The organism is Ruminococcus turbiniformis (genome assembly GCF_020687545.1).
GTDB classification, from domain to species: Bacteria; Bacillota; Clostridia; order Lachnospirales; family Lachnospiraceae; genus Mediterraneibacter; species Mediterraneibacter turbiniformis.
On the sequence record NZ_JAJEQX010000029.1, the window covers coordinates 1 to 46,357 of the forward strand.

Below are 46,357 nucleotides of genomic sequence, written 5' to 3' on the forward strand. Positions count from 1 at the left end.
GATGACGCTAAAGTGACGCTTTTCACGTCTTTGATACTTTTCTTTACCGGCTTGCTAAAGCCGGGTTCCCAAAATGCCCGCACACCGCCTTTGGATGAAAAGCGGCGCTTCTGGACGCGCGGTAAATTTCGATCGTACGGCCATAAATCACGATGAAAATGCAGATATACAGCGCCCACATGGTAATGCCGATAAAGAGCGACTGGAACCACAGGCCGAACAGCGGCCCCAGGTCCATATCCATCAGCCGGGACTCCATATCGGTCATAACAGCGGAGATGTCGATGGAAGCGTCCGAGCCGATGATGCCGGACGCCTGGGCCACCACGCTTTGGGCCATATCGAACACGGCCATGACGAGGTTCCAGGTGTTGGTGACGAGCAAAATCGCGGCGGCGGACTTGAACACCCATTTGAAGATCATCCAGGTGTCCACATCATGCAGGTTGTTGCGGTCGGTAATCATCTGGATCAGCTCCAGCGTCATCACGATGGCCAGGATCACGCCAGCAATCGGCACCATGATGGAGTTGGAAAGGTTCTGGATCATACTGAAAATGCTGCCGTTCCACCCCTGCGGGGTCTGGCCCACCTGCGTGGCGATGTCCGCGACCTGCTGGTTCACACTGTCGAACATCCCCGTTAAGTTTCCCATGATGCCGCCCACCAGCATCTCTTTCAGCCAGTTGGTCAGGGCATCCAATAAGAAATCCATACGGTGTCAAACCTCCTTTCAGCCCCTCCCGCTGTGCGCGGGAGGGGACGAGGATTTCAGCGGGGTACGATCAGACGGTGAACAGGCCGGACAGCAGCGGTACGAGGACCATGCCAACGATGGCGACGCCCGCGCCGGCCATCAGCTGTTTCATGCCCTGGCTTTTTATTGATGTGCGATAAAGAAGCAATAGAAGTGTAAAAAATTTTGCCGTTCCTATCCGGCACTTGGCCATTGTGTCGGATAGGTCGGGCGTTAGGCTTCGGGCAAGTCAATCTTGCCGACAAAGCTGTAATAAATCTCAATGTCCTGCCTGCGGGTGCCGTTCTCGTCATAACTGCACTCATGCACGACGATTTTCTCAATCATCTCCCGCAAGAGGGTGGGGGTAAGTTCCTCAAAGGCAAGGTGCTTTCGGACGATACCCATAAACTTTTCCGCGTTGACGGTGGCGGCCTGCGACTTGTCCAGTTCGGCCTGCAAAGCGGCGGCGCGGTCTTTCAGTTCCCGCTGTTCCTGCTCATAGTCTGCCGACAGTTCCATGAAACGCTCGTCGCTGATTTTGCCGTTCACATTGTCCTCATACAGCCGCTTGATAATGCGGCTCACTTCGGCAATGCGCTCCTGTGCCTGTTCAAGCTGCTTGGTGGCTGCGGCGGTCTTTCTCTTGCCGCCGATCTCGTTCTGCTGGATAAGCAGCTTCACAAAGCGGCTCTCATGCTTGGCGGCATACTCGGTCACTTGCCGGAGATTGGAGAGGACACCGGCGGTCAACAGGTCGGTGCGGATAAAGTGCGCCGTACAGTCGCGGGTTCGCTTCTTGTAGCTGCCGCAGATGTAACAGTCCTGCTTGCGGTTCTTGTTCTGATACCGCTGCTGGTACATCACATGGCCGCAGTCGGCGCAGAACAGCATACCGGAGAACAGTCCCACTTCATCATAGCGGTTCGGGCGTTTGCGCTGCTTGCGTAACTCCTGCACGCGCTCCCATGTTTCCCGGTCTATGATAGGCTCATGGTGGTTCTCAAAAACAGCCTGCTTCTCCACGGGGTTCTCTACACTGTGCTTGACCTTGTAAGAGGGCTTCTCCGTCTTGAAGTTTACCAGACAGCCGGTGTACTCCCGGTTTTCGAGGATATGAACGACGGTGTTCGTCGCCCATTTGCACTCATAGCCGGGGTGGTAGCGGCGTGTGCTGCCCGTCCTGCGGTATTCCAGCGTCCCCGGCGTGGGGATTTGCTGCTCCGTAAGCATACGGGCAATCTTGGTCGGGCCATTCCCGGCAAGGCAAAGCTGGTATATCTGCTGGACAACCGGCGCGGTTTCCTCGTCAACGAGATAGTTCTCGTCTTCGTCCATGAGGTAGCCATATACCGGCTTGCTGGTAACAGGCTTTCCACTCATGCCTTTTGCTCGTTTTACTGCCTTGATTTTCTTGCTCGTATCTCTCACCAGCCATTCGTTGAACAGATTTCGCAGAGGGGTAAAATCGTTGTCCATGCCGCCGTTTGCGCTGTCCACATTGTCGTTGACAGCGATAAAACGCACTCCCTTTTGGGGGAACAGCATTTCCGTGTAAAACCCTACCTGCAAGTAGTTTCGCCCTAACCGGCTCATGTCCTTGACTATGACCGTACCCACTTTCCCGGCTTCAATGTCTGCAAGCATGGCTTGAAAACCGGGGCGCTGGAAGTTCGCGCCGGAGAAGCCGTCGTCGGTGTACCAGCGCAGATTGGTAAAGCCGTTCTGCTTTGCGTAGGTTTCCAAAATCCTTTTCTGGTTCGATATGGAATTGCTCTCGCCTTGCAACTCGTCCTCATGGGACAATCTCGGATAAAGGGCGGTAATGAGGTTTTGGGTGGCTTGTCTTAACATAAAATCCTCCGTTTCCGACAGCCAGCCCCACTATTCCGTAGCTTTATTGTACCACGGAATAGCGGGGGCTGTATAGCGGTAAAAGTGTAAAATCTGCTTCTTTATGGTTTGTCAAATTGCCGATTTTTGTGTAGCAGCTAACGACTATATCAGATTGACAGTAGCCGCATTGAATGGTTTATGATATACTTCTCTATAATTCCACAATGAAAAGAGGTTTGTTATGAAAACTCGTGAAATAGTCATTCGCCGTTGGTTTGATATGTGGCTGCAAAAGAAAGATTTGGGTATATCTGAGATGTTTTCAGATAATGCCGTCTACATCGAAAGTTGGGGGCCGGAATATCACGGCTCTGCAAAAATCAAACTTTGGTTTGACGAATGGAATACCCGCGGCACTGTTCTTCAATGGGATATAAAGCAGTTCTTTCACAAAGAAAATCAAACTATGGTTGAATGGTACTTCAAAAATCAGATGAATGATGGGAAGGTTGAAGCATTTGACGGAGTCTCCCTTATTGAATGGACAAGTGATGATAAAATCTTGTTTCTCAAAGAGTTCGGCTGCAACATCAATAACTATGACCCTTATCAAAATGGCTCCGTTCCACAATTTAATGGCGAAACTTCTCCGTGGTTCTAAAATCTGTGTTTAGCAGTCTATTTTCACGGCCACGCTCTCCGGCGTGGCCGCTTTTTCCATGCCCCGGCTCACGCCGGATAAGTTGGCTCCTGTGTAGCAGCGGCTTCCGCTTCCAGTACCCGCGCCATTTTGTCGGCGGCGGTTGTGGTGGTGTCTTTCTTGAAATAGCCGGACACGACAAGGACGGAATTGCCCATGCGAATTTCCGTCACGCAGTCGGGGCGGCGGGCGGTGCGGGTGTCGTGCTGCTTGTTATCTGCCATAGGCAATACTCCTTTCAGTCGGTAATCAGTTTCTTCATGCTCTCCATTTTCCGCTGCGCGGTTTCCTGCCGGAAGTTGTCGCCGGTAAAGCGTACCGGGACGCACATAGAAAGCAGGCGGTCATAAATCCGGGAATGGGCGGTGTCATCCGGGTTCCGCAGGTCGTCCAGCGTGAGGTTGGTCGTGACGATCAGCGGCTTGCCGCTGCGGTAACGGCTGTCAATCACATTGAAAACCTGTTCCAATCCGTACTCGGTGCCGCGCTCCATGCCGAAGTCGTCAAGGATAAGCAGCGGGTAGCGGCAAAGGCGGGAAATGTATTCGTTGCGGTTCTCAAAGCTGGCGGCAAGGTCGTTGAGGATAAGGGCAAAGTTCGTCATGTGGACGGGGATTTCTTTCTCCATGAGGGCGTTTGCGATACAGCCCGCAAGGTAGCTTTTCCCGGTTCCCACGCCGCCCCAGAACAGGCAGCCGATATTGTCGGCTCGCATATCCTCCCAGTGTTCCACATACCGGCGGGCAATCCCGGCCTGCGGGTTCCTGCCGTTGTCGTTCTCAAAAGTCCAGTCCCGCATGGTGGGGTCGGTAAAGCCCCGGCGTTTCAGTTCCTCCACGGTGTCAAGGTGCCTGCGCCGCTTCTCGGCGGCCTCCCGTTCCTCGCGGGCGGCTCTCTGACAGTCGCACTCTGCCGGGTGGCGGTCACGGCCAAAGATAGCGGCCTTATCCGGCGCAAAATAGGCTTCTTTCGGCTTGCGGCACTTGCCGCAGTACAGTAAACCGTCCTCGCCGGTGTAGTCCTCCGGCTCCGGGGTGGCAGTCGTCATATTCTCCAAAACAGCGTTGATTTCGTTCTTCATAAACTCTCGCCCTCCTTGCATGAGTAGTCTGGTATGCCCTTTTTCGGGGCGCCCTTTTTGTCGTTCCCCGCCCATATCCGCAGGGCAGCGGCATAGTTCTGATAACTTTTCCCGTTGGCGGCAAGGTAGCGGCTCATCTCCTCGATAAACCGTTCCAGCCTGTCGGGGTATTCTACCTGCAACTCGTCGTATTCGGTCTGTGACAGAAAAATATTCTGGTATCGGCCATAGGGCGCGGGCGGCTCCCCACTCACTCCCTTTGTTTGGCTCTCTGTAAGGTTGTTTATAGTAGTTTGGTTAGGGGACGGTTTTCCGACCATCATAAGGTCGGTTTTCTGACCATCAGTAGGACGGTTTTCCGGCTCTATGAGGGTCGGATTTCCGGCCATCAGTTGGTCGGAAAACTGTACCTGTGGTACTCGCGGCACTTTCACATATAGCCGGTTTGGTGCGGAGAAGCCGCCCCGTTCCCGTTCCAGCAGCCCCGCCATGTCCAGTTCATTCAGCGCACCCTTTATGGTGGTGCTGCCTTTATCCAGTATTTCGGCTATCTCCGCGATTGGATAGATAATATATATCCTGCCCTCATCGTCCTGCCACTTGTTCTTCTGGGAGAGTGTGGAACGGTCTAACAGCAGCGAATACAGCAGCTTGGCGGTCTGGGAAATCTCCATTTTCAGCAGGAAACGGGGGTAGGGCAGATAGATAGGCAGCGGCGTGTCTGCCATGATATAATCAGCGATAGTATCACCTCCCTGTGTTTGGGTTGATTTTGGCGGTTTGTCACGCATTAGAACGCCGTTTCCGGGGGAAAAGGATAAATGTATCAAGCCCCCGTTGAGGGCGGGCAAAAAACCCTTGATTTACAAGGGTTTGACAGCCCCTAAATGCGTAGAAAGGTGGTAGCGTTTGCGCTGTCGCTCGGCTTCTTTGCGGCGGCGTACTCTGGCGGCGCAGTCGGGGCAGTATTTCCCCCGGTTGGATTTGGGGACAAATGCCGCCCCGCAGACCGCACACCGTTTCCGGCTCCCCCGGTACAAAAGGGCTGCGGCCAGTTCCCCGTCAAGGGGCAGGACAGCCACATGGAACCAGCGGCACATGAGGGAAAGGGAAATGCTCTGGACGCACACGCAAGGCTCCCCGTCGTCTAACAGCAGGCAGTTCCCCCCGTCGTAGTTACAGCATTCATGCACCAGCCGCCGCGCCCGCCGGTGCTGGCGGTAGTCCATTCTCGGTAACTTATCGCTCATGGCTCTGCTCCTTTCTGCGGTGGGCTTCCTCCCGGCGCAAAATCTGGTCGATGTTCCGCTTGACGGTCTGCAACTCCTTGAACCGCTGTTTCTGTTCGTGGTAGGTGTTATACAGGCCGTCTTTCTCGGAAATAAGCTGCTCGATCTCGGCCTGCAACGCTTTCCGGGCGGGCAGCTTGGTAATGCCATGCGCCTTGAAATACCGGGCGGCGGCTTCGGCTATGATAAAATCGCTCTCGTTTGTCTGCCGGTAGGCGGCGCGGGCTTTCTCGGATTTCTGCGCTCTCAGCCCGTCGCGGGCGGGCTTGGTCTTGGCGTAGGCAAGTACCTGTCGCTGCAACTCCTTTTTCCCTTGTAGCTTGGTTTCCAGTGCTTTCAGTTCGCCGCTGGTCTGGCGCATTTCCTGATAGGCGGTATCAACGGCGGCTTCTAACTGCTCCGGGGAAGTAAAGCCGTATTCCTGATACACATTCAGCGTCGCGGCCATTTGTTTGAGGTTGTGCATGGTCGCCCAGCGTTCATAGCCCCGGCCTTTGCCCTCGGCCAGTTTCTGCTCAATGTCAACAAGCCGCTGCACACCGTCCTGTTTCGGGGCGGTTTGTGGGGCTTTTGTGGGCTGTATGCCGGTTTCCCCATGCCGGGGGTATTCGGGTATGGCTGCGGCCTTTTCTGTGGCTCTGGCGGCGTTCTGCTCCAAAACGGCAAAGACAGCGGCGCGGTCAAAGTCGTCACCCAGCTTTCGGGCGGTAATGGGCTTTGTCCTGTCCCGCGTGAGATAGGATAGCCGCCCCCGGCTCTCCTTGACGGCCACGCCCTCCCGCAGCAGCAGAGAGGAAAAGTCCTCGAATGAGGTCGCCGCAGACAGCGCGGCGCGTATGGTCTGCCGCAGCTTCTCCTTGTTCGTTTCAAACTTGGTCTGCCGGGGCGTGATACCGTCTGCAATCATGGGGGCGTTCTGCTTGTCCAGCGCGGCCTGTCCCTTTTTCTGCGCCCAATACTCCCGGTCTGTGACGCGGTTCTTGCTGCCGTTCAAGAGGTCGATTTGGTAAAGCCCCTCCCGGTGGCACATTTCCATGACTTCGGACTTGAAGTAGCGCAAGGCAGCGTCGGTACAGCGGTGCTTGCAACCGGCTTTCGTGTCGGCTGGCCTGTCCATGTAGGGCAGGAACGGGACTTCCTCTATCCGCAGGCTGTTAATGACGATATGCACATGGATATTGCCGCTGTGGTTATGCCCGTCCGGGTGGGTGCATACAAGGGCTTGGTGGCCGGGGAAATGCTCGGCGCAAAACTTCTCACCCAATTCCTGCGCCCGGTCTACGGTCAAGCCATTGTCCGGGCCGTCCCGTGGGTCAAAGCTGATGATATAGTGGTGGCTTTTCACATCTTCCCGCCGCTGGTTCTTCCCATAGCGGAGATTTGCCCGCATACACGCAACGGCAAAATCCTCGCCGCCGCAGTTCAGTGTGGACAGCCGGTAGTCCTCGCGGGGGATAAGCCTGCCGGTTTCATCAAGGACGGGCTTCATAGTGAACTCGTCATGCTCAAAAATCAGGTATTGCTCGGCGGCTCCGTAGTCGGCGTTTTTAGAGTTGATATGCTTGAGTGTTGCCAACTGCGTCACCTACTTTCTTGAGGACTTCATACTTGAGGGCGGCAAGGTCGGCTATGGCGGCGCGTACCTCGCCGGACAGCGCATTGTAGGGTGCGCCGTACTCGTTCAGATACCGGGCAATCTGATTAAGGTTGCCGCCGATCCTGCCGTACTCGGCGGCCAGCTTTCCGACAGCGGAGAGCAGTTCGTCATTGACCGCCGACACATGGATAACGGGGCGTATGGTCGCCCGCCGTATCGCCTGCCGGAGAAATTCCGACTGGCTGATACCATAGGGCGCAAGCCGCGCTGTGAAGTTGGCGTATTCATCTTCGGACAGCCGGGTTTTCACAACCCGGCTGCGGTGGGGCGTGTTGTATCGCTTCGGCATGGGCTGTAAACCTCCTTTCACTTATCACAAAAAATGCTCTTATCTGTTAGCCATTTCCGGGGCGAAAGAGAGAAAAACTTTTCGCCGGACGGAAATCTTTTTTGCGGCGCAAGCCGCATAGCAGGGTTTGGGGAAGGCACTCCCCAACAAGTTTCCCGCGAGGGGCAAAACCGCAGAATTGCGGATTTTGGCACCGTGGTAGAAACTTGCTCTTAGTAAGCCGCAGACTGCCCCTGTCCGGGCTTTTCCGTACATAGAGCGAACGGGGCGGGGCTTTCAGCCCGCTGTGCGCGGTCTTTTTTTTCTTTCGCCAAAGATACATTCAAAAGGCCGCCAGCTACCCGCTGTCCGGGGATTTTTCAAATTTTCTTTTGCCTTAGTAATCCGGGAAACAGGATTTTGGCAACCTACGGGGCAGAGAATTTTTCCTTTCACTCCCTACAACACTGCGTTTTGAAATTTGCCAAACGGAGCAGGCAGCTTTTTCTGGCTTCACCTACCTACTACGGGTGACTTTGCGATTTTGCCAAATGGACAACAAAAAAAGCAGCAAATCTTTTTCAGACTTACTGCTTTCACTGGCCGCTGGTGGGCGGCTGGTATTCAGTTTTGGGGCTTATCGGTCAAAGCGAAACTTGAATAGTGCGGAGATTAGCTGCTGCTTCACATATTCCTCAACCTCGGCGTTAACCTGACCGTGTACTTTGGAAAAGTAGCGGATATATCCGGCATAGTGGGAAAGGACGGTGTCGATTGCGTCCGGGTCGCCCTCATGGGCTTTGACGATTGTTTCATAGGGGAGAAGTTTACTCATGGTCTTTTCCCTCCATGAGCCGCCGTAGCCGCTGCAAGGCAAGCTGGATATGCCGCCCCGCTGTGCTGCGTGTCCGGCCAATATGTACGCCGATCACTCGCTGCGGCTGGCGCAGGAAATAGTAACGGAAAATCTCTTCCTGTGTCTGCTCCGGCAAGAGGGCAAGGGCGGCGGCAAGTTCCGCATGGTACAGAACGGCGGTCTGGCCGCAGGCGGTAAAAAGATATTCTTCAAGCTGCTCCGGTTCGGCAAGCTGGACAAACTTCTCATTCATCAGATAGTCAAGAGAAACTTCCCGTTCCCACCTCCGGCGCAGCTTTAAGATTATATCTATGGCTGCGTGACGAATGACAATCTTGCAAAAGGCATTGAATGTGTACTGGATATGCACTTTGTAGGCTTCATCTTCGGTCATGGAAATTCCCCCTCTCTGAATAATAGTGCGGGGCGGCAGCACTCCTTGCTGTCGCCCCTTGATTGCCTATCTGCAAAGGCGGGCGGGGCTGTCAACGGCGGCGCATATGCGCCGTTCATCTTGACTGTTGACTGGCTCGGCTGGCTTTGCCATTTGAGTGTAATTGCTTATTCTTTTTTTATTTGCAGACTTTTGAGGTAGAACGCCTGCTCCTCCCTTTTCTCTGGCTCACTCTCAAAAGGGTTATGCTGTCTAATTCATTCGTTGTCTTACTATTTCATACATCATTATAGATGCAGCACAACTGACATTGAAAGAACTGGCATAGGAATCTTCAGCCATAGGAATCGTACATAAAACATCACAATATTCCTTAAATGCCTTATTTAATCCCATGGTTTCATTTCCCATCATTAACATAACCGGGGTTTTCAAGTCCTCATGATAGATAGGCTTTTCGTGGTGGGCTGTTGTGCCTATGATCTTAAAGCCAGGGTATTTTATTCTAAGGCTTTCAACGAATTTATATAAATCCTCATTGTGAATGATTCGAATCACCGGAAGATTGAAAAAAGAACCCATCGCCGAAACAATTACATCAGGCTCATACAAATCAACCGCATGTCCAGTAATTATCAACATATCTACTCCCAACGCATCACATGAACGTATCATCGTACCTAAATTTCCTTTATTAGAGGGCCTGTCAAATAACACAATAAATGGATTGGAAGATAACGCAACATTTTCTAACCTGTCTTCCCTCATTTCAATAATAGCCAATAATTCAGAAGTTTCTTCTTTTCCACTTAATTCCTTTAGCAACTGTGCCGTAAGAGTATAATTGACTTCTGTTTTTACTGTTTCTATCATATGTTTTGCCCAGCCTGACAGATTATTCTTGTCATAAATAAAAGAAATAATCTTCCAGTTATTTTTAACCGCTTCATTTAAACTTCTTACGCCTTCAACAATAAATTGATTATATTTATATCTTTTATTTCGATTATGCTTCAATACTTCAAATCTCTGGTAATCATTATTTTTATTCAATATAGAAACAACTTTCATTTCAATACCTGCCTCATCATACTTTGGTTTTCGAATTTTTCACCCATTGTAAGCCCATTTTTGAAAAAATAAGGGAAAATGATTTCCCGGTTTTTCTGTGGCAGGGATAACAGGACGGCGGCAAGTTTTCCATTGGTGAGGATAACTGCCTGACCGCATATCGTTATAGGGTGTTCTTCATGGGGTGCTTCAAAATATTCGTCTGTTGTGCCTAAAGGGTAAAACTTTTCTTCTGTGAGGTATTCAAGGGATATTTCTTTTTGCCGCCGTCTGCTCCTGTCACGCCATGCGTTGATAGCCGCATAGTGTATGACGGTCTTGCAAAGCCATTGAACGTGTACATGATGTGTTCTTTGTATGCTTCTGTGCAAGGCATAGATGATTCCCCCTTTCTCCCACATAGGGCGTTGTATGGTTGACGGGTTTCATTTATAATATCAGAGGGCGGCAGCACCCCTTGCTGTCGCCCCTTGATTGCCTACCAGCAAAGGCGGGCGGGGCTGTCAACAGCGGCGCATATGCGCCGTTTATCTTGACTGCCCGCTGGCTCGGCTGGCTTTCCTATTTGAGTGTAATTGCTTATTCTTTTTTTGTTACTGGAATCCAAATTTCACTGTATGCGTAGTTGGGCTTTTTGTCGTCCATTTTTGTAAAAGAGAAAGAAAACGGCTCTGCCAGTTCATAATCTGCCGTCATAAACCATTCGGAGTAGATTCTTGCCATTGTATCCTGCAAAGTAAACGGGAAGATTCCTTCATTTGGAAAAACCGCCCACGTATGAGCTTTAACAGGAAATGTGTCCAGATTACTGCTAATGTCATTTTTAGTTGTTAAAACTCCAATTAAATGCGTTAATTCACCAGCTTCTTCAAGAAAGTTCGTATCTGATTCATAGGAAACATTTACAGTTTCATATGGCTCAATGTTTTGCAACCGGTGCATTTCTTCTTTCTGTTCCTGTGTTATGCTTTGTGCCAGTTCCAAAATAGCGTTGTTTACTCCCTCATATTGTAACGGCACTCGTTTACTTACACCTGCAAACGTAAAAGCAGGTTTTTCAACAATTTTATATTCCATTAAAGTTCCTCCCTTCATAGTTACAACAAATTGTAACTTTTGGCATGATTTACATTGTTTCAACTTTGCGACTTGTGACGGTAAGATACCGCTCCATTTTTTAAAGGCACGTGTAAATCCGTCTACGGATTGATACCCATATTGATAAGCGACATCTGTTACCTGCGCCCCCTGCAACAATTCTTTGTTAGCTTCTGAAAGTCGTCTGTTTTTTACATACTCATTCAGCGTCATATTGGTAAGCGCAAAAAATATTTTTCTAAAATGATAATCTGAAACATTTATATGCTCAGAAATCTTCTCAAGTAAAAACTCGTCCTCCAGGTGCGCTTCAATATAGTCCATCGCGTCATTCAATTTCTTTAACACATTGCCCCTCCTTCCGAATAGGAATATCACAATTTAGAAAGATATGCTCGACATTAGCATACAAAATTAGTCGGGTTATAAATAAAGGCCGTTTGCTCAATATAAGTTTACACAAAACCGACTTGAAAACAAAACTAACATAGACTCTCCTTATATTCAAAGATTTTTATCCGTGATAACGCACAAAATATTACGTTATTTTCTGAAACATATGCCGAACCTTATCTAAACGGCTGTTAGGACGGCGTGGCTGCAATACAGGCTCCCCGGAAATTTCTTGGTACCCTTTTAATTCGGTAAGGCAGACGCTTCTCCCATTTGTATAAAAATTTAAATCATTCCTATATTCGCCGATGCAGCGGGCGGGGATTTCTCCCGTAAAAATAACTTCATCATTTTTAAGCAAGGTTGATTCAATCACTGCACAATACTTCGGTGCGTCATTATAAGCCCGTGAAATATATTCCTGCGGTGCAAAAAGGGTAAAGGAAAGGTATGGTTCCAATAATTGTGTTCCTGCTCTTTTCAATGCCTGTTCTAACACGATAGGAGCAAGGGAACGAAAATCTGCGGGGGTACTAACTGGACTGTAATAAACTCCATAGTCAAAACAAATTTCACAATCTGTCACTTCCCAACCGTATAAGCCTTGCTCCATTCCATAACGCACCCCTTCCATAACGGCATTTTGAAAACTTTGGTTTAAATAGCCGAGAGATACTTTGCTTTTAAACCGGGTTCCACTTCCGGCAGGAAGTGGCGTTACAGTTAAGCCAATGGATGCCCAAAACGGATTCGGCGGCACTTCAATATGAATCGTGTAACTGGCTGTTTTTAATGGCCTTTCCAGATAAATGACCGTAGGTTCTTTCACATTTATGTTCACATGGTATCGCTCTACTAACAGAGAGCATACAACCTCTAACTGGACTTTTCCTAAAAAAGAAATGATGATTTCATGCGTTATCGTATCCACATAGTAATGCAACAGCGGATCTGTATCTGCAATTTCCGTCAGGGCATTCAGCAGGAGGTCTCTTTGTTCCTGATTTTGCGGCTCCACCGTCGTCCGAAGCAAAGGAATCGGATTTTTTTCCCATGCCTTGCGCGGCAAAAGTTCTACATTTCCGAGAGTATCATTCAGCTTCAGAGTGTCATTGGTCAAAATAACAATTTCTCCGCAACAGGCTGTGTCCGCCGGTATAATCTCTCCGTTTGACGGAATCCTCATTTCTGTGATTTTTAGTTTTTGATTTTGGGGCAGGAGAATCGTATCCCGTAAATGAAGTGTCCCGCTGTATAACCGCAAATAAACGAGCCGCTTTTTCTGGTCTGTGTACTCGATTTTAAAAACGCTTCCGCATAGCTCGGATTGATCGTTGTCCGCACCAGAAGTAAATGTTTCTGCAATCACTTCAATCAGCTTTTCAGTTCCGATATTGTTCTTTGCACTCCCATGATAAATAGGAAACAGGGAACCGTTTTGCATTCTTCTGCATTTCTCCCTCTGTAAATCTTGTATTTTCAAAGGTTCCCCCGCAATATATTTTTCCAAAAGTTCATCATTTCCAGCAATAATAGAATCCCATTTTTCTATATCCTCAATGTCTGTCAGAGACACTTCCGGAGTGAGCGAAACATCTTGCATAACCATGACATCATCAGAAAGTTTTTCTCTGATATTTTGATAAACGCTCTGTAAGTCAATGCCCTCCTGGTCTATCTTATTTACAAAAATAATCGTTGGGATTTTCATTTTCTGGAGCGCATGGAACAGTACCCGTGTTTGTGCCTGCACGCCGTCCTTTGCGGAAACTACTAAAATTGCTCCGTCAAGAACAGCAAGTGAGCGATATACTTCCGCCAAAAAGTCCATATGGCCGGGGGTATCGACAATATTGATCTTATAATTCTTCCAGCCGAAAGAAGTGACGGCCGTTTGAATGGTAATCCCACGCTGGCGTTCCAACAGCATGGTGTCTGTCCGCGTTGTTCCCTTATCTACACTCCCTAATTCCGGAACGGCTCCGCTGGTATAGAGCAGGCTTTCTGTCAAAGTCGTTTTTCCTGCGTCTACATGAGCAAGAATGCCGATATTGATTATTTTCATGTGTTTGTCCTCCATTCAGCCCCCAAAGGGCATAAAAATCCCCAGCAGCAAAATACTTTTACCGCTGGGGATATAGCGAATAGACATACACATACATACAACGCACTGCAAGCAGCGGTCGCTCTTTTGATATGTCAAATATATAAGGCAAAAGTATTCTTAAAAAGGGTACAAAAAACTAAGCCCCTTGCAAGGGACGGTTACAATTCTTTGTTCCCACTATTTGATTATAGTTAATTAAGAATACCTTGCCGCATATTTTTAACTCCTTACTTGGAATAGAAATATTATAGCATATCGGCATTGAAAAAGAAAGTCCTGAAACAAAATTTACGGAATAGTAGGCTGCTGTCTATCAATCTCTTGTGTGTTTCTTTATGACACATGAGCATTCGCACCGGGGTTGTCGTTGCCGTAACCTTCCAGCAGGTTGATGACACCCCAGATGCCGAGACCAGCGCCCAGAGCGATAACGAGGGTCTGAAGAACGGTGATAGCCTGATTGAAAAATGCCATAAATTATAGTTAGCCGGAATCATTTGAAAAGTTTGATTTAGTCATTCATAGGCATACAAAAGCCGGAACAATCGGCACCCGGTTTCCGGGGCCTGATTCCGGCTGTCCTCCTTTTTTCATTATTTTTTGGTGATTGTCCGCTTTGTACGCCGATGGCCCCATCCGGGGCGGTTGAGGCGGATAGATACGATCACTCCTATTACAATAAATTTGGACAGGAAAGCCGGACAGCCAGTCCGGCTTTCCCTCCATCTCGTGCCTAAGCTACAATGAGAGGAGCAACTGGCTGACCAATCACTCCTTGGGCTTGTATGTCCGTGTGAAAGACTGTTAGCCATCCTCTCGTTGCAGCGTTCGATTTAAGCAGGTTGAACCACCGGATGTCGGAGAGTTCGTGTCACACAATAGATTGAATCGGCAGCGAGAAAAGATGGATTCCGGTTGCAGATTCTTTGTATTGGAGGAATGTGAATGAACTGCGTTGGCATCGATGTTTCCAAGGGTAAGAGCATGATTGCAGTCATGCGGCCCTTCGGAGAGGTAGTGGTTTCACCCTTTGAAGTACGTCACACCGCCAATGAACTGAGCGAGCTGGCAGGACTGCTCAAAAGCCTGGACGGCGAGACCCGTGTGGTGATGGAATCCACGGGTAATTACCATGCTCCGGTGGCCTGGCTGCTCCACGACGCGGGCCTTTATGTCTCGGTAGTCAATGCAATGCTGGTGCATGACTACGGAAACAACAGTTTAAGACGGGCCAAAACCGACAAAAAGGATGCCGTAAAGCTGGCCAACTACGGTCTTGACCACTGGCTCACATTGCCGAGATATATCCCGGAGGAGGATACCCGACTCATGCTGAAAATCTGCTACCGGCAGTACCAACAGTATTCCAAAGTTCAGACCATGCTGAAGAATAACCTGATCTCCCTGCTGGACACCACCTTCCCAGACGCAAATCGCTTGTTTACCAGTCCGCCCCGCGCCGATGGCAGCGAGAAGTGGGTGGACTTTGTCGCTACTTTTTGGCATTGCGAGTGCGTTTGTGGCCGGTCTGAGAAGGCCTTTACTACCCAATACCAGAAGTGGTGCAGAAAGCACGGCTACAATTTCAGCGAGGATAAGGCGCTGGATATTTATGCCTCTGCTTGCAGACACTTCGGTGTCATACCGAAAACGGATACGGCAAAACTTTTGGTAGAACAGGCCATTTCTCAACTCCAGACAACTTCTTCCGCGTTAGCTGCTCTCAAACAGGAGATGCAATCCCTGGCAGCTTCTCTGCCGGAGTATCCTGTAGTGATGGGGATGTTTGGTGTTGGCCCAACCCTCGGCCCTCAACTCCTGGCTGAAATTGGCGATGTACGCCGTTTTCATTCCAAAAAAGCGTTGGTTGCCTTTGCGGGTATTGACGCCCCGCCCTACCAATCCGGTCAAATAGATGTCCGTAGCCGTAGCATTTCCAAGCGAGGATCTGCCTCACTGCGCAGGACGCTCTTTCTGGTGATGAGCGTCATCCTGCAATGTGCTCCAATAGACGAGCCGGTGTACCAGTTCATGGACAAGAAACGCTCTGAAGGCAAGCCATATCGTGTCTACATGATGGCCTCTGCCAACAAGTTCCTGCGCATCTACTACGCTTCTGTGAAAGCCTACTTGGAATCCCTGGAGCACGACTGATTTTTACACTCTATACCATCTGGCTGGCCGCCGTTTTAATTTTGAGATGCTCAGCGGCTTGATTTTGTATTGCATTTTTTCGCCTCCCTAAAAATCTGAAATTTCTACTTGACTTTTATTAGCAGGTCTTTCACAGCGGAACAGATTTAAGCGCCCTCTGCGTCTACTTCGTACACATCGTAGACCTCGTTGGGTTTGAGCTTGAGCCGGGTGGACAGGAACGCCTCGATGTCAAAGGCGTTCTTGGGGTCCGCGTCGGCGGTGTACGGGTAATTGGGGTGCTTGGTGATGTCGTACTTGTCCGAGAGGAAAGGACGCACACCACGCAGCTGGAGGATGCACTTGCCGCCGTCCATGACGGCCAGTTCATCCTGGCTCATAAGCTCTTTGCCGAGCTTCTGGTAGTTGAGAAAGTGGGAGGTTTCCCGCCCACGGCTCTCCCCGGTGTTGTAGGTGTCGATGGTCTCCTTGCCCAGCACGGCGGCCAGCTCCTTGAGGGTGGTCGGCTCCTTGCCGCCCAGGAAGATGGAGGTATCCATGTTGCCGATGATGGTATCGGCGTTGTCCTTGTAGATGGCTTTCAGCTGGGACTGTGCTTGCAGCACCAGGCAGGCGGAAATCTCACGGCTGCGGATGGTGGCGACCAATTTCTCCAGCTTGGGAATCTGGCCGATGTTGGCGCACTCGTCAATGAGACAGCGCACATGAACCGGCAGCCGCCCTCCGTACACATCGTCCGCTTTTTCGCAGAGCAGATTGAACAGCTGGGTGTAGCACATGGAGATCAGGAAGTTAAAGCTATCGTCCGTGTCGCTCATAATGAGGAACAGGGCGGTTTTTTGGTCTCCCAGGGTGTCCAGCTCCAGCTCGTCGTAGGAAGTGACCTCCCGCAGTTCCGCAATATCGAACACGGCAAGACGCGCGCCGCAGGAAATCAGAATGGATTTTGCGGTTTTGCCCGCAGCCAGCTTGTACTTCTTGTACTGGCGGACGGCGAAGTGGTTAGGCTTCTCCGCCTCCAGCGCGTCAAACATCAGGTCCACCGGATTCTTGAACTCCTCGTCATCCTCCCGGACCTCCATCGCGTTGATGAACTCGATGAGGGTGGAGAAATTCTGTTCCTCCACCGGGGCCTCATAGTGGATATACCCGATGAGGGCGCAGTACAAAAGCGTTTCCGCCTTGACCCAGAAATCGTCCCCGGCCTTGCCCTCGCCCTTGGTATTGGCGATCAGCGTGGTGACCAGCTTCAAAATGTCTTTCTCGCTGTGGATATACGAAAAAGGGTTGTAGTGCATACTTTTTTTGAAGTTGATGGTGTTGAGGACTTTGATCCGGTACGGCTCATAGATGACCTTGCCGCGCTTATCCTTCATGGGCTTGCCGTCCTTGCCCAGCTTGGGGGTGCCGCGCTGGAGCATTTTTCCGCACTCCACCAGGATGGTGCCTTTGGGGTCTGTGACCACATAGGACGAGTGCATCTGCATCAGGTTGGGCTTCAACCAGAACCGGGTCTTACCGGAACCGGAGCCGCCGATTACCAGAACATTTTTATTTCTGGCAGTTTTAGGGTCTTTCGGGCGGCTGTTCATGGTTAGGCTCTCGGTTTTGGTCAGAATCACATTGTTCTGGAATACCGGGTCGATGTAGGGCGCGATGTCCTCATGGGTTCCCCATCGTGCGGACCCGTACTCCATGCCGTGGCGATACTTCTTGGCGTTCTTGCTTTTGAGATAGACCGCCAGCCGCAGGCCAGCGCCACAGCACAGGCCCACCAGCAGGTCCAGGGGGTGCAGGCTGGGCCACCAGCTGGCCAGCGCCACCGGCAGCGTAGAGAAGAACGAGAGCATTTTTGCCGAAGCGTCCGCACCTACGGCCATCCGCCACGCCTCCCCGAAGTTGGTGGCGAACAGCCCCATCAGGATATACGGCATATTCAGCAAAAGGAGTTTCTTGATGTCCAGCTGCTTTTTCATCGTTCCAGCTCCTTCCGCTTGTTCCGGTCCACGACGGCGTGTTTCACCAGCTCTTTGAACTGGTTCAGCTTTGCCAGCACGGACGGGCGCTCGGATTTCTCCGCCTTCCTGACCTTTTTGCCGGTGTACTCGGTAAAGGCAGCGGTCAGGGCATCCGCATCCCGGCCCTTGAAGAAAATCAGGTACTTGGGCGGGGAGCTACTGCGGTCTTTCTTCACCGCATAGTCCACGCCGTACTTCCGGGCGATCTTTTCAAACTCCTTGATGGAGGGGTCGGTGATCTCGATGTTGGAAACGCCCTGGTTTTGGCCGATCAGCTGCTTCACCGTCTGCTTGCCGTGGGGAATCACGGGGGTATCCCGGCTTTTCTGCTTTTGCAGCTTCTTTTCCTTGCGGTGGGCAAGGTACTTGGTGATGGCGGCTTTCAGCAGCCGCCCGGTAAACTTTGTTCCGCTGACTACCAGCGTCAAAGTCCTGTTTTCCACTTCCTCCTGCATTTTTCTCGCCTCCTATTACAATAAATTTGGACAGGAAAGCCGGGCAGCCAGTCCGGCTTTCCCTCCATCTCGTGCCTAAGCTACAATAAGAGGAGCAACTGGCTGACCCTTGCCTCCTTGGGCTTTTATGTCCGTTGGAAAGACTGTTAGCCATCCTCTTGTTGCAGCGTTCGATTTGAGCAGGTTGAGCCACCGGATACCGGAGAGTTCGTGTCACCCAATAGATTGAATCGGCAGCGAGAAAAGATGGATTTCCGGTTGCGGATTCTTGATATTGGAGGAATGTGAATGAACTGCGTTGGCATCGATGTTTCCAAGGGCAAGAGCACGATTGCAGTCATGCGGCCCTTTGGAGAGGTAGTGGTTTCACCCTTTGAAGTGTGCCACACCGCCAGTGAACTGAGCAAGTTGGCAAGGCTGCTCAAAAGCCTGGACGGTGAGACCCGTGTGGTGATGGAATCCACGGGCAATTACCATGCGCCGGTGGCCTGGCTGCTCCACGGCGCGGGGTTTTATGTCTCCGTAGTCAATGCAATGCTGGTGCACGACTACGGGAACAACAGTTTAAGACGGGGCAAGACCGACAAGAAGGATGCCGTGAAGCTGGCCAACTACGGCCTTGACCACTGGCTCACACTTCCGAGATATGTTCCGGAAGAGGACACCCGGCTCATGCTGAAGACCTGTTACCGGCAGTACCAGCAGTATTCCAAAGTACAGACCATGCTGAAAAACAACCTGATCTCCCTGCTGGACACCGCTTTCCCAGACGCAAACCGCCTGTTTACCAGTCCGCCCCGCGCCGATGGCAGTGAGAAGTGGGTGGACTTTGTCGCCACTTTTTGGCATTGCGAGTGTGTCTGTGGTCTGTCTAAGAAAGCCTTTACCGCCAAGTACCAGAAGTGGTGCAGAAAGCACGGCTACAATTTCAGCCAAGATAAGGCGTTGGATATTTATGCCTCTGCCTGTGGACGCTTCGGTGTCATGCCGAAAACAAATACGGCAAAACTTTTGGTAGAACAGGCCATTTCCCAACTCCAGACAACTTCCGCCGCATTAGCTGCTCTCAAGCAGGAGATGCAGTCTCTGGCAGCTTCTCTGCCGGAGTATCCTGTAGTGATGGGAATGTTTGGTGTTGGCCCTACACTCGGCCCCCAACTCATAGCTGAAATTGGCGATGTGCGCCGTTTTCATTCCAAGAAAGCGCTGGTGGCCTTTGCAGGCATTGACGCCCCGCCCTACCAATCTGGCCAAATAGATGTCCGCAGCCGCAGCATTTCCAAGAGGGGATCTGCCTCACTGCGCAGGACACTTTTCCTGGTGATGGGCGTCCTCCTGCAATGCGCTCCAATCGATGAGCCGGTCTACCAGTTCATGAACAAGAAACGCTCTGAGGGCAAGCCATACCGTGTCTACATGATGGCATCCGCCAACAAGTTCTTGCGTATCTACTACGCTTCTGTGAAAGCCTATTTGGATTCCCTGGAACACGACTGATTTCCCTGCGCTATACCATCTGGCGGGCCGCCGTTTCGATTTTGAGTTGCTCAGCGGCTTGATTTTGTGTTGCCTTTTTCGCTGCTCCCAAAACCTGAAATTTCTACTTGACTTTTGTTAGCAGGTCTTTCCACGGATTTTGCAGGGGTGGCGCTTGATACTAAGGCGGGACCACCAGCCGCCGCAGCAGGTATTTCAGCATGGCAGGCTCCTTTCAGCGCAGCTGGTCGGGGCGGTCATAGTACAGATGGCCCTGGCGCACCTTGGCATGGCTGAGAATCTTGATGTGGCCCTTTTCCTGGTTCTCCAGGCTTTTCTGGTATCCGGCCTCCGTCAGAAACAGGCGGGTCCGTTCGCCTTTCCAGCCCACCGGCGAATCGTGGGTCAGCACATCGAAGATAATCATGTGCCGGGTGTCCTCGGCAAACCGCTCCAAATCCATGTACTCATGGCCGTGGTAGTTCTGCGCCCCGGCTTTGAGGCGCATTTCCTCCATCAGCTGGCCCACGGTCTTACGCTCAGGCATGGCGTGCGCCTCCTTTCCCGCGCCCCTGGCCCTTCACGGTCAGGATGCCGTCCAGGGTGGTGGCGGTGATCCGCAGGCGCTCGGCGGTGGCGATGTCATTCTTCACGGTCTCGTCGATGCCGTGGCCGCAGACCACCAGCACATGGGACCGGCGCAGGTAGTCCCGCGCCATATCCAGCCCGTCCTTGTGTTCCTGGGGAATCTCGTCCTTGAGGAAGGTGGGCAGGAACAGCACCGGGCAGATGGGCGAATACCCGGCGTCGTACACCTGACGGCAGTAGGCCGCAGCGTTCTCGGCGTTCTCATACTGGCTGTTGCTCCAGGAAGCCGTAATGTAAGCAAGGGGTCGTTTCATAGCAAAATCCTTTCTCCCGATGTGTCCGGGCAGCAGAAAAGCGGCTGTTTACCAGCCGCCTGCGTACATATCGTGGTTGACTTGTGCGGTGTAGTGATTGCTGATCGTGGTCGGCGCGTTGAACAGCACCGCAAGCAGATACTGCTTCATGTTGCGGATTTCGGTGGTATTGTTCCGCAGGCATTCCATGACAAACTCGATATGGGAGCAATCCAGCTTCAAAAAACGGGAGCGGACCACCTCATGGGGGAAGTCGCTGCCAGCGATCCGGGTGGTTTTCCGCTTGGCGCAGACGGTCTCCACCATCAGCTCCACAATCTCGTCCAAGTCCTCCCGGTAGGTGGTAAACTCCCGGCACAGGTGGTCATACTCGATGTTCTCCAGAATCAAATCCCGATAACTTTCCATCTCTGAGACAGACATCGCATCCCTTCCTTTCCGTTCCGGCAGCTGTGCTGCCGCTGTTTCCCGGAAGGGAATGGAATCGGTACTTGATCCATGAGTATTTTGTTTTTGGGTATTTGGTTTCTCTATATTTAATTCTGCGGGCTTTTCCGTATCCGGTTTATCCAGATACGGGTTTTCCGTATCTGGTGAAGCCGTATCTGGTACAGCCGTATCCGGCCCAGGCGTTTCTGGCTGCCGGGGCTGGGGTTGCTCATAAATCACATACTCGGTGTCGCTGATCCGGCCTTGTTGGTCCCGCAGCTGGTTCCGCACGATGTAACCGGCGGTTTCCAACTCCCGCAGTGCATTACCGATGGCGTCAACGCCCTCCTTGCAGATTTTCGCAAGTCCACGGGTAGTATAGTTCCAGTCATCAGGCAGGGATAACATCATGGAAAGCAGCCCCTTGGCCTTCAGCGACAATTCATGGTTCCGCAGGTGATGATTACTCATTACCGTATAGTCGCGGGTTCTTTCAATCCGAAAGACCGCCATTGACTTCACTCCTTCCTGTTCTCAGGGCATGAAAAAAGCCACAATCTTTCGTGAAAAAGACTGTGGCGTTCAGCTGTTCTTGGTTTTCGTGTTCTTCCGGGGCCGGTAGGGACGCTTGGGCAGCGGCGGCTGGTCGAACAACGATTCACGCCCCGAAAACGGGAGGGTCTGCAAAACCCGGTCAATGTCGGTGGATTCCATGTCATACAGAGACTGGCAGTTTTCCCGGATAGCATCCTTGATGCTCTGGACAGTACACATATTCATTCCTTTCCTTTCGTGGTAGTGGCAGGTTTACGAGTGGCGGCGCTTATCCGGCTTGAAGTCGAGGACATGGCCCTCGATCACACGGGCATACCGCTTAATTTTGATTTCCCGGCGCTTCTGGCTTACGAGGGCGGCCTGATACCCGTCCTCGGTAAGAAACAGCCGCATTTCATCGCCGGGGCTGCCGTAGGAACAGGGACGCAGAATGGAAAACTCGATCATCCAGCGAGTGTTGTCCTGAAAACGCTCCACGGCGAGAATATTGTGTCCTTTCAGCTCACGGGCTGAAATATCCCTCATAGGCGGCTCCTTTCATCGTTCCTGGTCTCTCTGGCGCTTCTTCTGCCATCCCTCCAGCAGCTTGATGATGGTCTCCTGCATCCGCTGGGGCGTGTAGCTCTTGGGAAAATACTTCCGCAGGATGTCGGCAGAGAGGGTTACTTTGTCGAGATCGCTTTTCTTTTCCTCGCCCATGATGACGCGCATCATATCGAGGGTCAAATGCCCCTCCTGGCTGTATTTCTTGAGCCGCTGGGCCTGGGAAAGAGAAGGGGTCGCCTGTTCGCTGTCCATCGCGTCCAGCAAGTCCCGCTGTTCCTCTTTTTTGAGGAAAGACAGCTCGTAAGCCGGGTTGAGGGCGATTTTCTTTTCATCTACCATATCCAGCAGTTCGGGGATCAGCTCCGTCAGGCGGATATAGCGGAAAATCTGATTTTTACTCTGGCCGACCTGTTCAGCCAAAAGCTCGCTGGACTTCTTTCCAGCAGACTTGTTCCCAACTTGGGAACAAGTTAAATCCATGCGCTCACCTTGGTGCTTCATGGCCTCCAGCTTCATCTTGTAGGCAAAGGCCCTCTCGCTGGGGAGCAGGCTTTCCCGCTGCAAGTTGCTGTCCACCATGATGATGGTGGCGGCATCATCGTCCAGATCCCGAACAATGACCGGCATGGTTTCTTTCTCGGCCAGCTCACTGGCCCGGTGCCGCCTGTGACCGGCCACCAGCTCATAGCCGCCCTCCGGGTCCGGGCGGGCAATCGCCGGAACCAGAACACCGTACTGCCGAACACTGTCGGCGGTCTCCATCATGGCCTCGTCATCCTTGACTTTGAAGGGGTGGTTCTTGAAAGGATGCAGCTCAGACAGCGGGATTTCCCGTACTTTTTCCAGCTTGGCGTCCTGGCGGCTTTCCTCGGTGGAAAACAAGTCATCGTATGGAGCCAGCTCTACTTTTTTCGCGCTGCTTTTCAAGTTTTATCACCTCCTGGGTCAGATTTTTATACCCCTCGGCCACCTTGCCATTGGGGTCATGGGAAAAAATGCTCTTGCCCTCGGCGCTGATTTCCTTGGCCCGGACAGAATGGGGAATCTCGGTGCCGAACACCTTGATTTTGCTGCCGTAGGTCTCCCGCAGCAGGGCAGCGATCTCTTTGGCAAAGTTGGTACGGTTGTCCACCATCGTCAGCAGGATACCGTCGATCTGGAGCTTGGGGTTGATCTGCCGCTTCACCTTGTTTACGGTTTGGAGCAGCTGTTCCAAGCCCTTGGCAGGCAGGTACTCCGCCTGGACGGGGATTATGACCCTGTTGGCGGCGGCCAGGGCATTGACCGTGAGCATACCCAGGGAAGGCTGGCAGTCAATCAGGATATGGGAATACTGTCCCTTGAGCGTGTCCAGATACTGCCGCAGGATGGTCTCACGGCTCATGGCGTTCACCAGGGAGACCTCCATGCCGGAGAGCTGGATGTCGGCGGGCATCAGGTCAACGCCCTCCGGGTGGTGCAGGATACCTTCGCCGGGGCGCAGCGGCTCGTCCATCAGGATACGGCCCATTGCGTCGGACAGGGTAAAGGGCAGCTTGTCCGGCTGGGGATGGCCCAGGCTGATGGTCAGGCTGCCTTGCGGGTCCCCGTCGATCAGCAGAACTTTCTTCCCGGCCTGCGCCAGCCCAATCCCCAGGTTCGCGCAGGTGGTTGTCTTGCCAACGCCGCCTTTCTGGTTGGCGATGGCGATAATTTGCGTGTTCAATGACTTCACCTCATTTCTGATTGGTGTTGTCATGTGCCTGCACAGCAGTCCTGGAAATGACAAAAGCCGCCACTCGAAACAAGTGACGGCTTCGCCTAAATCCAATATTCTACTGTGCTTGAAATCAAAAGGCTTTGAGTTCCTTTCTGCTATTCATTTGTCGTTAATGAAACACCCCCTATAATTCGACTTATTTCAGTATGATTTTTCGGTTTGGAAAAGGATGAAAAAACCAGACTGAAAACCTCAAAACCCTTGATTCTACGGGGCTTTTCCGGTTTGTCGTAATTATACCGTAAGGGCAAATCCATGCGTGCCCGTAGATCTGCTCCTGTCAGATCGGCATCAGAGAAATTAACACCATACATGAAAGCCTCGTGAAACCGGGCATTTTTTAAGTTGCATAATGATAAATTGGCTCCACGCATATCTGCCCCGCTGAAATCTACTCCGCAAAGGTCCATGTTGCTAAGATTGGCTCCTGCCAAGGAGTCCAAGTGCAAAGTTTTTCTTAATTCCTGGTGATTCATATAAGTGTCCTCCTTTTTTATTTAAAAAAATATGGAGGAATTCCACTTAAAAAAAAGTGGAGAAGCATATGGTTTTTGTACTATGATAAAAACCAAAATAAAAAATTAATTTTTTTTACGCGGCAGAAGTTCTTCAGAGCGGAATCATATTTTGTACATACGTCTGATCTTCTTTTCTTAAATATGGAATACTTTTGTATTGTACCTCTGATCTCCCGGAAAGGCGAAAAAACAGGGGCCATAAATGGTCCCTGCTTCTGCAATCAGCCTTTTACAATTGTTTTCGGGTCGATACAGTAGAACTCTATTTCAGCCCGCTCCTTTATTTTGGCGTGGTCTTCACCATTATAGCGCGCTATCCTGTAACGGTTGGAAAAGCCATCTGCCGGCAGCAGATATACCGCTGTCCTGTCTCCCACCAATGAGAGAGCCTCGTATATAGGGGCAATAGGTTTTTGCTGAAATACTTGGCTCAAAGTCATAACAATCTCATAGGATCCGTCATACATGTCTGCCTCATAGAATGCGACAAGATCTAACTGGAAAATCGATAAATATGGGTTCCCATACGTTTCAGGATTGGAAAGCCTCGCTTCAATATACTCCGGGCCGTCTACACCCCGCTGCCTGAAGCCCAGGAATGTGGTGTATTCAAAATCAGCCATGGTAGCCATTTTCTTCTCTACTTCCTCCAGAAAACTTTCCCATGAGATAAACAGGTCAGAAGCATAAGATGTTGTGACTGTCCCCGCTTCCTGAATCAGTCTGGTGAGGATTGAGGAATAATTGATAAAATGATCCAGCTGTTTCTTGTCATCAATCCTGTATTCCCCGTTACTTCGTAACTGCGTGGTGATGAGTTTCTTTCCCGCAAACCGTTTTTTCAGTTTTTCCGTTGCTGTTGCCATATCAGATACCTCCTATTTTCTTTTGGAAAAATATGAGAAAATCTTCATGTGAAAATTATTGAATGTGATCGGAAAAGGGGAAACGGAAACAACTGAAAATAAACTTGATAATCTTTTTTTCTGCTATTATATAAGACGAGATGGAAAAAAATTTCATCAGTCTTTCTACGATTAGCCGTATTATCACACCCCAAATACAGCTATTTTTTAATCGATTTCGGGCTCGTCAAATTCTAACGTGAGGTATTTAAACCGATCATCCGCCCATATCCTTATGACCTTCCCTCTCCTTGTCATTAAGCGTTCTCTTAAAGAGAAATTTCCACTTGCTCCCCAGGAATGTTCGAGCAGGTACCAATAAGATGTAGGGAGCTTTTGCTCCGTTACTTCCAGATAATCTCCCACTTTGCAGCAATCCGGATTTTCAGTCGTAAAGTCCATAGTTCTAACCATAAATGCCCCTCCCTTCATGAATTCTTTGGCATTATACCAAATTTCCTGCTATTATTCCAGCTTAAGAGTCATGTTACGAAGAAACAAAAAAGGACGCACTTGCATCCTCTTTTGTCTGATTTTTGTATTTGGAATCCTTACAAACGACTATTGTATATTTACTGGATGTCCGGGATGTCATCCCAGTCCCCATACTCCCGATTGCAGCTTGTACATGTATACGGACCATATGGATTTCCAGAATCGTAAATGCTGGCATCAGCTGTAGCAAAAGCGTTACGGACAAATTCATTGTCTCCGTCAACAACAATGTCCAGCCGGCAAACCTGGTGAGCATAAAAAGTGGTGTTTCCACATACACACTTCTTCACAGCCTCACCTCCTAAGCACAATGCCCGTATATGCGGGCCACATCTTTTGCCAGCGACCTGGTGTACTTGTTGACCGTGCTGCGGGGAATTGCATCACCATAGTAGACACGGGTCGTAAATTTTTCAATATTATCCATGTCCTTTATTTCCCGGTACATATAGTAGTTTGTTCCATCGTGATGGGTTTCTTCGCCGATGATGTCGAGGCCATTGCAGTACCATTTACACTCGCTCTGCCCATTTACAGTGGACTGAAAAATATCTTTAATATTACCAGATTCGATAATTTTATATCCCTTTTTCCGCCCATTCCACAATCCCAAGTCAGCGATGACAAGGATCGGGTTCTTAAGCTCGATATCTAAATTTACCCGTTCATCTTCCAAATACATCTCATTGGCTTCGTGTGCAGCTTCATATGCAGCCTCCTCTGGGTTGCGTCCCTCGTAAAAATCCGGATGTAATTCCTTATCCTCTGCCAAGAATGACTTCCAACCATCTTCCTCCAGGTCGATCTGTGAATCCCAAATTACAAATTTTTTTACCATAGTGTCTTCCTCCTTTTTTGTATTCATGACAAAAATGGCGAAAACGATAGATTAAAAATTTCGAGCAGCTTTCACTGCTTACAACCAGCCGATCCGGAACAAAGCGGCTTCTGAGTTCATTAAACGTTTCCAGCAGCATGCAATCCAAATACGATCGAAAGAAAAAGTTTCTGTCGCCTGAATTTAGGGCTGTCGCTATTTGCGGCAGCCCTATAACATAAGGAAATATATATGCCGGAAACGGGAACGGCAATCATGTGTATCAGTATATATCTGAACACCCGTTTCATGAGCGGGGGAGAGGGGAACCGTCCCGCTCATTTATAATATGGTAGAATCCATCTTGCCTGGAGGGCTTGACTTTTTCCCTTTTTTTGTTAAGATAAACCATGCAAGGAAAATGTCCCATTTCATTTTCCTTTTATTTTTTGAGCTGTATCTCCTATCCAGATATGGCTCATTTTTTCACAAGTTGTAAAAAGTTTGTCTCTCTGATCCCCACTCTATAAGAACGGGGATATCATGCGTTATGGATTTTGTTTCAGCGAAAAACCCTGTTTATATAGCGGCCATTTCAGATATCAACCACCTTTTATGCAGTATCTAAAAAAAGGACCATTTCTGGTCCTTTTTTTATGAATGTTATGCTGTCATTTCTGACTCCTGTCCCGGGAGCATCAGGATCTGTTTTTCCGAAAACAGGTACTTCTGAGGCTGTGCCAGAACTTTTGCATATTCTTCTTTTCCCTGGAAGGAATCGATTACTTCCTGCTCTTCCCGGGACATTTCCTCATACTTCGCTTTCCCATATGCCGGCGGCAGCCACCCACGGTTCTGTGCTGCAAAAATGTTAAACCGGTCAAACAGCTCCTGACAGCGGAATGTGATATGCACAGTACCTTTCTTGTACAAAGAGATATCGAAATATTTGAACGGGATATTACGGGTCTTGTCAGCATCAAGTGCAGCCTTCAGAGTAGATTCCAGATCCACCTGTTGTGTCATGCCACCATCCAGATAGTTTAATGCTTTTTCCATGTCTGATAAAAGAGCATAGATCGCATACATGTCAAAATGGTTGCCCCATTGTGACCAGATGCTGTATCCAGGGATAATACACTTCCTGTCAAGCTTATAGGCTTTGTTGGTCTTCCATCCATTATAGTAATGTACATTCCCGTTTTCCACAGAATCATTAAACGCATGGTACACAGTGAGTTTATCAAAGAGTTCCATAATGCATTCCTTTGCTCCACTAACCAACTCAGACATCATTTCAGTCTTTACCCGGTCAATGTTGTAGCGGGAAAACTCATAGTCTGCCAGTTCATTGAGCATGTTACGGTACTTGCTCTGCAGTTTACTGGTCAAAAGTCCGATAAACTGCTTATTTTCAAGAAGGGCCTCCCAATATTTCATACGAACGCCTTTCAAATAATCTTCAACGCTGAAATTCTTTATCTGCGCACCGCCCTTGGCTATGGCCAGTTCTAAGACGACTTTGTTTTTCCCATTGAATGCCTTGTTCAGGTATCGTTCCATTGCCCAGAATTCTGTAATCAGTTCTCTCGACGCAGTAACCTCCATGTTATACATTGCTATGGCTGCCTCAATTGGATCTGAGGAGACAAGTTCTGCATAATCATTGTCCTGTTTGAGCTTTTCCTCCTGTGCCTTCTCCAGACGATCAAAAATTCGGCTTTTCATTTCCTGACGCTGGATATTTATGTAGACAATCGCTGCCTCGACATCCGTCTGCCTCTCTGCATGCAGGAATGCGCCAGGAAGGTACTCGACCTCCGCATCATACTTCTCTAAGACCTTTTCCAGATCCTTTCTTTCCTGGCTGTATGGGTTTCGGATCGTCTCCGCATTCAGCAGGCAAACAATCTGCCCACCCATGTACTGAAGAATGCTGACTGCATGAAGAAGATGAGCTGCGCCTCGATCAAAGGGTGGGTTCATAACAATTAAATCATAACCGAAAGCAGGACTATAGGTCAGAAAGTCATCATGGACGACCCGGACCAAATCGGTATTATCCAATTTGGCTGCCTCATTAGAAAGTTCCACATAGCGGTTTAAAACTTCCGGGTTATCGTATTTTTCGTTCCCCATCTTTTTAATCTGGTCCAATTCCTCCAAAAGTTTTGACTCAGATTCTTTGATCCCTTCTTCTGTAAAAAGATTTTTCAGGATCCCTCGCAGATTCGGATCGATCTCTACAAGCTCAAGTGTCCAGTTAGTAAATTTCCTTTTCTCGTTCATAGTCTTCAGTATTTCAACTGCCAGATCACCTTTTCCAGCTGACGGCTCAAGAACATGATAAACTCCTTTGAATTTCACCTTACCAAGCATCCTCCGTGCGACTTCCTTTGGTGTTGGATAAAAGCCAGATCCTCCATTGTTACAGCAAAGTGTTCTTACATCCATTTTGTTTCCTCCTTTTTTCGAATTCAGAGGGAATATGGAAAATAGGGGACAATATTGTTTTTACATTCAATAGCGGAGAGCTGTATTGTTATGTGCTGAATTTACAAAAAAATGAAGGAGCGGCAACTCCTTCATTTTTTAAGTTCTTCCAAATCAGATTCCTGATAAGAAATAACCACTATTTATATGTTATCATTCTACCATCAATTTGTCAAATTTTTACATATAAGAAAAAAGGACACCCAAGGTGCCCTGTCATTCACGATCAGCTTTGTTTAACCTGGGATTTGGCCTGCGCAACTTCTTCATCTGTTAAGTCCGCAATTGACTGTGCATCCGATGGAGAAAAGCCTCTACTAATCATATTCAAGTAAACTTGAATTCCTTTTTCAAGACGGCCCTTCAATTCGCCTGCTGCACGGCCTTTGTTTTCCACACGGTCTAATACATCACACATGTTTTTGACCTCCTTCCCATCTTCTCGGGCTGAAACTGCTGCCGCTAAGAATCTGTTATCGCCAGTGAAAACATCGAAAAATTTCAGGACAGCATCCGAGTGTACCAATTCCTTCCGGCTAGGAACGTACTCTCCCGTCCTTTGCAGTTGAGAAAAATAGTCTGCAATCACCTGAAAATCGCTGCGGAAATTACTGACCTGATTTTCTGTCAGGAACGGGATGTCTACTACATGAATATTGTAGTCGTTTACATATTCCTGCAGCTCTTCCGGAATTTCCAAGCAATCACGGAGCGATTTTGGCCCGGTCCATGGACTGTTGCCATAATACAGGACCAATGTGATCACCGGATACCTGATCCCATCTTTCTTTTTGGCGATCTGTGAACGGTATGACGCGCCATCGTATGACAAAATACGCAGCGGCATATCCCGATCAACTGCCGTTTGGTTTTCCAAGCCAAAGAGTGCGAAACAGGTTTTCCCTTTTTCCCAAAACTTTGCTACGTCCCGCTCCTGCTCATGGAGCTTGGAAGTATCTGCTTTGTACTGAGATTTGGTGCCTATATTCTCCAACTCATTCTCCCGAACAGTTACTTTTCCGTGGAACAGCAAGCCATTAACAATGTCAGCAAAGACGTCATTATAATCTTCCAGGATCTTCTCTGCGATATCTTTCTGTCCCATAGCTTCACCTCGCTTTCCTTGATTTTTCTATATAAATAAACAGGGAAAGCGAATTGCTGTCCCTGGGATTTTCGCGGGACAGCTCTAGCTGATCCTTATTATTGTCTCCTGTTTTTCGTCGATTTCATTATAATATGAGTTTTTTTGGCTGTCAACTTTCATACCTTATCCCAAAATCCACTTATTCCTTCTTAGATACGGGATTTGATTTGTTTTTCTGGGTTCTACTTTGTTTTTTGGATCCTGCTGGCAGCGTCAAGGCATCCTTAAGGCTCCAACCATCATTCATTCTCTGTGCAAACTCATATTTCCCAATTCCATGAAATTTACACATTTTTCCGATTGACTTAAATTCACGGTTTTCGTGATCCGCAAAAACATAAGGACCGCCTTTCGGGTAAGTTAGGGAGTAGCAATATGGCCAGCCGTCTATGTCACGATTATGGAATACGGAAAACGGGATTTTCCAGTAATCACACATCTCCCTTTTATTTCTAAAAAAATGTCCTTCGTGATCGTATACATAATTATCTCGATTTCCTGGAGTTTCCACACTCCTATTCTTTCGAGGTCTTAGCTTTCCATGATTTTTCTCGTATTCTTCTAATGCCCGGAGTACGTCCTCCGGCTCATACTGTTCTACAATCTGGATTACATTCTGCATGTTATCTGGCTTTTGGGATTTCAAGGTCAAGGCATCTTTTAAGCTCCATCCACGTTTTCTCCGTGCCTGATAGGCAGAATAATTAATTTCCCACGCCTCGCACATTTTCTTTTCATCACTATACGCTTTCCCATTGTGATCAATTACCATTGAAATTTTCCTTCCTCTTTTCTTCTTATGGATTGCAGCGCCCACAAGGTTCGTATCCCTCATTGATAAGGTCATCACGACTGCCGGTGTAAGTCTCCTTATTGTCCTCTGACATATCTGAGACGCTGGAGCAGTCCGGTAAATGGAATTTCATTGTGTTTGTATTCAGAATATAGGTATTCTCTTCTGTCTCATTGGAGGCAGTATCAGTTCCACTGCTGGTTGGCCAATTTTCGCCTGTTACATAATTAATTTCAACCCCAGGCTGCACATTGTAGCAATATACATTGAAGCAGATCCCATCCCCTTCGTCCTCAACCGACCATGCCTCCATCTGAACGCCGGACGCGACAAGATTACTTCCATCATAGACCGGTGTTACACGGTAAAGAACATGGTTTCCCATCTCTGTAACATAGTCTGCCACCATGTTTTCGAATGGGAGCATTCCCTGGACGTTCATATATCGGGTGCCTGTTATCAGGTTCTTCTCGTTGGCATCCTCCCCCGCAAGCTGGTGACCGATCAAATGGCAGCGGTTGTACAGGTAACCGCCGTCAACAAAGTCATACTCATTCTGCACCCATCCTGTGGGCGTCACAGAATTGATGTCCTCCCGATCCTCTGTCGGCATCAGCTCTATACAGATATTTGCATAAGCGGCACCGCACCGCCCCAGGCTATCCAAATCACTATAGGTTTCGAAGGCTTCTGTTGTCTTGTCTGCCTCGTCGAAAACTGGAATATTTCCATTGATCTCTACATATGGGGATGAATCGTAGGCTGGGATGTCTTCAAGCAACATGGATGGATCATCCGAACCGGGTCCCTCATTTTCCGTTTCCGTGCTTTCCGTGGCACTTGCAGCCGGTTCTTCCTGGGATTCTGCCACCTGTGAGACAACAGCTTCCTCCCCCGAACATGCTGCAAGTGAAATTGACAGCATAAGTGCAAGCCACAGTGCTGCAACCTTACTGATACATTTTCTCATTTTCCCATATCTCCATCGTGATTTCTTTGTGTGAATTGCCGGAAAATTCTGCTGTGCTTTCCCGTTTCCATTTGTCCAGGGTAACATCAAGATATATGTCAGCAGGATAGTCCCGATTCCACCGGCAGATAAGCAGTTTTTCTATCCTGTCTTCTATTTCATGCAAAGAGACATTTTCCAGGAAACACCACTCCCCTGCCCCTGTCCCATGGACCGGATCATCCTCAACTCTGATTTTTGATGGGTCGAACAGTGGCGCTGAATAAGGGGAAACAACCAGCTTCCCGTTTACTTTTTTCAGTATTTTTTCATAAAGTATCCTGTCCCTACTCTGACGCCGGCCATTAAAGCCTGTTCCCAATCGGTTATCTACACATATGATTATATTCAAAAAATACCCTCCTTTACCACCGTTGGCTTTTTGCCAAATATTTGTTTTCTAATAGCATTGTATTACATATTAAGCTCATCAGCAATTTGCTCACAGGGGCTTCCACACAAACATTATATAGCATGCGCTTATTTTTATCCTCAAAATCCAATGCAAATACACTTTTGTGTTGTTTTTTTGCTGTAAAAAAACAGGAGCTATAAAAACTCCTGTTTTAACTGTCAGAGAATCGCCTAATCTTGTACATCCCAATGATTTGCAGCTTTCCGGAAATTCCTCAGCAGGCCGGCAGCGGTTAATACCTGTGTTGGCCTCTGTCCTGTTTCTGTAACCTCCATAAGCTCAAACCATGGCCCGTCGGCTTCTGTACCAGAATATCGGTTATCATCAGGGAGACCCACCTGTCCTGGAAGGAATTCCCCTTCTTCAGTAGATTCCCAGATTTCTTTTTTTTCTTTTTCGTTTAATGTACCTGGCACAATAGCACGACTGAATATTTTGTGATTATCACGATCACGGTAAAGATATGTTACCATCGTATTCTGAGGGATCCGATCAGCCGGCAAGCCAAAATACTCCATATCCTCCGGGGTAAACCCAATTTCTGTCAATGTACTGATGCCAGAATCCTTTTTGGAAAGACAAGAGACAACCCCTGTAAGAAGTGATTCAAGGTAACGGTTATCATACACTCTCTTGCCAAGGCTCTTTTTCGGGGCATCCTGCTGCTTCCGGTTATCCTGCCCCATCAGGTCTTTTGCCACGCTTACCTGGAATGATTCCTCAAACCAATGCCAAATCTCTTCCCTGTGTGTTCCTTCCGGAAAACCATGCCACTCTTCTTCGATGCACTCTGTTTCAGGGTCCATCGGGACATTGCCAAACTCTTCCCAGAGCTGCTTTATACTTCCCGGGAGATAGCAGATTGTTAAGCCATATGGATAGTCCTTGAAGATAGGGGTAATGATATGCTTAAATACATATCTCCAGTCTCCTCCTGCAAGCCCGCATCCCAGGTAGCCGGGAATTGCAATTGGCAGATGTTTTGATCGGCCATAATGTTTCACGCCTAAAAGGCATGCTTTCAGGGCGTCATAATCCGTGTCAAGGTTTCTCCCTGTAGGGATATTTTCCGCGAACATATTGGCAATAACCAAATCAGCCGCCTGGTTGCATCTGAAAAAGATAGATGTCCCAAGCAGGGTCTCTGGCATTGCATTTTCACAAATAGCCTTATAAGAGCTATACTGCCCCGATGTAAGCAGTCGGTTTCTGATCTGTTTTGCGACGCCAGCCCCCATTATCCCTTTGCAGTTCACCTGATGGGCGATAATACCGCTTTCCGTGTCCAGCAAATTCTTTTTCACTTCTCTGATCATATGTTTGTTCCTCCTTTAATTGTTTCCAGTAATATGCTTAATTTCCAGAAAATACATTCCGCTTCCTTTTTTCTCCATATTAAAGAAAATATAAAGGAGGACAAATTGATGGCATTTGAACAATATAGTGATTTATTCGAACTCAAAGAGCAAAACTTCCACCGCCTGGACCAGGGCAAGGCAACTGTTATTTTCCTGGATTGTCAGGGTATCACCAAGAACCATAAGGATTACAAACTCATGGATAAAGACCCTATCTACCGGATCATGGCAGACTGCGCTTACAATGTAGCAGAGGATATCCAGTCTACTTGCATCATATATGCAGGTGTTGATGAAGCTAGCATAATCTTCCGTGATGTAGCGGATCTATATAACGCATTTCAGATGGGGGACTGTGCGGATTATGTTCTATCCTTATTTATGCAGCGCTTCCTCAAATACTTCTGGGAAAAATATCCCAACATCTATGTCAAGGGAACTATATTCAATCTTCCGACAAAAGATATTCAGAGGTATATTAACTACCGGCATGATGTCTGCCGGGCAGTTGCGATGTTCTATATGGCAAAGGAATACCTTCCAAAAGAACTTTACTCCCAGCTTGAATTCGCAGAGGAATCAATCAAAGAACTTCTGATGGAGCACGGGCTATACGACGAGCTCTCAGAGAACGGGGCCTTCCTGAATGGGGTCTGTCTGGACCACAAATCCGAGCCACGTCTGTCTATTATTGAGGAAGGGCTTGCCTTGCGTCCATAAACCGAAGATGATTTTTTGTATCTTCCACCATTTTACTGTTGATTTCAGAAAAAAGGAGGAACAAAACATGAGGAAACAGTTTCAAATTATTTTGGATGCAGACGATGTGCTATTTGACTGCAATGGAACAGCGGTTCGGGACCTGAACAGATCTTTTGGCACAAATTTCAAAGTATCTGATATTACACGGTGGGGGCCTATGGGAAATGCCCTTGATGAAAGGTTGAATTTTTTCAATGAGCCTTCATGGGTACGGAAGCTCCCATTATTCCCCGGGGCCCGGGAATTTGTCAAAAAGCTTTCAGAGATTGCTGAACTGCTCGTAGTTACAAATGTGCCGGCAAAATGTGCCGGCGCGCGCATGGATGCTCTAATAGAGAATTTTCCATGGATCCAGCCGTCAAACATCCTGATCGGCGGTAGGAAGGATCTGCTGAAGGCTGATATGATGTTGGATGATGCCCCACACAACCTGGAAAAAGCTACGGATGTCGAATATCCAGTTCTCTTCCGGCAGCCATGGAACTACGGAAAAACTGGATTATATTCCGTTTCCCGGTATGATGAATTCCTGACCCTGGTGCAGATGGTACAGAACGGAATGGGGATAAAAAAACCAGACAAGTACGATTCCATTGTCCTTGTCGGTCCAAGCGGATCTGGGAAAAAGAAGCTTGCGGATAACCTATTAAAAAGGAATCCCAGAATTCGTAGGGTCACTACATATACGACAAAGCCAGGTGGAATGGGCTATATTCATCTGAGTGAAAAAAAATTTGCTACTAAGGCAGATGAGTTTTTTGAAACAAGCTGTTACATGGGCCATCGGTTCGGGACTTACAAACCTGATATTGCTGCTGAAATAGCGGAAGGGAATATCCCTTTATTGATCATGGATATTAACGGGATGGTTGCGATGAAATCCGAGTTCTGCCCTATTTCAGTATATGTTGATGCACCACGTGAAGATTGCATTCGGGATATACTGTCCAGGGATCTTTCGGTTAACGAGATGGTACGCAGGATCGCTTCCCTGGATCTCGAAGCACGAAATGAACGTTTCTGCGACATTACTCTGACTGCCGACTCTGAAGTTTCCTTGTAATAACCAAACAGCCGGTAGGGATCATTTCCCAGTGCCGGCTGTTTCTAATTATCTCGATTTTTCCACTTTTTCACATAAACAAAAAAGAGGAGGAATGATCATGGCAAAAGAGATTGTAATTACGGAAGCTGTTGAGGCTTGTCCCTATTGTATGCAGGAGAATGTATTTCCCAATTATGATGTGGAAAAGCAGGGCTACATTGTTCAGTGCAAACATTGCGGCGGACAGATGATGCTTTGCGATGAATGCTTACATGCAGATGACAATCCAACTAGCCAATGTGACTGGCACGAAGAAGTCAGAAATGGACTATCTTTTGGTGTCTGCTTCCGTGGCATCACGGAACCAAGATATTAGAAAACCTGATGCTTAACGTACAGAAAAAGGAGCCGTTTGTGGCTCCTTTTCTTATCCTTTTCTTCTACATTTTTTAGTGTTTACAGCTCCGGCTCATCCTCGCTGGCAGAAGGCTCCTCATGCTCCATTTGCCGTATGATACCCAAAGTGAAAGTTCGTGCATATTCAACCGCGCTTCTAGCAGTATCAATGTCTCTTTCTGTCGCTATGAAACTATCGTCCCCAGGATATCTTGTTGTAAAATAAAAGCCATCAATTCTCCCCAGCTCATCCAGTATTCGATCTGGAATCTCTATTCCCATATCATCCTGCAAATATGTAGTTAATTTATGCAGACTATGAGTGCGCAGAACGGATTCTTTCTTATAAAATTCCGAATCAGTTTCCGGATTAGCGTATTCGCTAATAATATGTTTTAGATATCTTTCGCAAATGCTTTGCCCCAATGCTGCCTGTGCTGGGGCTTTAATCCCCATTGTATAAGATTGATTAAAGAATTGATAATCATTTTCAGCAAAGTCATAATAATTATTTAACCCCACAGTTTAATCCCCTCCTTCTGGATATTTTTGTAAAATAAGCCTTGGTCATTATGCCAATCGCTTCCGATTACAATTTTGACTTCAATATCTGGCAATTTATTATTTTTATTCAGTTCTGATTTTAAGCTCACTACATGCTTGGTGTTAATTTCATAATTAGGAACCAATTCCAAAAGAAGGTCTACATCACTTCCGTATGATTGTTCTTGTCTTGCGCAGCTTCCATACAAATAAACAGCCTTCACAAACGGTGCGATTTCTGATTTTCCTATAGTCTTAAGCGCATACTGTATTGCTTCATTGCTGCGACGGCTGTAGACTTTTTGAACCTTTCGGCTTTCTCTTTTGCCTATAATCATAATCACTCACCGCCTTTTCTATATAATCTATCCCTTATTAGTATAACACATCTTGTTAATAGTATCATTTTTTCTGGCTGATTTTCCCTACAAAAAATCTGGCATCATTCGTTTTGCAAGATCCAAAAGATTCTGATCCCTATATTTAGGACAATAAGCGGGAATCCTCGGCAATTCATTGCCGAGATGAAAGCTTAAAAGGACGGCATAACCGAAGCCATGCCGTCCTTCTTATAAATTATTCAGCTTTTCTCCGTCTGAACACGATGTATAACAGTGCCAGGCCGGTAATCATTCCACCTGCGCCAACCATAAAGATCGTCATATTGGATCCTGTTGATGGCAGCTGATATCCCATCTGATTGATAATCGTCATCTCTGCATGAACGGAATCTCCAGTAGCGGAAATATTGAATTGTCCACTTCCTGATGTGTATGCCTTGTCATTCACATAGAGCGTACAAGTGCGGTTTGCATTCTGCACTACTCTTGTTTTGTAAACGACAGGAGAACCATCATCATTTACCGGGAGCTTATAGCCATCCGGTGCTGCTGTCTCTACCAGATAGTAATCTGTATCGAGTTCCAGCTTATCAAATGACAACTCACCGTCCGCATCTGTTTTTCCTGACGCAACCACATTTGTAAGTCCCGCATCAGAATAAAGTGTGAATTCCGCATTCTCTAAAACGGTGCCGTTTTCATTAGTTTTATTGACAAGGATATCGAAGTTCACTACTTTTTCTTTATTTTCCATAGTTACATCGATGCAGCCATCACTCGCTACAGCTACTGTTACTGCACCATTCTTTTCCGTTGCCTCTGCAGAACCGGATGTAATCGTAATTGCGTTATTCTCTGCCACCGTAAAGGTAATCTCATGGGTGTTCAGTTCTAAGCCATCCACCGTTGCAGTTTCCACAAGCTTGTGATCACCATAAGCCAGGTTATTGATCGTGAATCGTCCGTCGCTGCCAGTTGTATAGTTTCTCGTGTTGCCGTCCGGATCAGTGTGCGTAAATACAACTCCGGATACAGGATCGCCTGTCTCTTCTGCCAGCTTTAAAAGCCTCAGTGCCAACGGCTGCTCCTGCTGAGTCGGTTCCTGGTAAACAATACTTCCGGATGTTCCTGAAGTTGTAACTGGCTGGACAATGATTTCCGGGTTGATCAGGTAACCTTCCGGGGCCTTGATCTCTTCAAAGGTCAGAGTGCCGTAGGGTAATGAATACTCATTTGTTCCAGGAGAAGTAAATAACGGATCACCACTGATCAGAAATTCATCATCATAGTTTAAGAACCCATTTTCATTTGTCTCAAATACCCATGTCCTTGCAGGTGTCTGTCCTGCTGCACCCGGATCGGTATCCATGATCTGCGTGTAGTAACATACTCGGAACTGAGCCCCTGCCATGGATCCCGCCTCTCCTGTTGCTGCATCTACCTTTTTAAGAAGAACCCCTGTCGGGTCAAGAACAGGAATCTCTGTTGAGTTCACAGTATATGTCTGACCGTTCGTTGCATTCCTGGCATCAATCGGATAAGCATTTGTATCTAAGCCATACCCCGGCGATGCTGTCGTTTCCTTCACCCAGTACTGTCCTGCCTGAAGGCCGCTAATGCTGCCCTGGCCGCTTGCGTTGGTTGTGATCGTACCTACAGAGTTCTCGCATGCTTCGTCGCTGTACACGGTATAAACCGCACCCTCCAGACTATAGTTTGCATTCCCATCCGTAATGCTCGTGTCACCACTTACCTTTGTAAGGTTGATCGTGATCTTCGGAGTTTCCGGTGGTGTTACAGTTGTAGTCACTTCATTGGTTTCATACGTTTCATTCTCGTAATTCGACCTTACAATCAGTTCTCCCGTATTCGGGATTACATAAGAGCCGTTAGACTCATAAGCAGAAAGGTCGGCATCCGGGTCAATCTGGACCTGGATCAGATAATGATAAGTCTTACCATAGAAGTTAGAGTTCTGTGGATTAATGCACGAGAACGTTACGGTATTCCCCGAATGCTGAATTCGGAACAGGCTTGACATGTCATTTCCTGCATCATCGACCACGCTCGCATCTAGGTACTCCAGACATGGCTCCAGTTCGTCCCTGATCTGATAAGACGTATAATAGAAGCGTTCCTGCGACTGAAGAGGAACGTTCTCTGAAATCTTGTAAGTATAGGTTTCATCCATTCCGCTCAGCGTATTAGCCTGTACATCCTTCTCATCCGTGTCTGTGACCGTCTTTGTTGGCGGATGCGGGGTAGTTACTCTCGCAACTCTGGCCTTGGTAAACGCAGACCAGTTGTAAGCTGCAAGGGATGGGTTGCTTCTGATGTCACTTTCGCTAAAGTTCGGCTGGCTTCCCGAGTATCCACCATAGAACGTTTTCCCATTGTAGTCTGATGTCCAGCATGCAGCCGTATGATAAAAGCGGTAAGTAAAACTTGTGCTGTCGTAATAAGCGATTACCTGCCCGCCGGTATCAGTAATATCATTCTCATAGGTATGAGAATTAAAGATATCATCTGTAAATACGGGATAGCCTTCATCTGTCTCTGCATAGAGCGCAGTACAATCATCCGGAACATATAAATTATCATAATCACCAGTAATTGCTACTGCCTGCCGTCCATCGATATCCGCCACAGTTGCATAGCCTTTCACCTGGACAGGCTGCTGGGTTTCATGGTCAATAAACTGGATATCCATTTCCGCCCACTCAAGGCCGTTAATTGCGATACCGATAATCTCAGGGTCAAAGCCGATGGTTCCCCATTCCGTGCCCCCGTAGTATCCGCCAAAAAGCTTATAGTCAGTAATCACACACTTCGCATCAATGGAACGTCCATTATAGGTTCCCACATTCGTGTATACTGCACCTATATTCCCTTTCAGGCTGTCGTCAGACACGATACAGTGTTCCACCCTGTAATACTCCGGCCATACACCCGAGTTAAAGTACGAAGGTTCGGAAAATCCGAAAACCGTCATCGTTGTATTGTCCCCGACTTCGGCAAAAAACTCGTAGTCACCGCTGATCACATCATCCTCGTTGATGTTTTCAATCACGTCCGTCGCTTTTGGATAACTTCCGCTGTATCGGTTCGATACGGTTGTACACACTCCCATCGCATCACATACATAACGTTCACCGTTACGCATAAGAGCGGCTCCCGTATCAGGATCACTGAAGATCAAACTCTTCATATAACCGCTGGAATCAAAATATCTCAGCACCCCGTCAATTTCCCGGAATCCCGTGACCATGGCACAAGTCTGCGGATCATAATATGCGATTGAATCAACCGCGGATGTTCCCCAAAGCACCTCAGGCGTGTATCTTACCCAGCCGGTTACACAATACCCTGCAGAATCAAAATAGTACCAAGAATCTCCAATAGAGTACCATCCGTCTGCCAGATAGTTATGTGCATCCATCATGAAAAACCATTTTCCACCCAGTTGCTGCCAACCATTCCCGCCATAGTCCGTCGAAGTGTACACAGTATGTGCACCCTGCGGGGCATAGTAAGGAGCCGTATATGGCTGTGAATACACACTGTCCGGTATCGCGGCTTTCACCTCTTCCATCGGGCCAAAACTTATTGCAGATATTACTGCGGAGAACATAAAGCAAAGGCTGATGATCACTTTCTTTATTTTTTTCATAATTCCCGTCCTTTCTTCCTTAGGGATGACCTCTGATCCCTGATATTGCTTTCATAACAGCACCTCCTTGTCCCTTATAATATGGGTAAAGGGGCAGGCACAAGAAAAACGGGATATGCGACCTGACAAAAGGGAGATACGAAACGGATCCGGATCCGTGGAGATTTCCGAAAAAGGAAAAGGGCCAGTTTCCCGGCCCTTTTCTGCGACCATTTGCGTGCGAGCACGAAAGGAGAAATCGGACATTTGGAATATAGCTTAGAAGAGGACATTGTGTATATCCACAACCTGGCGGTATTGAAGTCAGCTGGGGATTACCGTGGATTCGAAAATGCGCACATAGGGACAAACTTATTTTCTGATGCGCTCACTGATTTATATTTCCGTCAGGGAATCCATTTTTCAGAAGTCAGGGGCAGACTCTCGGCAGCAGATGCCAGAAACAGGAATTGGCGGGATTCGATCCCATTTTACCGGAGCTTTCCGCAACATCTGAATCCGGAGCTTCCGTTTTCCCTGGATTTTGAAATCTCAGAGTACAGAGACTTCCGGACAAAAATGCCAGGAGATATATCGGTAGCTGGGATGATATCACGGTTTTCTTCACAGGATCTCTTTTTCCGGTATCTGGTCATTCCGAAACCATAAGCCCTTTTTTGTGCCAGGAAAGGATAGGAGGGAACCAATATGTTGGAACTGAAACACTGTGTTTCAGAAGAATTAAGCAGAATTGACTTTACATTAAGAAATATCAGGATGGAATACCTATGCACGCCGCCATCCGACCTGCAAGCTGAGTACATCATTGCGTTAGTAGAAACGTATAGAGAGCATGCTACGGATCTGTTTTTTCTGGCTTGCAATCAGGAGATGAAAGGGAACATGGAATCAATGGAGTTGTCGCGTTGCGAACAATGGTACAGGGATATCAGGCTCTTGGCAACGGAGGCGATCGGGGAAATCGGTCGTCCGGATCTTATGGGCGGTACAGAGGGAGAAAAATATGACATAGTGTTAGATAGCAACCCCGAAGGCTAAGAAAGGATAGTTTCAATATTATTGTCAGCGAACTACTCGGTACTTTAGTGTCGCGTAGTTCACTGTGTCTTTTACAACTTTTGAAAGCACGCCCGAATTCTCAAATTATCCTCACACAACAAAAAGGGCCAGTTTCCCGGCCCTTTCCACAAGGAAGCGGTGAAAAAGAAAAATGATTTTGAATAAGAGGTATAAGGAGCCCGCTTCCAGATACAATGATTAATTATTCAACGCCTTTTGTAGCACCACAGGAGCACTCATAGCCCACAAGGACTTCTACCTGTTTGTCAGTGTGACCAAAAGGTTCACCAGCGAGCGCATGCTTTTCTGCATGTTCTGAAGTCTGCCCGTCAATAATCTCGTCACAGTAATTGCATACGCTATGCCACTGCAGCTCGTAAACCGGCTGCCAGTCATGCTCATGTACCGGTGCTGTTACCTGTACCCTACAGCTGAAGCGGATTCCGTTGCAGTCTGCCGTAATAATCGTTGCGCCTTCGCCGACCGCTGTTACCACGCCGTCTGTTACAGTAGCGACTTCCGTATTATTGGATGTCCAAGTGATATCCTTCGGGTCCGTTGTATCTACAGGATTATAAGTTACAGTAAGCTCCTGTCTCTCCCCAACATTAAGGGAAATATTGTCCGGACTAACGCTGATTGAAATAAGGGGGATCTCTTTTTTCTCTACTGTGACAACACAGCTTGCTGTCTTACCGTTGCAGGTCGCTGTAATTGTTGCGGTTCCTGCTCCAACGGCTGTAACTTTTCCACCTTCAACTGTCGCTACCGCACTGTCTGATGTGCTCCAGCTGACCGTCTTATCGACTGTCGTATCTTCCGGGTTGTAGGATACTGTCAGTGTCCCACTGCCACCTTCTACCAGAGTCATTTCCGTCTGATCCAGGCTGATGGAATCAAGCGCGATCTCTTTCGCTTCTACCGTTACCGTACATGTTGCGGTTTTACCATTGCAGGTCGCTGTGATCGTAGCGGTTCCTGCTCCAACGGCTGTGACTTTTCCGTCATCTACCGTTGCCACTTTACTGTCTGATGTGCTCCAGCTGACTGTCCTGTCCGCCGTTGTGTCTGCCGGATTATAAGAAACTGTAAGCGTTCCGCTCTCGCCCTCTGTCAGGGTCATTGCTGTCTGATCCAGACTAATTGAGTCAAGGCCGATTTCCTTCGCCGATACCGTTACCGTACAGGTTGCAGATAAGTCGCCGCACGTTGCTGTAATGGTTGCTGTACCCACACCTACTGGAGTGACGGTACCGTTTGAATCTACGGATGCGACCTGGTCATTCGAGCTGCTCCATACAACATCCTTTGCGTCTGTTGTATCTTCCGGAGTAAAGGATACCCCAAGCTGGACGGCATGATCGCCCTCGACAAACGACAAGGATGTCTGGCTGAGGGAAATGCCGGTCATCGGGATCTCTTCAGGCTCGGTTACCTGGGGATTGCCATCCCATCTTCCATTCTCATCAACGTACCAGCCGTCAATCCACGCGTCTTTCGCCATTGTTCCGTCTTCCTGGACATAATAGTATGTGTCGATCCACTTCGATGTCTGCATCTGGCCGGCCTCATTGAAGTAATACCACTCGCCATCGATCAGCGTCCACCCGGTCACTGCCCGGTCATTGAGGAAATACTTGGAGCCATCATACTCAAGCCAGCCTGTTGCCATTACGCCGTCTTCATCCAGGTAATACTTCGCTCCATCGGTAGTAAGCCAGCCGGTTTCCATTGCCCCGGAAGCATTAAAGTAATACCACTCGCCGTCGATCAGCTTCCATCCAGTCATCATCCGGTCGTTCATGAAGTACCTGTTGCCGCCATCGTCCAGCCAGCCCTGATGCATCACGCCGTCCTCGTGCAGGTAGAACCAGTGGCCATCAATGACCTGCCAGCCGGTAAGCATTACCCCATCTTCATTATAATAATACCAGTGATCATTTTTGTAATTCCAGCCGGGGCTGTTCACTTCGCCTACCAGTGCCCCGTTTTCGTCAAACCGATATGTCGTTCCATCAATCTTCTGGTCGCCCGTTACCATGTAGCAGTTTGCGTCAAAGTAGTAGGTCTTCCCATTAATGTCATGCCAGCCGGTATACGCCGCGCCATCCTCTCCGAGGTAGAACCAGGACCCGTTCAGCAGAAGCCATCCGCCTGCATACTCACTCCCGTCACCCCGGAAGTAGTGCCACTGCCCATCGATCATCGACCAACCGGTGACCATGCGGTCATTAAGGAAATAGGTGCGGCCGCCATCATCCAGCCAGCCCTGGTGCATCACGCCATCGTCATGCATGAAGTACCAGTACCCGCCGACTGCCTGCCATCCGGTGGTCATCGCTCCGGAGCCATTGAAGTAGTACCACTGCCCGTCAATCTGAGTCCAGCCTACTGCCATTGCGCCATTGGAATGAAGGTAATACATGAAATCTCCGTCTTCAAACCATCCCGTGATCATTTCACCCTGGCCGCCCAGATAGTACCATGCGTTACCGTCCCACTGCCATCCAGTAGTCATTGCGCCAGAGCCATTGAAATAATACCAGTTCCCGTCGATGTAACGCCACCCGGTAGCCATCGCCCCCGAGGCATCCATGTAATAGGTTTCGCCGTTGACAGTACGCCAGCCGGTAGCCATGTAGCCGTCCTCATCGAAATAGTACCATTTCCCGTCAATGCACTGCCATGTGTTTGCAAGCATCTGCCCGGATGCATTTTCATACGTCCAACCGTCTTCATCATAGTGCCACTGTGCGGCCGCTTCAGCCTGGGCCCCCGGCGCAGCCATAGACATTGCCGGTACGGTAGCCGTGCAGGCTGTCACAAAACAGAGCAGCATAGTCACAAGTTTCTTTTTCATTCGATTCTTTTACCTCCTGTCTTATTCTTTTAATACATTCATTATAAACTTTCCGAATCATTCTTTCCATATATTACAGATAATCGGAATAGTTTTTTGTACCCCATGGGATACTTTTGATTGTACCTCCTTCCTGGTTGCATATTACCACAAGGAAAATGACCATAATTTTTGAGGACGAAGAAAAATATTTCTTCTCGTCCCCGTTTTAGTCATCTTATGGATAATTATATCTCGTTTAGTGTGCTATCGTCAATTTAATTATTTCTTTTTCGATGATATAAACGGGGGGATGGAGGTTTTTGAATGAAAATACACCGCCAAAACAACAGATGTAATATTTCCGGGATAAAAATAAAAGAATTGAGATTAAATGCTGGTTATTCACAGGAAGCTTTGGCTGCTCTGCTGCAGCTGGAAGGGCTGAATGTTAACCAAAAGGCGATCAGCCGGATCGAGTCCGGGGACCGCGTTGTTGCAGATTTCGAACTGCAATACTTTGCAGAAGTCTTCCATGTCCCGGTTACTGAGCTTTTAATGTTTGAAAAAAACTAAAACATCCCTGAAACAAGAAGAAGCAGGAAAGTCCTGCATCTTCCTCAAAATTATGAATGGACTAGCAAGAAAACCCCATCCAACGTTAGTTGCCTGGGGATGAATTGCCACGGCTCCTCCGGGAGCCGCTTTTTTTGTATCGTCCCATTTTCTCGTATTTCCGTTTGTGTGTATCGGTACGCTGCCCATCTATATATGCTTTTACCGTTTCCATAGACACCGAGCCTGTTGTGGCAATAAAATAGCTGCTGCTCCAAAAAGGACAGTCTTCTCCGTAAAGATATTTCTTTACATGATTGGTTACTGTTCCCGTACCTCGCGTGACAACTGGGTCTTCAGCGTCCGGACCACAACGGATGGTGTCGTGCTTGGCGGAAGGGATACCAGCAGATGGATGTGATCCATATCCGTTTCCGCAGATACCAGTTCCCCCCGAAACCTTCCGCAAAGATAAGCAGCTTGCTCCTTCATAAAGTCCCCGATTTCATTTGAGATGACCGGCTTTCTGTATTTCGTGACAAAAACCATATGGTAAGTGAGGCTGTAAACAGAATGAAATGTTTTCTTGTATTCCATGGTTTCCCTCATTTCTTATATTTCGATCAATAACGAACGTATGTTTGTGTATGCTTAGATTTTATGGTACAATCATATTGAAGTCAAGCATAACCATAAATAATACTTGACAGTCAGAAAGGAGGCCATCCGTATGCGCACGGTCATGGTAGACATCAAACCCAATCATTCTGCCGCCCCTTATCTTGGGAAAAATGCGGCAGGAAGCCGTGCTGTGCGCAATACGGCCAACTTTCTGATCCGTAACACAATGACCGGGCTCCGTAAACCGCCGGAGGAACGGACGCATGCAGAAACGGAGGCCCTGCATTTGGTATTCACCGGCATCCAGAAAGCCAATGCACATAGGGAAGCTATGGATGAAAAAGCTGTGTTCTCCGCCATTCGGAAAATCAATTCGGGGAAGCTTACCGGGCTGAAAGCGCACGCTTTCTTAAAATCCAAGCTGGATGGATGCGGGAAACGCTTTCCCTATCCAACGGCGCAGGACTGGTTCTTGGATTACGAAACCCTGGACGCCATCCTGAAGCATACGGGAAACGCTGCCTACTATAGCTGCACCAGCCAGGTCAACCAGCAGGCAATCCGGAAGACTGTGGCGTCCTGGAAATCGTATTTTAAATCTGTTAAGGACTGGAAAAAACATCCCGGCAAGTATCAGGCAAAACCACGGATCCCCGGGTACATTCGGGGGCGGGAGGCAACCGCCCATTTCACAAACCAGGTCTGCCGCCTGGTGCCTGCCGGCGGTCGGCTGTACCTGGGGTTCGCAAACTGTGATCAGTTTGTATGCCTCGGAAAGGAATCCCTGATTCCAGGA

The 46,357-nt window shown here is 48.4% G+C and carries 46 protein-coding genes and 4 pseudogenes; 9 read left to right on the forward strand and 41 right to left on the reverse strand.

The genetic code is table 11. The features are described from left to right. Window positions 1–76: 76 nt before the first annotated feature. The 3 genes and pseudogenes from LKD70_RS14030 to LKD70_RS14040 form a co-directional block, all read right to left on the reverse strand. A pseudogene (locus tag LKD70_RS14030) lies at window positions 77–715 on the reverse strand (VirB6/TrbL-like conjugal transfer protein, CD1112 family); the annotation flags it as partial. A gap of 70 nt (window positions 716–785) precedes the next feature. Beyond that, window positions 786–881, reverse strand: a pseudogene (locus LKD70_RS18830) (Maff2 family mobile element protein); the annotation flags it as partial. Window positions 882–970: 89 nt separating this feature from the next. Continuing rightward, the gene (locus tag LKD70_RS14040) at window positions 971–2,590 is read right to left on the reverse strand and encodes a recombinase family protein (protein ID WP_117504545.1); all 1,620 of its coding nucleotides are present in this window, start codon (window positions 2,588–2,590) and stop codon (window positions 971–973) included. 223 nt (window positions 2,591–2,813) lie between these two features. On the opposite strand from LKD70_RS14040, the gene LKD70_RS14045 reads away from it, so the two are divergent. Continuing rightward, window positions 2,814–3,233 carry a nuclear transport factor 2 family protein gene (locus LKD70_RS14045; protein WP_227708564.1) on the forward strand — a complete coding sequence of 140 codons (420 nt, stop codon included), beginning with the start codon at window positions 2,814–2,816 and terminating at the stop codon, window positions 3,231–3,233. Between the two features lie 68 nt (window positions 3,234–3,301). Here the strand turns inward: LKD70_RS14045 and LKD70_RS14050 are convergent, their stop codons facing one another. The 12 genes and pseudogenes from LKD70_RS14050 to LKD70_RS14110 all read right to left on the reverse strand — a co-directional run. Beyond that, window positions 3,302–3,496 carry a transposon-encoded TnpW family protein gene (locus tag LKD70_RS14050; RefSeq protein ID WP_079697851.1) on the reverse strand — a complete coding sequence of 65 codons (195 nt, stop codon included), beginning with the start codon at window positions 3,494–3,496 and terminating at the stop codon, window positions 3,302–3,304. A gap of 14 nt (window positions 3,497–3,510) precedes the next feature. Further along, window positions 3,511–4,353 (reverse strand): ATP-binding protein, encoded by an 843-nt coding sequence (locus tag LKD70_RS14055; RefSeq protein ID WP_227708565.1) that lies wholly within the window; start codon window positions 4,351–4,353, stop codon window positions 3,511–3,513. Next, window positions 4,350–5,144: a replication initiator protein A gene (locus LKD70_RS14060; protein WP_227708566.1), complete on the reverse strand. Its 795-nt coding sequence runs from the start codon at window positions 5,142–5,144 to the stop codon at window positions 4,350–4,352. The genes LKD70_RS14055 and LKD70_RS14060 overlap by 4 nt, the downstream gene beginning before the upstream one ends. 72 nt (window positions 5,145–5,216) lie before the next feature. Beyond that, the gene (locus LKD70_RS14065; protein ID WP_227708567.1) at window positions 5,217–5,603 is read right to left on the reverse strand and encodes a cysteine-rich VLP domain-containing protein; all 387 of its coding nucleotides are present in this window, start codon (window positions 5,601–5,603) and stop codon (window positions 5,217–5,219) included. Next, complete coding sequence (locus LKD70_RS14070) at window positions 5,593–7,218, reverse strand: relaxase/mobilization nuclease domain-containing protein (RefSeq protein ID WP_227708568.1); 1,626 nt, start codon at window positions 7,216–7,218, stop codon at window positions 5,593–5,595. The genes LKD70_RS14065 and LKD70_RS14070 overlap by 11 nt, the downstream gene beginning before the upstream one ends. Beyond that, entirely contained in the window at window positions 7,190–7,588 is a 399-nt protein-coding gene (locus tag LKD70_RS14075) for a plasmid mobilization protein (protein WP_227708569.1), read from the reverse strand. Before LKD70_RS14075 ends, LKD70_RS14070 begins: the two co-directional genes overlap by 29 nt. A gap of 616 nt (window positions 7,589–8,204) precedes the next feature. Next, on the reverse strand, window positions 8,205–8,402 hold the full coding sequence (locus tag LKD70_RS14080) for a helix-turn-helix domain-containing protein (protein ID WP_070087581.1): 198 nt from the start codon (window positions 8,400–8,402) through the stop codon (window positions 8,205–8,207). Beyond that, on the reverse strand, window positions 8,395–8,817 hold the full coding sequence (locus LKD70_RS14085) for an RNA polymerase sigma factor (RefSeq protein ID WP_070087582.1): 423 nt from the start codon (window positions 8,815–8,817) through the stop codon (window positions 8,395–8,397). Before LKD70_RS14085 ends, LKD70_RS14080 begins: the two co-directional genes overlap by 8 nt. A gap of 252 nt (window positions 8,818–9,069) precedes the next feature. Further along, the gene (locus LKD70_RS14090; protein WP_070087583.1) at window positions 9,070–9,888 is read right to left on the reverse strand and encodes a TrmH family RNA methyltransferase; all 819 of its coding nucleotides are present in this window, start codon (window positions 9,886–9,888) and stop codon (window positions 9,070–9,072) included. A gap of 579 nt (window positions 9,889–10,467) precedes the next feature. Further along, window positions 10,468–11,334 carry an AraC family transcriptional regulator gene (locus tag LKD70_RS14100; RefSeq protein WP_070087584.1) on the reverse strand — a complete coding sequence of 289 codons (867 nt, stop codon included), beginning with the start codon at window positions 11,332–11,334 and terminating at the stop codon, window positions 10,468–10,470. A 190-nt stretch (window positions 11,335–11,524) separates the two neighbouring features. Next, window positions 11,525–13,444, reverse strand: coding sequence for a TetM/TetW/TetO/TetS family tetracycline resistance ribosomal protection protein (gene tet, locus LKD70_RS14105; protein ID WP_070087585.1), 1,920 nt, complete (start codon window positions 13,442–13,444; stop codon window positions 11,525–11,527). Between the two features lie 387 nt (window positions 13,445–13,831). Further along, window positions 13,832–13,960 (reverse strand): annotated as a pseudogene (locus LKD70_RS14110) (Maff2 family mobile element protein); the annotation flags it as partial. A 471-nt stretch (window positions 13,961–14,431) separates the two neighbouring features. Between LKD70_RS14110 and LKD70_RS14115 the strand changes: the two are divergent. After that, complete coding sequence (locus LKD70_RS14115) at window positions 14,432–15,640, forward strand: IS110-like element ISEnfa110 family transposase (RefSeq protein ID WP_002382856.1); 1,209 nt, start codon at window positions 14,432–14,434, stop codon at window positions 15,638–15,640. Window positions 15,641–15,786: 146 nt separating this feature from the next. Here the strand turns inward: LKD70_RS14115 and LKD70_RS14120 are convergent, their stop codons facing one another. Both LKD70_RS14120 and LKD70_RS14125 read right to left on the reverse strand, forming a co-directional pair. Next, a complete protein-coding gene (locus tag LKD70_RS14120) occupies window positions 15,787–17,616 on the reverse strand; it encodes a VirD4-like conjugal transfer protein, CD1115 family (RefSeq protein WP_227708570.1) in 1,830 nt (609 codons plus the stop codon). Next, the gene (locus tag LKD70_RS14125) at window positions 17,613–18,113 is read right to left on the reverse strand and encodes a PcfB family protein (RefSeq protein ID WP_227708571.1); all 501 of its coding nucleotides are present in this window, start codon (window positions 18,111–18,113) and stop codon (window positions 17,613–17,615) included. Before LKD70_RS14125 ends, LKD70_RS14120 begins: the two co-directional genes overlap by 4 nt. Before the next feature lie 288 nt (window positions 18,114–18,401). On the opposite strand from LKD70_RS14125, the gene LKD70_RS14130 reads away from it, so the two are divergent. Beyond that, window positions 18,402–19,610, forward strand: coding sequence for an IS110 family RNA-guided transposase (locus LKD70_RS14130; protein WP_227708572.1), 1,209 nt, complete (start codon window positions 18,402–18,404; stop codon window positions 19,608–19,610). Between the two features lie 214 nt (window positions 19,611–19,824). On the opposite strand, the gene LKD70_RS14135 is transcribed toward LKD70_RS14130, so the two are convergent. The 18 genes from LKD70_RS14135 to LKD70_RS14220 all read right to left on the reverse strand — a co-directional run bounded on the left by LKD70_RS14135 (window position 19,825) and on the right by LKD70_RS14220 (window position 33,688). Continuing rightward, complete coding sequence (locus tag LKD70_RS14135) at window positions 19,825–20,136, reverse strand: DUF5720 family protein (protein ID WP_227708573.1); 312 nt, start codon at window positions 20,134–20,136, stop codon at window positions 19,825–19,827. Beyond that, entirely contained in the window at window positions 20,129–20,491 is a 363-nt protein-coding gene (locus tag LKD70_RS14140) for a DUF7768 domain-containing protein (RefSeq protein WP_227708574.1), read from the reverse strand. Before LKD70_RS14140 ends, LKD70_RS14135 begins: the two co-directional genes overlap by 8 nt. Window positions 20,492–20,539: 48 nt before the next feature. Then, window positions 20,540–21,433, reverse strand: coding sequence for a DUF6017 domain-containing protein (locus LKD70_RS14145; RefSeq protein WP_227708575.1), 894 nt, complete (start codon window positions 21,431–21,433; stop codon window positions 20,540–20,542). A 69-nt stretch (window positions 21,434–21,502) separates the two neighbouring features. Next, window positions 21,503–21,694, reverse strand: a complete 192-nt coding sequence (locus LKD70_RS14150; protein WP_441468230.1) for a hypothetical protein — start codon at window positions 21,692–21,694, stop codon at window positions 21,503–21,505. A 33-nt stretch (window positions 21,695–21,727) separates the two neighbouring features. After that, on the reverse strand, window positions 21,728–22,000 hold the full coding sequence (locus LKD70_RS14155; RefSeq protein ID WP_227708577.1) for a DUF5720 family protein: 273 nt from the start codon (window positions 21,998–22,000) through the stop codon (window positions 21,728–21,730). Window positions 22,001–22,012: 12 nt separating this feature from the next. After that, window positions 22,013–22,948 carry a ParB/RepB/Spo0J family partition protein gene (locus tag LKD70_RS14160; protein ID WP_169319137.1) on the reverse strand — a complete coding sequence of 312 codons (936 nt, stop codon included), beginning with the start codon at window positions 22,946–22,948 and terminating at the stop codon, window positions 22,013–22,015. Continuing rightward, on the reverse strand, window positions 22,905–23,726 hold the full coding sequence (locus tag LKD70_RS14165; protein ID WP_227708578.1) for a ParA family protein: 822 nt from the start codon (window positions 23,724–23,726) through the stop codon (window positions 22,905–22,907). Before LKD70_RS14165 ends, LKD70_RS14160 begins: the two co-directional genes overlap by 44 nt. Before the next feature lie 149 nt (window positions 23,727–23,875). Beyond that, entirely contained in the window at window positions 23,876–24,256 is a 381-nt protein-coding gene (locus LKD70_RS14170) for a pentapeptide repeat-containing protein (RefSeq protein ID WP_227708579.1), read from the reverse strand. Window positions 24,257–24,519: 263 nt separating this feature from the next. Then, on the reverse strand, window positions 24,520–25,164 hold the full coding sequence (locus LKD70_RS14175) for a hypothetical protein (protein WP_227708580.1): 645 nt from the start codon (window positions 25,162–25,164) through the stop codon (window positions 24,520–24,522). A 207-nt stretch (window positions 25,165–25,371) separates the two neighbouring features. Further along, window positions 25,372–25,617, reverse strand: a complete 246-nt coding sequence (locus LKD70_RS14180) for a hypothetical protein (RefSeq protein ID WP_227708581.1) — start codon at window positions 25,615–25,617, stop codon at window positions 25,372–25,374. A gap of 158 nt (window positions 25,618–25,775) precedes the next feature. Next, window positions 25,776–25,988 (reverse strand): hypothetical protein, encoded by a 213-nt coding sequence (locus LKD70_RS14185; RefSeq protein WP_227708582.1) that lies wholly within the window; start codon window positions 25,986–25,988, stop codon window positions 25,776–25,778. A gap of 11 nt (window positions 25,989–25,999) precedes the next feature. Then, a complete protein-coding gene (locus tag LKD70_RS14190; protein WP_227708583.1) occupies window positions 26,000–26,536 on the reverse strand; it encodes a hypothetical protein in 537 nt (178 codons plus the stop codon). Window positions 26,537–27,178: 642 nt separating this feature from the next. Continuing rightward, window positions 27,179–28,969, reverse strand: coding sequence for a DUF4942 domain-containing protein (locus LKD70_RS14195; RefSeq protein WP_227708584.1), 1,791 nt, complete (start codon window positions 28,967–28,969; stop codon window positions 27,179–27,181). Window positions 28,970–29,234: 265 nt separating this feature from the next. Further along, window positions 29,235–30,113 (reverse strand): Rpn family recombination-promoting nuclease/putative transposase, encoded by an 879-nt coding sequence (locus LKD70_RS14200; protein WP_227708585.1) that lies wholly within the window; start codon window positions 30,111–30,113, stop codon window positions 29,235–29,237. Between the two features lie 181 nt (window positions 30,114–30,294). Then, window positions 30,295–30,927: a hypothetical protein gene (locus tag LKD70_RS14205; protein ID WP_227708586.1), complete on the reverse strand. Its 633-nt coding sequence runs from the start codon at window positions 30,925–30,927 to the stop codon at window positions 30,295–30,297. A gap of 25 nt (window positions 30,928–30,952) precedes the next feature. After that, complete coding sequence (locus LKD70_RS14210; protein ID WP_227708587.1) at window positions 30,953–31,918, reverse strand: DNA/RNA non-specific endonuclease; 966 nt, start codon at window positions 31,916–31,918, stop codon at window positions 30,953–30,955. Beyond that, the gene (locus LKD70_RS14215; protein WP_227708588.1) at window positions 31,899–32,309 is read right to left on the reverse strand and encodes a ribonuclease Z; all 411 of its coding nucleotides are present in this window, start codon (window positions 32,307–32,309) and stop codon (window positions 31,899–31,901) included. Before LKD70_RS14215 ends, LKD70_RS14210 begins: the two co-directional genes overlap by 20 nt. Window positions 32,310–32,542: 233 nt before the next feature. Next, entirely contained in the window at window positions 32,543–33,688 is a 1,146-nt protein-coding gene (locus LKD70_RS14220) for a macro domain-containing protein (protein ID WP_227708589.1), read from the reverse strand. A 108-nt stretch (window positions 33,689–33,796) separates the two neighbouring features. Between LKD70_RS14220 and LKD70_RS14225 the strand changes: the two genes are divergently transcribed. The 3 genes from LKD70_RS14225 to LKD70_RS14235 all read left to right on the forward strand — a co-directional run bounded on the left by LKD70_RS14225 (window position 33,797) and on the right by LKD70_RS14235 (window position 35,913). Further along, window positions 33,797–34,450 (forward strand): hypothetical protein, encoded by a 654-nt coding sequence (locus tag LKD70_RS14225; RefSeq protein WP_227708590.1) that lies wholly within the window; start codon window positions 33,797–33,799, stop codon window positions 34,448–34,450. Window positions 34,451–34,517: 67 nt separating this feature from the next. Further along, on the forward strand, window positions 34,518–35,555 hold the full coding sequence (locus tag LKD70_RS14230) for a 5' nucleotidase, NT5C type (protein WP_227708591.1): 1,038 nt from the start codon (window positions 34,518–34,520) through the stop codon (window positions 35,553–35,555). Between the two features lie 100 nt (window positions 35,556–35,655). Beyond that, on the forward strand, window positions 35,656–35,913 hold the full coding sequence (locus LKD70_RS14235) for a hypothetical protein (RefSeq protein ID WP_227708592.1): 258 nt from the start codon (window positions 35,656–35,658) through the stop codon (window positions 35,911–35,913). Window positions 35,914–35,993: 80 nt separating this feature from the next. On the opposite strand, the gene LKD70_RS14240 is transcribed toward LKD70_RS14235, so the two are convergent. The 3 genes from LKD70_RS14240 to LKD70_RS14250 form a co-directional block, all read right to left on the reverse strand. Next, window positions 35,994–36,455, reverse strand: coding sequence for a HEPN domain-containing protein (locus tag LKD70_RS14240; RefSeq protein ID WP_227708593.1), 462 nt, complete (start codon window positions 36,453–36,455; stop codon window positions 35,994–35,996). Then, entirely contained in the window at window positions 36,446–36,814 is a 369-nt protein-coding gene (locus LKD70_RS14245) for a nucleotidyltransferase family protein (protein WP_227708594.1), read from the reverse strand. The genes LKD70_RS14240 and LKD70_RS14245 overlap by 10 nt, the downstream gene beginning before the upstream one ends. 238 nt (window positions 36,815–37,052) lie before the next feature. After that, on the reverse strand, window positions 37,053–40,487 hold the full coding sequence (locus tag LKD70_RS14250) for a SpaA isopeptide-forming pilin-related protein (RefSeq protein WP_227708595.1): 3,435 nt from the start codon (window positions 40,485–40,487) through the stop codon (window positions 37,053–37,055). A gap of 687 nt (window positions 40,488–41,174) precedes the next feature. Between LKD70_RS14250 and LKD70_RS14255 the strand changes: the two genes are divergently transcribed. Further along, complete coding sequence (locus LKD70_RS14255; protein ID WP_227708596.1) at window positions 41,175–41,525, forward strand: hypothetical protein; 351 nt, start codon at window positions 41,175–41,177, stop codon at window positions 41,523–41,525. A gap of 223 nt (window positions 41,526–41,748) precedes the next feature. Here LKD70_RS14255 and LKD70_RS14260 read toward each other — a convergent pair whose 3' ends face one another. Then, complete coding sequence (locus LKD70_RS14260) at window positions 41,749–44,406, reverse strand: Ig-like domain-containing protein (protein WP_227708597.1); 2,658 nt, start codon at window positions 44,404–44,406, stop codon at window positions 41,749–41,751. A gap of 306 nt (window positions 44,407–44,712) precedes the next feature. Between LKD70_RS14260 and LKD70_RS14265 the strand changes: the two genes are divergently transcribed. Continuing rightward, window positions 44,713–44,961, forward strand: coding sequence for a helix-turn-helix domain-containing protein (locus tag LKD70_RS14265; RefSeq protein ID WP_227708598.1), 249 nt, complete (start codon window positions 44,713–44,715; stop codon window positions 44,959–44,961). Between the two features lie 85 nt (window positions 44,962–45,046). Here LKD70_RS14265 and LKD70_RS18835 read toward each other — a convergent pair whose 3' ends face one another. Further along, complete coding sequence (locus LKD70_RS18835; protein ID WP_407690978.1) at window positions 45,047–45,343, reverse strand: transposase; 297 nt, start codon at window positions 45,341–45,343, stop codon at window positions 45,047–45,049. Continuing rightward, on the reverse strand, window positions 45,262–45,537 hold the full coding sequence (gene tnpA, locus LKD70_RS18555; RefSeq protein ID WP_265104880.1) for an IS200/IS605 family transposase: 276 nt from the start codon (window positions 45,535–45,537) through the stop codon (window positions 45,262–45,264). Before tnpA ends, LKD70_RS18835 begins: the two co-directional genes overlap by 82 nt. Window positions 45,538–45,670: 133 nt before the next feature. Here tnpA and LKD70_RS14275 point away from each other — a divergent pair. Next, window positions 45,671–46,357, forward strand: a pseudogene (locus tag LKD70_RS14275) (hypothetical protein); the annotation flags it as partial.

Bases quoted from the DNA above. Each gene is read 5' to 3' on its own strand.
- LKD70_RS14040 (WP_117504545.1), bottom strand. From the start codon at position 2,590: ATGTTAAGACAAGCCACCCAAAACCTCATTACCGCCCTTTATCCGAGA.
- LKD70_RS14045 (WP_227708564.1), top strand. From the start codon at position 2,814: ATGAAAACTCGTGAAATAGTCATTCGCCGTTGGTTTGATATGTGGCTG.
- LKD70_RS14050 (WP_079697851.1), bottom strand. From the start codon at position 3,496: ATGGCAGATAACAAGCAGCACGACACCCGCACCGCCCGCCGCCCCGAC.
- LKD70_RS14055 (WP_227708565.1), bottom strand. From the start codon at position 4,353: ATGAAGAACGAAATCAACGCTGTTTTGGAGAATATGACGACTGCCACC.
- LKD70_RS14060 (WP_227708566.1), bottom strand. From the start codon at position 5,144: ATGCGTGACAAACCGCCAAAATCAACCCAAACACAGGGAGGTGATACT.
- LKD70_RS14065 (WP_227708567.1), bottom strand. From the start codon at position 5,603: ATGAGCGATAAGTTACCGAGAATGGACTACCGCCAGCACCGGCGGGCG.
- LKD70_RS14075 (WP_227708569.1), bottom strand. From the start codon at position 7,588: ATGCCGAAGCGATACAACACGCCCCACCGCAGCCGGGTTGTGAAAACC.
- LKD70_RS14080 (WP_070087581.1), bottom strand. From the start codon at position 8,402: ATGAGTAAACTTCTCCCCTATGAAACAATCGTCAAAGCCCATGAGGGC.
- LKD70_RS14085 (WP_070087582.1), bottom strand. From the start codon at position 8,817: ATGACCGAAGATGAAGCCTACAAAGTGCATATCCAGTACACATTCAAT.
- LKD70_RS14090 (WP_070087583.1), bottom strand. From the start codon at position 9,888: ATGAAAGTTGTTTCTATATTGAATAAAAATAATGATTACCAGAGATTT.
- tet (WP_070087585.1), bottom strand. From the start codon at position 13,444: ATGAAAATAATCAATATCGGCATTCTTGCTCATGTAGACGCAGGAAAA.
- LKD70_RS14115 (WP_002382856.1), top strand. From the start codon at position 14,432: ATGAACTGCGTTGGCATCGATGTTTCCAAGGGTAAGAGCATGATTGCA.
- LKD70_RS14120 (WP_227708570.1), bottom strand. From the start codon at position 17,616: ATGAAAAAGCAGCTGGACATCAAGAAACTCCTTTTGCTGAATATGCCG.
- LKD70_RS14125 (WP_227708571.1), bottom strand. From the start codon at position 18,113: ATGCAGGAGGAAGTGGAAAACAGGACTTTGACGCTGGTAGTCAGCGGA.
- LKD70_RS14130 (WP_227708572.1), top strand. From the start codon at position 18,402: ATGAACTGCGTTGGCATCGATGTTTCCAAGGGCAAGAGCACGATTGCA.
- LKD70_RS14135 (WP_227708573.1), bottom strand. From the start codon at position 20,136: ATGCCTGAGCGTAAGACCGTGGGCCAGCTGATGGAGGAAATGCGCCTC.
- LKD70_RS14140 (WP_227708574.1), bottom strand. From the start codon at position 20,491: ATGAAACGACCCCTTGCTTACATTACGGCTTCCTGGAGCAACAGCCAG.
- LKD70_RS14145 (WP_227708575.1), bottom strand. From the start codon at position 21,433: ATGGCGGTCTTTCGGATTGAAAGAACCCGCGACTATACGGTAATGAGT.
- LKD70_RS14150 (WP_441468230.1), bottom strand. From the start codon at position 21,694: ATGTGTACTGTCCAGAGCATCAAGGATGCTATCCGGGAAAACTGCCAG.
- LKD70_RS14155 (WP_227708577.1), bottom strand. From the start codon at position 22,000: ATGAGGGATATTTCAGCCCGTGAGCTGAAAGGACACAATATTCTCGCC.
- LKD70_RS14170 (WP_227708579.1), bottom strand. From the start codon at position 24,256: ATGAATCACCAGGAATTAAGAAAAACTTTGCACTTGGACTCCTTGGCA.
- LKD70_RS14175 (WP_227708580.1), bottom strand. From the start codon at position 25,164: ATGGCAACAGCAACGGAAAAACTGAAAAAACGGTTTGCGGGAAAGAAA.
- LKD70_RS14180 (WP_227708581.1), bottom strand. From the start codon at position 25,617: ATGGTTAGAACTATGGACTTTACGACTGAAAATCCGGATTGCTGCAAA.
- LKD70_RS14190 (WP_227708583.1), bottom strand. From the start codon at position 26,536: ATGGTAAAAAAATTTGTAATTTGGGATTCACAGATCGACCTGGAGGAA.
- LKD70_RS14195 (WP_227708584.1), bottom strand. From the start codon at position 28,969: ATGGATGTAAGAACACTTTGCTGTAACAATGGAGGATCTGGCTTTTAT.
- LKD70_RS14200 (WP_227708585.1), bottom strand. From the start codon at position 30,113: ATGGGACAGAAAGATATCGCAGAGAAGATCCTGGAAGATTATAATGAC.
- LKD70_RS14205 (WP_227708586.1), bottom strand. From the start codon at position 30,927: ATGGTAATTGATCACAATGGGAAAGCGTATAGTGATGAAAAGAAAATG.
- LKD70_RS14210 (WP_227708587.1), bottom strand. From the start codon at position 31,918: ATGAGAAAATGTATCAGTAAGGTTGCAGCACTGTGGCTTGCACTTATG.
- LKD70_RS14220 (WP_227708589.1), bottom strand. From the start codon at position 33,688: ATGATCAGAGAAGTGAAAAAGAATTTGCTGGACACGGAAAGCGGTATT.
- LKD70_RS14225 (WP_227708590.1), top strand. From the start codon at position 33,797: ATGGCATTTGAACAATATAGTGATTTATTCGAACTCAAAGAGCAAAAC.
- LKD70_RS14230 (WP_227708591.1), top strand. From the start codon at position 34,518: ATGAGGAAACAGTTTCAAATTATTTTGGATGCAGACGATGTGCTATTT.
- LKD70_RS14235 (WP_227708592.1), top strand. From the start codon at position 35,656: ATGGCAAAAGAGATTGTAATTACGGAAGCTGTTGAGGCTTGTCCCTAT.
- LKD70_RS14245 (WP_227708594.1), bottom strand. From the start codon at position 36,814: ATGATTATAGGCAAAAGAGAAAGCCGAAAGGTTCAAAAAGTCTACAGC.
- LKD70_RS14250 (WP_227708595.1), bottom strand. From the start codon at position 40,487: ATGAAAAAAATAAAGAAAGTGATCATCAGCCTTTGCTTTATGTTCTCC.
- LKD70_RS14255 (WP_227708596.1), top strand. From the start codon at position 41,175: ATGTTGGAACTGAAACACTGTGTTTCAGAAGAATTAAGCAGAATTGAC.
- LKD70_RS14260 (WP_227708597.1), bottom strand. From the start codon at position 44,406: ATGAAAAAGAAACTTGTGACTATGCTGCTCTGTTTTGTGACAGCCTGC.
- LKD70_RS14265 (WP_227708598.1), top strand. From the start codon at position 44,713: ATGAAAATACACCGCCAAAACAACAGATGTAATATTTCCGGGATAAAA.
- tnpA (WP_265104880.1), bottom strand. From the start codon at position 45,537: ATGGAATACAAGAAAACATTTCATTCTGTTTACAGCCTCACTTACCAT.